Source organism: Pseudomonas sp. 44 R 15 (genome assembly GCF_900004965.1).
In the GTDB taxonomy this organism is placed as follows: domain Bacteria; phylum Pseudomonadota; class Gammaproteobacteria; order Pseudomonadales; family Pseudomonadaceae; genus Aquipseudomonas; species Aquipseudomonas orientalis_A.
The window spans coordinates 1-57671 of sequence record NZ_CVTU01000077.1; the positions used below are offsets into that span (position 1 = coordinate 1).

Consider the following 57671-nt stretch of genomic DNA (forward strand, 5'->3'; position numbering starts at 1 on the left):
ATACCGCGCGTGGGCTCGTCCAGCAGCAGCACCTTCATCGGCATCGACAGCCAGCGGCCGAGAATGGCCTTCTGTTGGTTGCCGCCGGACAGGTACATGATTTTCTGTTCGGCGCTCGGCGTCTTGACCTTCATGGCCTTGATTTGCCCGTCGGCGTTGCCCTTTTCCCAGCCATCGCGCAGCAGCCAGCCGAACGCCGAATGCGCGCCACGGGCACTGATGTTGATGTTTTCGGCGACGCTGGACAGCGGAATGATGCCCTCCTTCTTGCGGTCTTCCGGGCACAGCAGTACGCCGGCCGCGATGGCATCGCGCGGTGAGCGCAATTGCAGCGGCTCACCGCACAGCTCCAGATGGCCGGCACTGGCGCGTTCCAGGCCGCTGAGCAGGCGGAACAGTTCCGTGCGCCCTGCCCCCACCAAGCCGAACAGGCCTAGGATTTCGCCTTTGCGCACGTTGAAACTGATCGGCGCGCGCAGGCCGGGACCGAGCAGGCCGTCGACCTTGAGCGCCACTTCGCCGTGCTCGCGCGGGCGATAGTCGTAGATGTCCTGGATATCGCGGCCGACCATGCAGGTCACCAACTGATCGTGGCTCAGCGCGCTCATGTCCTCGAAGGTGCGCACGAAGCGCCCGTCCTTGAATACCGTCACCGCATTGCAGATACGGAACACTTCTTCCATGCGGTGCGAGACATAGAGCACCACTTTGCCCTCATCGCGCAGGCGCGTGATGATCGCCATCAAGCGATCAATCTCACGGGCGGACAGGCTGCTGGTCGGCTCATCGAAGGCAATCACATGGGCGCCACGGGACAACGCTTTGGCGATTTCCACCAGTTGGCGCTGGCCCAGGGACAGGCGCCCGAGCTTTTCCTGGGGATCGATTTCATCGGCCAGGCCCTTGAGGCACGCCAGCGCCTGCTGGCGCAGCACGCCGCGGTTGACCACGCCAAAACGCGACGGCAAATGCCCGAGGAACAGGTTTTCGGCCACGGTCATTTCCGGCACCAGGTGCAGCTCCTGATGGATCACCGCCACGCCGCTGGCAATGCTGTCGGCGGCGTTCTTGAAGACCATGGTTTGCTCGCCGATCTGCACCGTGCCGCTGCTGGGAATATAGGCGCCGCCGAGGATCTTCAGCAGCGTCGATTTACCCGCACCGTTCTCGCCCATCAGGGCGTGCACTTGCCCCGGGTGCGCGGTGAAGCTGATGCCATCGAGCGCCTTGACCCCAGGAAAGGTTTTGCCGATACCGTCAAAACGCAGGGCCGCAGCGGTCATTTCCACAGCCCGATCTTGGTCAGTTCTTCCTGGAAGTTGGCGCGGGTGATCAGGGTCACTTCGTCCATGGCGGTGTATTTGGCGGGCTCTTTACCGGTGGTGACCCACTCGTACATCGCCAGCGCGGTGTTGTAGCCCTCGATATGCGGGCTTGGCAGCATCGAGCCGAAGAAGCCGCTGTCGGCTTTCTTCAATTCGCCGATGGCGTCGGTGCCATTGATGCCGATACCGATGACGTTGGCGGCCTTGAAGCCGGCGCTTTCAGTGGCACGTACGCCACCGAGCACGGTGTTGTCGTTCATGCCGCCGATGATCAGGTTTTTCGCGCCGCTGGGCAGCTTGACCAGGGCCGAGTTGGTGGCGTCCATGCTGCCGGGCACGTCGAGGGTTTTAAGCGCGGCGGTGAGGATATGGTCCTTGGGAATGCCGGCTTCTTCCAGAGATTTGATCGAGCCGTCGGTGCGTTTCTTGCCGGTGTCGAGTTCGTTGAAGGTGTTGATCACCGCGTAGGTGTCCTTCCAGTCCCAGCCGCGTTTTTTCGCTTCGGCGGCCATGGCGGCGCCCTGCTTCTGGCCCACTTCAAACGCCGCCATGCCCAGGTACGGCACGTCTTCCATGAAGTTGCCCTTGGCATCGACGAAGCGGTCGTCCACGGCCATCACTTTGAGGCCGTTGACCTTGGCCTTGGCGACAATCGCCGGGCCGAGGGACACATCCGGCGGGCAGATCACAAAGCCCTTGGCGCCGTTGGCGGCCAGGCTGTCGATGGCCGACAGGGTTTTCTCGCCATCCGGCACGGCGATCTTGATCACGGTGAAACCGTGTTCCTTGCCGGCTTTTTCGGCAAAGGCCCATTCGGTCTGGAACCAGGGTTCTTCGGCCTGTTTGACCAGGAAGCCGATCTTCACTTCTTCAGCGGATGCGAACCCACTGAATGCCAACGCAAGCGCCACAGCACCGAGTGTCTTCTTGAACATGGACCACCTCATTGTTGTTATTGGAAAACGGTTTAGTCGTGGTACATCACAGACCGCCCGCCATCGATCATCAGGCAGGTGGCATTGATAAAGGGCGCCTCGTCGGTCGCCAGAAACAGCGCGCTCATCGCCACCTCGATGGGCTGGCCGATGCGCTTGGGAGGGTGCAGGTCGAACGCGCGCTGGCGCTCGGCGTGGGGGTCGGGGAACGTGTTCCAGTAGTCGACGTTGAGCTGGGTTTCGATATAGCCCGGGGCGATGGCATTCACGCGGATGCCCTTGGGCGCGTATTCGATGCCAAGGGCGCGGGTGAGGCCGAGCAGGCCGTGCTTGGCCACAGGGTAGGGAAAGCAGCCGGGAATGATGTGGCTGGAGTGGGTGGACGCAATGTTGATGATGTTGCCGATGCCCTGCTCGATCATGTGCGGCAGCACCGCGCGGCAACCGTACCAGGCGCCGTCAAGGTCAATGGCGAAGCAGCGGCGCCAGTCCTCGTCGGTCATCTGCAGCGGGTCGCGAAACACGTTGACCCCGGCGCAGTTGACCAGCACGTCCACGCGGCCGAAGCGCTCGATGGCCACATTGACCAGTGCCTGCCATTGCTCTGTGGAAGTGATATCCACGGCCTGCGCGACAATCTCGGCGCCGCGTTCGCGCCAATGGGCCGCGACTTTCTCGACCTTGTCGGCCTGGATATCCGCGATCACCAACCGCGCCTGCTGCGCCTGGAAGCACGCCACGATGGCCTCGCCAATGCCTTGCGCAGCGCCGGTGATGATCACCACCTTGTGCTTGAGTCGCTCGCCGTAAGTGGGCTCGGGCACGGCGGGTAGGGACAACGGTTGTGCCTGCATCGCTTCACCTGTTTTATTTTTGGCAGTGAGTGCTGATGCAGGCGACTATAAACCCACAGCTTGAAATATCTCAATATATAAATTTACATCCCATAATATGAACAAACCGATAAAAAAACCGACCGTCTCTGGCCGGTTCCACGCGCCTGTCAGCCCTGGGCAAAATCCCTCAGCGCATTGCCTTCCATGCGGTAGCGCACCCACTCTTCCTGGGGCTGCGCGCCGATGGACTTGTAGAACGCAATCGCCGGCTCGTTCCAGTCCAGCACGCTCCACTCGAAGCGCCCGCAGCCGTTGTCGCAGGCGATCCTGGCCAGGTGGCGCAGCAACTTCTTGCCCGCCCCGCCGCCGCGCTGTTCCGGGTTGATATAAAGGTCTTCCAGGTACAGGCAGTTACTGCCAAGCCAGGTGGAGTAGCTGAAAAAGAACACCGCAAAGCCAATCGGCAGACCGTCGCGCGAACAGATCAGGCCGTGGGCGGTGGAGCCCTCGCTGAACAAACTGCGTTCGATATCCACCACGCTGGCGATCACTTCGTGCCGGGCTTTCTCATACTCGGCCAGTTCAGTGATGAACGTCAGGATCTGCGCAGCATCGCTGGGTACGGCGGGGCGAATCTCGATGGTCATGGGCGCGCCTTGGGCAAGTTCAAAGCCCACATACTAAGACGCTTTGATGACTGATTGCAGCGCAATTTCCCTATGGCGGGTACACAAATTCTTACAGGCCACATAAGACCGTTCGTCGCCATCAAGGCACAAACCGCAAAGTGCGGCTGACCAATCAAGGGTAAGGACATTAATCATATGGAGACACCCTCATGAAAAATTCCAAATTTGCTGCCCTGGCCCTCACCGGCCTGCTGTCTGCTGCGTCGTTGAGCGCGTTTGCCGCCACCTCGGCAACCGGCCCGACCGATCCAACGCCCGACGCTACCACCGAATCGCAAAAGTCCATGGGCACCGGTCTCGACACCAATGGCGGCGCGATCATCGACAACACCAACGCCGCCGACCCGCACACCAAGGGCCACGATACCCAGCGCCAGGCACCTGCTGCCGTCGGCAACGGCAAAATGGGCCCATCGGTGAATGAACCGAAGATCAATAAAGGCGACGATTCGAACCTGCCAGGCGCGCCGAAACAACCTGCACCTTGATACCTGCCTGACCCGCTCGACACCCGATCATTTCCCAGTGAAGAGGTACACATGAACGTTGATAGAAACCTTGAACGAGAAGTCCTCACTCGCCTGCTGCACGCTCATCCGCAAGGTTTGGGCAAGGAGGTGCTGGATAACTATCGCGGCGGAAAAGAAGTCGCCAGTGTCTTGGCCTTCCTGCAGGACCGCGGGCTGATCAAGGATGGACATGTGACCACCGACGACGCCGGTGAATATTCGTTGAACCTGCCGATCAAATTGACCGCGTCGGGTGTGGATGAGGCGCGCAAGCTTGAGGGTCAAGGCTTGCAGTGATGCCATCTCTGGTCTGGCCCTGCGACCACCCAATGTGGGAGGGGGCTTGCCCTATCTCTATGTAGGAGCGAGCTTGCTCGCGAAAAACTCACAGGCACCGCGTTCACTCAGGAAGCACGCGTTATCGTTGACGTTTTTCGCGAGCAAGCTCGCTCCTACAGAGGGCAAGGGGCAAGCCCCTTTTTTATTCGGTGAGCAGTGCGTCGACTTCAGCAGTGCCTGGAGACGTCGCAGGCCCCCAGCGTGTCACCGCCAACGCCGCCGCTGCATTCGCTCGACGCGCTGCCTCGACGGGGTTCAAGCCGTTCGCCAGTGCGGCGATAAACACCCCGGCATGCGCATCCCCCGCGCCATTGCTGTCCACCGCCTGCACCTTGAAACCCGGCACATGCCTGATGTCGCCCGCCTGCCCTACCCAGCATCCATTCGGCCCATCGCGCACCACCAACAGCGCGTTGGCGGGCAAGTGCCGACTCAACGCGGGCAGCGCAGCGGCGATGTCCGGTGCACCGGTAAACGCCAGTGCTTCAGGCCCATTGCTGGTCCAGATATCGATACGCGGCAATAGCGCTCGCATCAAGGCCGAGTCCGGCGCCTTGACCAGCGGGCCTGGATCGAACATCACCAGCACCTCGCGCGGCAGCGCCAGCAACCAGTCGATCAGCGCCTGCGCCTTGCCCTCAAGCAGCAGGCTGTAACCGCTGACATACACATAGTCATCGCTGCGCGGCACTACCCGGGCCAGGTCATCGGCACTCAGTTCCCCCTCGGCGCCGAGGTGGGAGATGAACGTGCGCTCCGTGGTGGCTTCGGTCAGGGAGACGCATAGGCCGGTGTCCTGGCCGCTGCTGGCCGGCAGTGCCATTTCAATGCCTTCTGCCTGCATCGTAGCGCGGGCCAGGTCACCAAAGCGGCCGCTGCCGTGACGTCCCAGGTAAACCACCGGCAAACCATTGCGCCGCGCGGCGGCCATGACGTTGAAGCCACCGCCGGCTTCGAAACTGGCGGACCTGGCCAACACGTCGCCCCCGCTCGGCGGCAAGGTATCAAGGGCCATGACCAGGTCGACGATGACCTGTCCGGTGTGCAGCAATCTAGACATTGGGACGCTCGACTAACGCGGGACGTCGATCGGCAGCGCCGCCGAGTACGGCATAGACGCCGCCGGCCACCAGGAAGGTGACGATCCAGCCGAGGCCGTTATGGCCGAGCCAGGAATCGGACAATGGCCCGGCAAACCAGATGTTGTCGGCGGTGGTGCCGATGGTGGTAAAGCTGAACCCCAGCACGATGGCCAGCGCCCAGGCGCCAAATGCGCGCCACTCCACACCGCCGCGATACCAGTAGGCGCTGCTCGGGCTGACATCCAGCAAATCCTTGGGGCTGTAGTAGTGACGGTGGATCAGGTCGACCACGAAAATCCCCACCCAGGCGGTAATCGGTACCGCCAGCAAGGAGATGAAGGTGATGAACGGACCGTAGAAACTGTCGGCGATCAGCATGAAGTAAATGGAGCCGGCAAAAATCGCCACGATGTCGACGATCACCGCGTGCACGCGCTTGACCTTCAAGCCCAGGGTCAGGGTGGTGAGGCCGGCTGAATACACCGACAGGTTGTTCGACAACAGCAGCCCGCCGAACGCGGTGATCAGGTACGGCACTGCCATCCAGGTCGGCAGCATGTCGCGGATCGCAATGATCGGGTCCGTGGCCGAGGCCAGGTCGTTGTTACCCACCGACAGCAAGCCACCGAGGGTGATCAGCAACACCAGCGGGATGCCCGCACCGAACGCGGCAGAGGCCACCAGGCGCACGGCCTTGACGCTGCGGTGCTGGTAACGCGACATATCGGCACCGGCGTTGGCCCAGCCGATGCCGGTACCGGCCGCCATGGTGCCGATGCCGATGATCATGGCGCTCAGCGGCGCCGGCGTGGCGTTGAATACCGCGCTCCAGTCGATGGTGGCGCAGAGGAAGCCGCCCACCAGAATATTCAGCGCGCCGAACACGTAGGTCGCCCATTTCTGGATCACCAGCAAGGTGGCATGGCCCAGGCCGGAAACGGCCAGGGTCAGCAGCACGAAAACGGCGATGAAGATCAGGGTGAGCAACGGTGCGCTTTTCGCTTCCACCGGGGAACCGAACAGGATCGAGCACAGCGACAGCAACACAAACGCGGCCGTGGTGGTGTTGACCGTTTCCCAGCCCAGGCGCGACATCAGCGACACGAGGGTCGGCCCGATATTGCCGCGTACGCCGAAGATGGCGCGGGACAAGGTCAGGCTGGGCGCGCGGCCACGGCGACCGGCGATGGAAATGATGCCCACCACCGCGAAGGAACCGGCAGCGCCCAGGATTGCGACGATGATCGCCTGCCAGATGGCCAGGCCGCGAAACGCAACCAGGGTGGCACCCAGCGGCAAGCCGAGGATGCTGATATTGGCCGCGAACCAGACCCAGAACAGTTGCAGCGGATGCCCGTTGCACTCGCCTTCCGGGACCGGCTCGATGCCGCGTGTTTCCAATTGCCCGACGCTTTGGCCGGAAGAGGTGCTGCTCATGGGGTGGGGGCTCCTGGTGCCTGTATTGTTATGGTTGTGGCAACGCTTCAATGGCGGATCAACGTGATGCCTGGCGCAAGGCGAGCAGGTCTTGAACCAGCACTTGCACATCCAGGCTGTTGACCTGCTTGACCTGCTCGATCAACGGCCCGGGCCAGCACTGCATCCCCAGACACGCGCCAAGCATGGCGCCGAGGATCGCGGCGATGGTGTCGGTGTCGCCGCCCAGGCTCGCGGCCAGGCACAGCGCTTCGAACGCGTTCATGTCGCCCGACGCCACTTGCTGCGCGAGGGCGAACGACACCACCACCGACTCCTGGGAGGCGACGGAGGTACCAATCAATTCATAGAGCAAGTCGGTGAACAGCGCAGTGTCGCCGCTGCCGACGCTCAGGGTGCGTGCCCAACTGATGCGGGTCGACATGCGTCCGCCGGCAACCCAGTGGCCATGGTGTTCGGCCTGTTGCGCCACCTGGGTGCCGATGTTCAGCGCTTCGCCCAGGTCGACGCCATTGATACCGGCCGAGACCACCGCCGCGACCGCCGCCGCGCTGGCAATGCCCAGGCTGGTGTTGTGGGTGACCTGGCAGGCCTGGATCACCGCCCGGATAAACTGCGCCGGGTCACTGACATCGGCGGCGATGCCCACCGGCGTGATGCGCATGGCCGCGCCATTGGTAGTGCCGTAGCGCCCGGACTCTGCGGGCGTGTGCCCGGCGAGGATCATGTCGATCGCACGCTTGGTGGACGGCCCGAGCAGGTCCTGGGAACCCTTGGCGCGCATGCTCGCCTCCCAGTCGATCAGGCGTTGGGCGAGAACGCCGGGTTCGATCGTGCCGCGGCCTTCGACCAACAACTCACCGACCAGGATCGCCTGTTCGGTGTCATCGGTGATGGAACCGGCGGGCATGTTCGGCGCGATCGGTTGATCGGGGCCGGCATCTTCCAGGGCGGTGATGGCGCCGAAGCGCTGGCGGACCTGCTCACGACTCAGGGATTGGGTGGGCATGCCCAGCGCATCGCCCAGGGCCAGGCCATAAAAAGCGCCGAGCGCGCGGATTTCAGCAGTCATTTGGACGCCCCAAATTGCAGGTGCAAACGAAAATGCACGGGATCGAGCAAGCTTTCGACATGCTCCATGAAACGCTCGCGACGGTCATAGGTGGTGCGCGAGGCCTTGAGGAATACTGTGCCGGCCGGACGGCCGAGTAACTGAGCGTCTTCATCGCCCAGGGCCTCGGCGCCGATCCATTGGTCGCCCGTGGCGCCCACATAGCCGTAGGCCGCCAGGGTGATGGTCAGGGAATGGTCGATCAGGCCGATGCGGGGCAGGCTTTCCAGATCGCCGGTGGCGGGCATCAGCGAGCGTTCCAGCGACACCGCTGTTCCGTCGGCGGTGCGGCGCAGGCGATCGAGGGCAATGAACTGCTCGCTGCCCAAACGGCTGGACAAGTCCGGGCGTGTCACCGCTTCGAAGCGCAGCACCTCGGTGCTCACCTGCGCGCCGGTGTCCGCCAGGGCCTGGGCCCACCCGTGGCGCTGGTCGAGCCCCATGCCGTCAAAGGTGACGATGGAGCCGACACCGCTTTGGGTGGCAATGTAATTGCGCCGCTTGAGCTCGGCCAGCGCCTCGCGCAGGGTGCCACGACTGACCGCAAACTCCTCGGCCAATTGGTGTTCACCCGGCAACAGGAAACCGTCGGCCATCACCCCTCCCTCGATACGGCGGATGAGCTCGTCGACGACGCGTTTTTTCTTATCGAATCGAACATGTCTAATCATGTACAAATTGATAACCGAAAGGCGCCGTCTCCAGCAAGCGAATTATGTCAGGGCAGTGAAAAAACCGACGTCAGGGCTCCAGGCCAATCGGGAAAAACTCCCCGCTGCTCCATACCCCGAGCCAGTTCTGACCGTTGATCGGACGGCTTACCGCCAACTCCACCAATTGGTAAAACGCGTTGCGGTGCACCAGGGCTTCAAGATTGCTGCGCACCCGCAGATAAGGCGCCGGTTCCTCGGTAAGCGGATCGATCACCACCCGCAACGGGTGCTCGGGCCCGGCCTCGATCTGCTCTTCGACGTTGGTGGTAAAGCGCAGCACCTGGCGCTCGCCCTGCCCTTGCACCTCAAGGGTGACGGCAACGAATGGCGCGTCATCAACAGTGATGCCGACCTTTTCCACCGGTGTGACCAGGAAATAATCATCGCCATCGCGGCGAATGATGTTGGAGAACAACTTGACCATGGGTTTGCGCCCGATAGGCGTGCCCTGATAGAACCAGGTGCCATCACGGGCGATGCGCATGTCGATATTGCCGCAGAAATCCGGGTTCCACAGATGCACCGGCGCCGGCCCTTTACCCTTGGGCAGTTGCGCCAACAGATCGTTGGCCTTGGCGGTATCGGTCATGGGGGTCTCCTCAGGCTTACTGATTGCTCATGCCGAGCAAGCTTCGGGCGTACTGGGCCAGCGGCCGGGCAATCAGATCTTGTGGCGTGTTGTCGTGGAACGTCAGTAAACCGCCACGACTGCGAATGCGTGCAGTATCAATCAAATACTGGGTGCTGGTCTCGATCAACATGATCTGGATCACGCCGCTGTCCAGGCCAAGGCGGTCCAGGGCTTGCTGGTCGGTCCACTCATCGGCGTTGCCGATACGGTCGTCGGCTGCCGCAAAACGGCAATAGAGCAAGTAATGAGCGCCCACCCCGCGCGCTTCGGCCATGGCCTGTTCGAGGCCTTCAGGCTGACGGGCGCGACGCACCATGGGGAAATATTCGACGAAGCCGTTGAACGCTTCCTCGGCCACCACGTTGGGGCGCGGATACGCGCTGCCGGGCGGCACAAAAGCGCCCTGGGCGATAAAGATGAAGGAGTCCGGCTGCACACGAATTGAAGCGGTGCGGCGCGTATCACTGTGGTCGAGCAAGCCGGCGTCGCTCATCTGATAGCGGGTGCCTTCGGCCATATCGCTGACGGTCATGCAACCACTGAGTGCCAACGACGCCAGCAACAAAACCAGACTACGCATCCTATCCTCCAGAAGCCGGTGACGGAAAACCGGCGAATGGGCGTGAGATGCAGAATCTGCGCCAGCTTGATTTAAATGTGGGAGGGGGCTTGCCCTGATGCCCTGCAGGAGCAAGCTTGCTCGCGAAAAACCCACAGGCACCGCGCTCATTCAGAAGGCACGCGTTATCGTTGACGTTTTTCGCGAGCAAGCTCGCTCCTACAGGCCGCATCCACAAGTTAGCCGCCAATGATCTTCATCACCGTCGCGCCGCCCGAGAAGGCCACTTCCTGCTTGTCGCCCAAGGCCTTCATCAGCAGCCCTTGCAGCGCCGGCAGTGCCTGATGGCGCGGTTTGTCCAGCAGGTCGCCGACGTAGTGACGATTGCTCGACGACAGGCAACCATGCAACCACCCCGTGGACGACAGCCGCAACCGCGAACAGGTGCGGCAGAACGGCACGCTCTCATTGGCGATCACGCCAAAGAAGCCCTTGCCCGGCACTTCATAGCGCACGGCCGTGGCGTCGACGGGCGCATTGGCTTGCAGGTATTCATGCTGTTCGCCGATCAGGCTGAGCAACTGTTGCAGGCTGACGAATTGCTGCAGGAAGGCGTTGGAGTCTTTGGCCAGGTGGCCCATGCGCATCAATTCGATAAAGCGCAGCTCGTAGCCCCGCTCCAGGCAGTAATCGAGCAACGGCAGCACCTGGTCCAGGTTCTGGCCGCGCAAGGGCACCATATTGACCTTGATCTTGATCCCGGCCGCGCGGGCCTGGTCCATGCCGTCGAGCACAGTGGCCAGGTCGCCACCGCGAGCGATGCTGCGAAAGGCGTCGGCATCCAGGGTATCGAGGGACACGTTGATGCGCCGGATACCGGCGTCCACCAGCAGCGGCAGCTTGCGCGCCAGCAACTGGCCGTTGGTGGTCAGGCTGATATCGCTGAGCCCCATCTGCCCCACGGCGCCCATGAAGGCTTCCAGCTTGGGACTGACCAACGGCTCACCCCCGGTAATCCGCAGGCGATCGATGCCGGCCGCTTCGATCAGGTAAGCCACGCCCCGCGCCATGGCCTGGGCCGAGAGTTCGTCCTGGGCAGCCACCAGCCGCTTGCCGTTGGGCACGCAATAGGTACAGGCATAATTGCAGGCTGAGGTCAGGCTGATCCGCAAATTGCGAAATCGCCTGCCTTGACGATCGACGATCATGAACCACTCCGGCAGAGGATGAATCGGGGCGCGCTAAAAGCTGACTGATAAATCAGCTTTTAGCAAGGGGCCTTGCCTGAGTATATTCCCGGGGTCCTGCGCGTGGCAGTAAATCATCAGGTGGAGGGCGACTCCACGGCCGGCGGCTCGGTACTGTGCTTGCGCTTGTTGCCCATGCGCACGCCAATATCCATCAGGAACTGGAAGAAACCTTCCTGGTCTTCCAGCACATTGCTCCAGAACGGCGAGTGGTACAGCGCCACGGCGCCATGCACCAGGGCCCAGGCGGCGCAGTAGTGAAAGTAGGGAGGCACGTCTTCAAGCTTGCCTTCACTGATACGGCCCTTGATCAGCAAGGTCAGGCGTTCAAAGTTCGAGGCGCGGATCTTGTGCAGTTCCTCGACCATTTCCGGTACCTGGTGGCCCTTGACGACCTTTTCTTCCAGGCGATCAAACAGGCGGTAGCGCTGCGGATCGCGCATGCGGAACTCGAAATAGGCCCGGGACAAGGCCTCTTTGTCCTTGTCGACATCGGCTGAATGCAGCAGCTCGTTCAAGTCACGCTCGTAGTCGAGCATCAGGCGCAGGTAAATCTCGGCCTTGGACTTGAAGTGCTTGTAGATCGTGCCTTTGCCGATACCCACGGCATCCGCGATCATCTCGACGGTGACGCTGTCTTCGCCTTGTTCGAGGAACAATTTGAGTGCGGTGTCGAGAATTTCCTGCTCACGGCGGCGAAACTCACGGACCTTACGGGGTTCTTTATGCATGAGGAAGAGGTCTGCAAAGGTCGGAATAGGAAGGGTTGCGCAGGCCACGGATACGTGGCGATACGATTTACCCGATGCGAGGGATTATCCCGACTGAACGGTCGTTGGGCAACGCCTATGTGACCCCGCTGTGCACTTTACTTTCAGTCCGCCAACGATTTACCCGATATCAGTCAGAAACAAGACGCGTCATCCCCACCTGCGCATCCGCTCAATGAGAACTCAAGCGAAGCGCGCGTATTCCAAATCCGTTTAAAAATCGACCCATCGAGACTGGACTGAATCCCAGAGTGATCAATACTTCAAGTGTCGTCGCGACATCTCCCCCAAGTGAAGCGTCGACCTGGGTACCGACGGACTGCGTACCCTTGTTTTACTCCTAATGGTCTTAACCCGGATTCACCCCCCAGAACCCGGGTTTTTTTTGCCTGCGATTTTCTCCTGCAGGAGCGAGCTTGCTCGCGAAGAACTCATAGACACCGCGTTTGTCCAGGATGCACGCGTTATCGTTGACGTTTTCGCGAGCAAGCTCGCTCCTACAGTGCAAGGCAAGCGCGCTACGTCGCAGAAGGAGCAGCGCCGGCCACATGGGCCAATGGAAACAGACGCTTGAAGTTCTCGGTCGTCTGCTCGGCGAAGCGCTCGTAGGACTCGCCGCGCAGCATCGCCAGATAATCCGCCACGTCACGCACATATTCCGGCAGGTTCGGCTTGCCGCGATGGGGGATCGGCGCCAGGTACGGCGAATCGGTTTCCACCAGCAGCCGGTCGGCAGGCACCTGGCGCGCCACATCACGCAACGCGTCGGCATTGCGGAAGGTAACGATGCCCGACAGGGAAATATAGAACCCCAGGTCCAGGGCCGCCTTGGCCATCGCCCAGTCTTCGGTAAAGCAATGCAGCACACCGGCCTGGGGCAGCGCGGCTTCGCGCAAGAGCGTCAGGGTATCGGCGCGAGCCCCACGGGTGTGGACGATCACCGGTTTACCGGTGTGTTGCGCCGCCTGCAGGTGCAGGCGGAATGAGGCCTGCTGCAGGTCGGCGGCTTCGGGTTCGTAGTGGTAATCCAGGCCGGTCTCGCCAATGGCGACGACGCGCGGGTGATCGAGTTCGCCGAGCAGCCAGTCCAGGGCCGGTGCTTCGCCGGGCTTGAGGTCCAGCGGGTGGATACCCACCGAGCAATCCACATCGGCGTAGCGATCAGCCAGGGCTTTGACGTCGGCGGCATTTTCGGCACTGACGCCGATGCACAGGAAGTGCCCTACCCCGCGCTGGCGCGCAGCGTCGAGGGCGGCGTCCAGGGAGCCGTTGTGCTGGGCGAGATCAAGACGGTCGAGATGGCAATGGGAGTCTATGAGCATGGGCAATTACAACTTGAGTAGTGTCTGGCCGACGATACACCCGTCGGCCAAGGAAATTAACGTCGGCCGAGCAAGCCGATCCATTGGACCAGCAGTGCTTCAAGCAACAGCACGCGGTTGAGGTTGGCCTTGCCGAGCACTTTCTGACGCTGGGCGAGAATCCAGTCCTGAATGCTCAGCACCTTGTCCTGGGCACTTTTCTGCGCAAGGTATTGCACCACCTTGCGCATGTCCGGCAAACCCAGGCCGTTTTCGTCCTGGGTCAACTGGTAGCGCAGGATCAGGCTGGACCAATCGCAGAACCAGTCGAACAGCAGCAGCAGGGGAATGTCCTTCCACGCGCTTTCGGCCAATTGCGTGGCGGACAGTTCCTGCTTGATCAGCTTCTTCACACCGTCTACGACCAGTGCCCGTTGCTCGCGCACGCCCTGGGCGTGCAGCTTCACCGCCGCAAGCGGGGAGCCCGCGGCCAGGGTCAGCAATTCGATCCGTTCCTGCTCGGCGCAATCGGGCAGCGCCTGCGCCAGCCATTGCAGGCTCATGGCCTCGCTCGGCAAAGGGCATGCCTGCTGCACGCAACGGCTGCGGATGGTCGGCAGCAAGCGGCTGGACTGATGACTCACCAGCAACAGCACGGTGTCGCCGGACGGTTCTTCCAGACTTTTGAGCAACGCGTTGGCGGCGTTGATGTTCATCGCCTCTACCGGCTCGATCAGCACCACCTTGCGCCCGCCCATCTGCGCGGTTTGCACCACGAAGCTGACGAGGTCGCGCACCTGGTCGACCTTGATCGCCTTGTCCGCTTCCTCAGGTTCCAGCACATAGTTATCGGGGTGGCTGCCGGCCTTCAGCAGCAGGCAGGATTTGCATTCGCCGCAGGCTTGCAGGTCAACGGGGCGCTGGCACAACAGGCTCGCCATCAAGCGCTCGGCCAGGGCACGCTTGCCGATACCGGTCGGGCCGTGCAGCAAATAGGCGTGGGCGTGCTGGGCACGGCCGGCCAATTGCTGCCAGAGACCGTCCTGCCACGGGTAGGCTTCAGCCACGAGCGCGCTCCAGCAGGGTCGGTAACAGCGCATCGAGGGCTTGCTGCACCTGAGCCAGCGGCTGGGCGGCGTCAAGCAGGTAGTAACGCGCAGGCTCCGCCCTGGCACGCTCGAGGAACGCGGTGCGCACGGCGTCGAAAAATGCCTGGCCTTCCAGCTCGAAACGATCCAGACGACCGCGCGCGCTGGCGCGGGCCATGCCCACTTCCACCGGCAGGTCGAACAGCAGGGTCAGGTCGGGGCGCAAGTCCCCCTGAACGAAGGCTTCCAGGGCAGCGATACGCTGCAGGCACAAGCCGCGACCACCGCCCTGGTAGGCGTAGGTGGAGTCGGTAAAACGGTCGCAGATCACCACGGCGCCGCGGGCCAGGGCCGGTCGGATCACCTCGGCCAGATGCTGGGCACGGGCGGCGAACACCAGCAGCAGCTCGGTGTCCGCATTCATCGGCTCGTCACCCGGCGCCAGCAAGACTTCACGGATGCGCTCGGCCAGCGGCGTACCGCCGGGCTCACGGGTCAATACCACTTCGACGCCCTCGGCGCGCAGGCGCTCGGCCAGGTAATCGCGGTTGGTGCTTTTGCCGGCGCCTTCCGGGCCTTCGAGGGTCATAAACAAGCCAGTCACAGGCAGTCCTTAGTCAGAGTCATTGCGGGCTTTGCGGGGCGCTGGTGTCCGGCGCGGGCTCTACCGGTACGTCAACGGGCGGCACCGTGTCTTCCAGCGGCTTGACCTGCGGTGCCGGGCTGGATCGGTAATCGGCGCGGCGCTTGAGTTGAAACTGGCGTACGGCGGCATTATGCGCATCCAGGTCATCCGAGAACACATGGCTGCCATCGCCACGGGCGACGAAATACAGGCTGCTGCCCGGCACCGGGTTCAGGGCGGCATGAATCGCCTCGCGGCCCACCATGGCGATGGGTGTCGGCGGCAGGCCGGCGATCATGTAGGTGTTGTAAGGGTTGGCCTCCTTGAGATGGGCGCGGGTCAATTTGCCGTTGTAGCGCTCACCCAGGCCATAGATCACCGTGGGGTCGGTCTGCAACATCATGCCCAGCTTCAGGCGACGCACGAACACACCGGCAATCTGCCCACGTTCTTCGGGCACACCGGTCTCCTTCTCCACCAGCGAGGCCATGATCAGCGCTTGATAAGGCTCGGTGTAAGGCGCATCAGCGGCGCGCCTGCTCCACTCCTGGGCGAGCACATCGTCCAGACGGTTGTAGGCTTTCTTCAGGAATTCGACATCGGTCATGCCGCGCACGAAACGGTAGGTGTCGGGAAAGAACCGCCCTTCAGGGAATACGCCGGGATGGCCGAGCTTGTCCATCACTTCGCTGTCACTGAGGCCGGTGAGGGTCTGCACGATCTTTTCGTGCTTGGCCAGGGCCGAGCGCACCTGGCGAAAGTTCCACCCCTCCACCAGGGTCAAGCTGTATTGCACCACTTCCCCACGCTGCCAAAGGCCGATCAGGCCTTCGGCGGTGAGGCCCGGGGTCATGCGGTATTCGCCGCTGTGCAGCGGCTGGCCGTCGAGGTTCAAGCGCCAGTAAAGACGCAGCCAGAAGGCACCGTCGAGCACGCCATCGGCTTCCAGACGATTGAAGGTGCCGGTGGGCGTGGCCCCTGCCGGTACATCGAGCAACTGCTCCTGGGTCAGGTGCAACGGCTGCTTCAAGGCAGCGTTGTATTTCCAGGCGCAAAAGCCCAACAGCAAAACCGCCGAGAACAGACCGATCAGCAGCAGTACAACCAGTTTTCGTATCACTCAAATATCCAATAGTGCGCGAACAATGCCCTGCAGTTTACGGGTGAGCGGCCCAACCGACCAGCTCATCCCAGCGCACTCGCGTACCGGCCAGATGCCATAAACGCTGTTGCACACGAAGACTTCGTCGGCCTGTTGCAACTGCTCCAGACTGATGTCGGCCACGGCCACCGGGACGCCCAGGGCTTGCGCCTGGTCGAGGATCTCGGCGCGCATCACCCCGGCAACGCCGCAACGCGTCAGATCAGCGGTACGTAACACGCCGTTGCGCACCACAAACAGGTTGCTGAACACGCCTTCGATAACCCGCCCGGACCTATCCAGCATCAAGCCTTCGGCATGCTCGGCATCCCGCCATTCGGCGCGGGCGATGACCTGCTCAAGGCGGTTCAGGTGTTTGAGCCCGGCCAGCAGCGGTTGTTCGGCCAAGCGGGTGGCGCACGCAAACAGACGGATGCCGTCGGTGCCATGGGCTTCGGGATAGATGGCGGGCGGACCGCCCTGCAAGATACGGCGTACCGCAGCATCGGGATCGATGCCGTAACCGCGCTGGCTGTCGCCACGGGTCAGGATCAACTTGAGCACGCCATCGCCCAGGGCTGCGGCATAGGCCAGCACTTCGCTGCGCACCCGTGCATGATCCACCCCCAACGCGAGGCGCCTGCAGCCCTCATCGAGGCGCTGCAGGTGACGGTCGAGCAGCACCGGCTGCCCGGCCTTGACCGCGATGGTTTCAAATACACCATCGCCATACGCCAGGCCGCGATCTTTCAGGGGCACGCTGTCCGCTGGCTGACCGTCGACCCAGCTGTGCATCACTCGGCGAACCGGCGGAACACCAGCGAGCCGTTGGTGCCACCAAACCCGAACGAGTTGGAGATCACCACGTCGATCGGCATCGGTTGCGCTTCGTGAGGCACAAAGTTGAGGTCGCAGCCTTCGTCCGGCTCATCGAGGTTGATGGTCGGTGGAGCGACCTGATCCTTGATGGCCATCACACTGAAGATCGCCTCGACCGCACCCGCCGCGCCCAACAGGTGGCCGGTCATGGATTTGGTGGAGCTGACCGCCAGCTTGTAGGCGTGCTCGCCGAACACCGACTTGATGGCTTCGGCTTCCGCCAGGTCGCCGGTCGGCGTCGACGTGCCATGGGCATTGATGTACTGCACCTGGTCGGCATTGACCTTCGCATCGCGCAGCGCATTGGTGATGCAGCGCGCAGCACCGGCACCGTCGGACGGTGGCGAGGTCATGTGGTAGGCGTCACCGCTCATGCCAAACCCGATCAGCTCGGCATAGATGGTGGCACCGCGCGCCTTGGCATGCTCCAACTCTTCCAGTACCAGGGCACCGGCACCGTCGGACAGCACGAAACCGTCACGGCCCTTGTCCCACGGACGGCTGGCACGGGTCGGCTCATCGTTGCGGGTCGACAGCGCACGGGACGCGCCGAAGCCGCCCATGCCCAGGCCGCAGGCAGCCATCTCGGCGCCACCGGCAATCATCACGTCAGCTTCATCGTAAGCGATGTTACGTGCCGCCATGCCGATGCAGTGAGTGCCCGTGGTGCACGCCGTTGCGATGGCGTAGTTAGGCCCCTGTGCCCCCAAATGGATGGACAGGAAACCGGAAATCATATTGATGATCGAGCCCGGCACGAAGAACGGTGAAATTCGACGGGGACCGGAATCGTGCAGCGTGCGGCTGGTTTCTTCGATATTGGTCAGCCCCCCAATCCCCGAACCCATGGCCACGCCGATGCGCTCACGGTTGGCGTCGGTGACTTCCAGGCCGGCGTTACGCACTGCCTGAAAACCGGCTGCCAGGCCGTATTGAATGAACAGGTCGAGCTTGCGCGATTCCTTGAGCGAAAGGTATTGCTCGACATTGAAACCCTTTACCGAGCCGCCAAAACGGGTGGAATAGGCAGAAAGGTCCGTGTGTTCGATCAGACCGATACCACTGTGGCCAGCCAGAATGCCCTGCCAACTGCTTGGCACATCCGTGCCCAGTGGCGACAACATACCCATACCGGTGACTACGACGCGTCTACGCGACACAGCACTCTCCTTTTTCTAATGACGACACTTTGCTTCGCAGCGTACTTTTCGTCACCGCTGAAAGAAAAAACCGCACGCCGTTACAGCAGTGCGGTTTTTCCCTGACAGCAGGCGACGACTACAAACTATTACGCCTGGTGGCTAGTAACGTAGTCGATGGCAGCTTGAACAGTAGTGATTTTTTCAGCTTCTTCGTCCGGGATTTCGGTCTCGAATTCCTCTTCCAGAGCCATCACCAGCTCAACGGTGTCAAGGGAATCGGCACCCAGGTCTTCTACGAAGGAAGCAGTGTTGACCACTTCTTCTTCCTTAACGCCCAGTTGCTCGGCGACGATTTTCTTGACGCGCTCTTCGATGGTGCTCATACCTTGTTTAACTCCTAATGGACAAATTCAGGCAGCTGGCCAGTGGGTAAGTGTATAGAAAGCCATTTCGGTTTTTCAACCGAAAGCTTCACCCTGTACCCGCTCGACCACCTGCCTATAAATTAAGTTGCAGCTTTATAACGGATTTTAGACAGCTCGTATGACATATTTTTGAAGCGATCCGTCACAATTTAACTCATGTACATCCCGCCGTTCACCGGAATTGTAGCCCCGGTCACGTATGCCGCACCGTCGGATGCCAGGAAAGTGACCACATTCGCGATCTCTTGGGCCTGGCCCAGACGGCCCAGCGGAATCTGCGTCAGCAAGGCTTCACGCTGTGCTTCGGGCAGTTCGCGGGTCATATCGGTGTCGATGAACCCTGGGGCCACCGAGTTTACCGTAATCGACCGCGAGCCGACTTCACGCGCCAGTGCACGGCTGAAACCTTCCAGACCGGCCTTGGCCGCAGCGTAGTTTACTTGGCCGGCGTTGCCCATGGCACCCACTACGGAGCCAATATTGATAATTCGGCCCCAGCGCGCCTTGGTCATGCCGCGCAAAACACCCTTGGACAGGCGGAACAGACTGTTCAGGTTGGTATCGACCACGTCGTACCATTCGTCGTCTTTCATGCGCATCATCAGGTTATCGCGGGTGATACCGGCATTGTTCACCAGAATCGCCGGCGCACCGAACTGCGCGGTGATCGCGGCCAGCACGGCCGCCACGGATTCGTCACTGGTCACATTCAGCTCGAGGCCGGTGCCCTGCACGCCGTTTTCCTTCAGGGTTGCGGCGATACGCTCGGCACCCGAGGCGGATGTGGCGGTGCCGATCACGACGGCGCCCTGACGACCCAGTTCCAGGGCGATGGCCTGGCCGATGCCACGGCTTGCGCCGGTAACCAGTGCAACTTTACCTTGCAGACTCATGCAGGCTTCTCCTAAGTTCGGGGATCAGGCCAGCGCCGCACGAGCGGCAGCGAAGGCATCCGGGGTATTGAGATTGGCAGTCGATACGCCGTCGGCGCAGCGCTTGTTCAGGCCGGCCAGGACTTTGCCCGGGCCGCACTCGACCAGTTCGGTGGCGCCCTTGGCGGCCAGGGTCTGCACCGATTCAACCCAGCGAACCGGCTTGTAGAGTTGCTCCAGCAGGTCGCGCTTGAGGGTCTCCAGGTCCGGGGCGATCGCCGCGCTGACGTTCTGCACCAGCGGGATCTGCGGCGCCTGCCAGTTGATGGCGGCGATGGACTCGGCAAAACGCTCGGCCGCCGGGCGCATCAGCTCGCAGTGTGACGGCACGCTGACCGGCAACGGCAGCGCACGCTTGGCACCACGGGCCTTGCAGCCTTCGATGGCGCGCTCGACCGCTGCCTTGGCACCCGCGATGACCACTTGGCCAGGGGAGTTGAAATTCACCGCGCTGACCACTTCGCCCTGCGCCGCTTCGGCGCAGGCTTCGATCACCACGGCATCGTCCAGGCCCAGGATCGCGGCCATGCCGCCCTGCCCGGCCGGAACGGCCTCCTGCATCAACTGGCCACGACGCTCGACCAGCTTGACCGCTTCACCGAGGGTCAGGCTGCCCGCCGCGACCAGGGCGCTGTATTCGCCCAGGCTGTGACCGGCGACGAATGCAGGGCGTGCGCCACCTTCGGCCAGCCACACGCGCCACAGGGCGATCGAAGCGGTCAGAATGGCCGGCTGGGTCTTGTCGGTTTGATTGAGTTGCTCTTCCGGCCCCTGCTGGGTCAGCGCCCACAGGTCATAACCCAGGGCGTCGGAAGCTTCCTTGAAAGTGTCCAGGACCAGCGGGTATTGCGCGCCCAGCTCGGCCAACATGCCGAGGGACTGCGAACCTTGCCCTGGAAAGACGAATGCGAGGGATGTAGACATGTAACAAGCCCCTAATGATCTGGTCGTCAAAAATGCGCACGCCGACGGTGGGAGCGCGCGAAACTGACAGATTGGATGGTCAATTGAACTGGCCGGTCACATTTAAGCACTCCCGGGCCGATTCGCCTAAGGCAACAAGCCCTCCAGACGCCCGCGCAAGCGTTGCGGCAGGTTGTCCTGAATCTCGATCACGGCCCGGGCAATCGCGCTCTGAAAGCCCTCGACACCTGCCGAGCCATGGCTTTTCACCACAACGCCCTGCAACCCCAGGAAACTCGCGCCATTATGCCGCGCCGGCGCCAGGTCGGCCTGCAGACGACGCATCAACGGCAGCGCCAGGGCGCCGACCATGCGCGCTGCCAGGTTCTGCTTGAACAAGGCTTCGATACGCGTGGCAATCATGGTTGCCAAGCCCTCACTGGACTTGAGCAGAATGTTGCCGACAAAGCCGTCACACACCACCACGTCGGCTTCGCCACGGTACAAACCGTCACCTTCGACAAAACCTACGTAGTTCAAACCCCGCGCGCCCTGCAGCAAGGTGGCGGCCAACTTGACCTGCTGGTTGCCCTTGATGTCCTCGGTGCCGATATTGAGCAGGGCCACCCTTGGCCGGACCACGCCCAGCGCTTCGGCGGCCACCGACCCCATCACGGCGAACTGCAACAGATGCTCGGCACTGCAATCGACATTCGCCCCCAGGTCCAGCAACTGGCAATAACCTTTCTGCGTCGGGATCGCCGCCACCATCGCCGGCCGATCAATGCCCGGCAGGGTCTTGAGCACATGCCGCGACAGGGCCATCAGCGCGCCAGTATTGCCGGCGCTGACACAGGCGTGCACCTTGCCGTCGCGCAGCAGCTCCAGGGCCACGCGCATGGACGAGTCGGGCTTGCCGCGCAGGGCCGCTGCCGGTTTTTCGTCCATGGTGATGGTTTCGCTGGCCGGCGTAACCGTCAGGCGCGCGCGATCCACCGCCGGATGGCCGGCAATCAGTTCTTCAATAAGGGTAGGTTGACCGACAAGGGTCAGGTGCAGCGAGGGCGTAGCAGACAGGCTGGCAATGCAGGCCTGAACAATGCTGCGGGGACCGAAGTCCCCGCCCATTGCGTCAATCGCGATGACTTGAGCAGACAAGTGATTACTCGTCAGCGCCCTTGTCGATCACTTTACGGCCACGGTATACGCCTTCTGGCGATACGTGGTGACGCAGGTGAACTTCACCGGTGGTCTTTTCCACGGACAGGGTGCTAGCCTCGAGAGCGTCGTGCGAACGGCGCATGTCACGGGCGGAGCGGGATTTTTTGTTCTGCTGAACAGCCATAATTGATTAACTCCTAAACGTTTGGGTCACGCTTTAACTGCGCCAATACACTGAACGGGTTGGACCGCGTTACCTCGTCCTCGCTCGGTTCGGGCTCGTCATCGAGGCCCGCCGGCTGCTGGCATTCTTCCGGATGATGAGCAGGCACAATGGGCAAGGCGAGCAAAAGCTCCTCCTCGATCAGTGCATGCAGATCCAAAGGATCTTCGCCCAGTTCCAGCACGTCATAACCTTTCGGCAACGACTGGGTATTCGCACCCTCCTTCACCACGGCATAACTGCATTCGCTGTGGATCGGCAGGGTGACCAGCTCAAGACAACGCTGGCAAACCATTTTGACTTCGGTGTCGATAAGGCTGTGAATTACCACAGATTTACGTTCATCTCGTTCAAAAACGAATTTGGCCTGGACCGCACCGACAGTGTCGGAAAGCGAGTCGCAGAGTCTCTCCAAATCGGCCAGCGGCAATTCACCTTGAAGGGAAGTGCCACGATCAGCCAATTTGCGCGGGTCAACGTGAGGTGGAATCGGGTCATTCAACATAGGCGCAGCATTATAGGGATGCACCCGGCCATGTCAAAGGAAATTCAGCCCTGTGCGTCAGCCGGTCACGCCGCTAGAATCTGCGGCTGTCTTGAGGAGACGTATATGCTGCCTTTATTACTCGCGTCCAGCTCGGTTTACCGCCGGGAATTGCTGAGCCGCCTGCACTTGCCGTTCACCTGCAGCTCGCCGGATATCGATGAAAGCCATCGCCCGGGTGAGTCAGCCCTCGAGCTGGTCAAGCGCCTGGCCGAACAGAAAGCGCGCGCCCTCGCCGCCAGCCATCCCGGGCATTTGATCATTGGCTCTGATCAGGTAGCGGCACTGGAAGGCCGGATCATCGGCAAGCCCCACACCTTTGAAAATGCCCGCGAGCAATTGTTGGCGGCCAGCGGCAAGCGTGTGAGCTTTCTTACAGGCCTGGCACTGCTCAACAGCGAGACGGGGCACTGCCAGGTCGACTGCGTACCGTTTACCGTGCAGATGCGTGAACTGGACGCGGAGCGCATCGAGCGCTACCTGCGGATCGAGCAACCCTATGACTGCGCGGGCAGCTTCAAGGCCGAAGGGCTGGGTGTGAGCCTGTTCCAGAGCACTGACGGCCCGGATGCCACCAGCCTTGTTGGCCTGCCACTGATTCGACTCGTGGACATGCTGCTGACCGAAGGCGTACAAATCCCTTAAATACACATCAACCCAATGTGGGAGGGGGCTTGCCCCCGATAGCGGTGGATCAGCCAGCTTATCTATTGCTGACACACCGTCATCGGGGGCAAGCCCCCTCCCACATTTTGGTCTACTGCTGGCTTGAGATATCAGCGCAAGCTCGCGCCCTGGAAGCCTAGATACGATCAAACGGCGATTCCTCAACCGTGAAATCCACCACTACTGGCCGAAGGCGTACAAATCCCTTAAGTACACATCGACCCAATGTGGGAGGGGGCTTGCCCCCGATAGCGGTGGATCAGCCAGCTTATCTATTGCTGACACACCGTCATCGGGGGGCAAGCCCCCTCCCACATTTTGATCGACTGCTGGCTTGAGATATCAGCGCAGGCTCGGGCCCTGGAAGCCTAGATACGATCAAACGGCGATTCCTCAACCGTGAAATCCACCGCTGCTGACCGAAGGCGTACAAATCCCTTAAATACACATCGACCCAATGTGGGAGGGGGCTTGCCCCCGATAGCGGTGGATCAGCCAACTTATCTATTGCTGACACACCGGCATCGGGGGCAAGCCCCCTCCCACATTTTGATCGACTGCTGGCTTGAGATCAGCGCAATGTCGGGCCCTGGAAGCCCATGTACAGGGCCAGCTTCTCGGCCACGCTGGCACCGAGCTTCTTGGAGAAGCGGTCAAACGGCGATTCCTCAACCGTGAAATCCACCAACTCCTTCTCGCCAACCACATCCCGCGCCACCGAACTGGCGCTGCCCAGGCCGTCGATCAAGCCCAGCGGCAGCGCCTGCTCGCCCGACCACACCAGCCCGGAGAACAGCTCCGGATGCTCCTTGTCCTTGAGCCGATCGCCACGCCCTTGCTTGACGCTGGCGATGAACTGGCGATGGGTAGTGTCGAGCACGCCCTGCCAGAACTGGGTCTCATCCGCCTTCTGCGGCTGGAATGGATCGAGAAACGCCTTGTGCTCGCCCGAGGTGTAGGTGCGACGCTCCACACCCAGCTTCTCCATGGTGCCGACAAACCCGTAACCGGCTGCCGTCACCCCGATGGACCCCACCAGGCTGGCCTTGTCAGCGTAAATCTGGTCGGCGGCACTGGCGATGTAATAAGCGCCCGAAGCCCCCAGGTCGGAGATCACCGCATACAGCTTGGTGTCCGGATGCAGCGCGCGCAGGCGACGAATCTCGTCATACACATAGCCCGACTGCACAGGACTGCCGCCGGGGCTATTGATACGCAGGATCACGCCCTTGACCTTGGGGTCTTCGAACGCCGCGCGCAGGCTGCTGACAATATTGTCGGCGCTGGCGGGCTCCTTGTCGGCGATCACCCCGCGCACTTCGATCAAGGCGGTGTACTGACTGCCACGGGTGGCGCTCTTTTCCATGTCCATCAACGGACTGAACAGCGCCAGTATGAGCAACAGGTAAGTGAAGGTCAGCAGCTTGAAGAAAATCCCCCAGCGGCGCGCGCGGCGTTGCTCCTGCACGCTGGCCAGGAGGGTTTTCTCCAGCAGCTTCCAGCTTTTGTCATCAGCGTTTTGCGCTTTTTCCGGCGCTTTCCACTCGTCACTCATGCCATCAACCCCAGCAAAGACTTATCGAGCCCGGCTGAGCCAGGCCTGCAATTGAGAAAAATGATCGATCGTGACCCTGGGCTCGTATGGCTGCAGGGCCTCCGCAGACTGGGCGCCGTAGCTGACCGCCACGCTGTCCATGCCAGCATTGCGAGCCATCATCAGGTCGAAGGAGGCATCACCCACCATCAACGCCTCGCGCGGCGATACACGGCAATGCGCCATGATCTGCTCCAGCATCAGAGGGTGAGGTTTACTGGCAGTTTCATCCGCCGCACGGGTGATATCGAAATAGTCTTCCCAGCCGTGCGCCTTGAGCACCCGATCCAGCCCGCGACGCGCCTTGCCCGTGGCGACGGCCAGGTGATAACCCTCGGCACGAAACGCTTGCAGCGATTGCACCACACCCTCAAACAGCGGCGAAGGCTCAGCCTCCAGCGCAATGTAGTGATCGGCGTAGTGCTCGCGGAAAGCGACCAGCTCAGTGTCGGATATGTGCGGATACAGCGTACGAATCGCCTCAGGCAAGCCCAGGCCGATAATGCCCTTGACTGCCAGGTCGCTGCACAACTCAAAGCCCGAGCGGGTCGACGCCATGTGCATCGACTCGACGATGCGGCCAATGGAATTGGCCAGGGTGCCGTCCCAGTCGAAAATCAGCAGCTTGTAATCACGGTGCGACACTCAGGCGCTCCACAGTCTTGGCCCACATGTCATCGACCGGCGCCTGCAACTTCAGCTCGCCACCGTCGGGCAGCGGCACGGTCAGCATGTAGGCATGCAGGAACAGGCGCTTGCCGCCCAGATCGCGGATCTCCCTGGAGAAATCCTCGTCGCCGTATTTGGTGTCGCCGGCAATGCAGTGACCGGCATGCAGGGTGTGCACGCGAATCTGGTGGGTACGCCCGGTCACCGGCTTGGCCTCGACCAGGGTGGCGAAGTCGCCGAAGCGGCGCAGCACCTTGAACAGGGTCAGGGCCTCTTTGCCCTCCTCGTCCACTTCCACCATGCGCTCACCGGAACGCAGGTTGCTCTTCTGCAATGGCGCCCGCACGCTCTTGATCGAACTGGCCCAGTTGCCGCGCACCAGCGCCATGTAGCGCTTGTCCACACCGTCGCCGCGCAGGGCGGTGTGCAGGTGGCGCAACATGCTGCGTTTCTTGGCGATCATCAACAGGCCGGAGGTGTCGCGGTCCAGGCGATGGACCAGCTCCAGCTCCTTGGCATCCGGGCGCAACTGACGGAAGGCTTCGATCACGCCGAACGTCAGGCCGCTGCCGCCGTGAACGGCAATACCGCAGGGTTTGTTGATCACGATGAGTTTGTTATCTTCGAACACGATCGACGCTTCGAGGCGCTGCAGCAGGCCTTGGGCCAGTGGCACGGGCTCGTCGCGCTCAGGCACGCGAACCGGCGGCACACGGACGATATCGCCCGCCTGCAGCTTGTACTCGGGCTTGATCCGACCCTTGTTCACCCGCACTTCGCCTTTGCGCAAGATGCGGTAGATCAAGGTCTTGGGCACGCCTTTGAGCCTGGCCAGGAGAAAATTATCGATGCGTTGGCCGGCATATTCCGGCGAGACCTCGAGCAGCTGGACGCTGGGGGTCTGGGGGGCGGTAGTCGTCATGCCGGCGATGATAACAATTTTTTATGGAATTGAAGCACTTAATCATTGCTGCTATAGTCGCGAACGCCGCCAAAAGCGGCCTGGACAGAGGACTTGCGGCAAACTGCCGGCCCTGACCATCGCAATTCATCAGGACGCGAGGCCGTCCTACGGGGCGTTCGCCACCCTGGAAGGCTTGAGATTGTAACAAGCGCAGGTGACATGAGGCCTGAAGCGAGTGCGGTACGCAGAGTGAATACTCGCGTCCTGCGCCGATATTTACGGCCAGTTCACAAAGTGCAGTCAGTCCCGAGCCAGACCATGGCGAATGCTTCGGAAACAACGCCTGTTAAGAGCTGAGTGAGAGCGCAATCGCCCACACCTAGTCTTGTTTAGCCATGAGCGTGGACTCCCCTTTGGAGAACACGGTAAATGCCAACCCGCTGCGGATTCTGCGCGCGGCAGCACCCGAATTATCAGGGATACGTGTAGGGTGGAGATGCACAACCGTCGGACCGTGTAGCACTAGGCTTATATTTAGACGCTTCATCTCGTCCACAGTCGCCGGTTGATTCCTCCTCCTGACCTTAGCTTTTGTTGAAGTGGTGCCTTTGTCACCACCGCTAACAAGCAGGACGCGTCCGTCGCGATACCCGCCCAATTGGCAGGTTTTGCTGGACACTGGAGTGGCCAACCACTCTTGACGCACCTGACACCGACCGTGAGAAGTCGTGTGTGCCGAACGCCGTTTCCGGCAGCCCGGAAACCGACGGTACAACATGAAAAGAATGCTGATTAACGCAACTCAACCCGAAGAGTTGCGTGTTGCACTGGTAGATGGCCAACGCCTCTACGACCTGGACATCGAGTCCGGTGCACGCGAGCAAAAGAAGGCCAACATCTATAAAGGCCGTATTACTCGCATCGAACCAAGCCTTGAGGCTGCCTTTGTCGATTTCGGCTCCGAGCGCCACGGCTTCCTGCCCCTCAAGGAAATCTCCCGCGAATACTTCAAGAAAGCCCCCGAAGGCCGCGTGAACATCAAGGACGTCCTGAGCGAAGGTCAGGAAGTCATTGTCCAGGTCGAAAAAGAAGAACGTGGCAACAAGGGCGCCGCCCTGACCACCTTCATCAGCCTGGCCGGTCGTTACCTGGTGCTGATGCCGAACAACCCGCGTGCCGGCGGTATCTCCCGTCGCATCGAAGGCGAAGAGCGCAACGAACTGCGTGAAGCGCTGAACGGCCTGATCGCACCGGCCGACATGGGCCTGATCGTGCGCACTGCAGGCCTGGGCCGCAGCAGCGAAGAAATGCAGTGGGACCTCGACTACCTGCTGCAACTGTGGACCGCCATCAAAGAAGCTTCGCTGGATCGTTCCGCGCCGTTCCTGATCTACCAGGAAAGCAACGTGATCATCCGCGCCATCCGCGATTACCTGCGCCAGGACATCGGCGAAGTGCTGATCGACAGCGTTGAAGCCCAGGACGAAGCCCTGACCTTCATCCGCCAGGTGATGCCGCAGTACGCCAGCAAGATCAAGCTGTACGAAGACAGCGTGCCGCTGTTCAACCGTTTCCAGATCGAAAGCCAGATCGAGACCGCCTTCCAGCGTGTGGTCGAACTGCCTTCCGGCGGCTCCATCGTGATCGACCCGACCGAAGCCCTGGTGTCCATCGACATCAACTCGGCGCGCGCCACGAAGGGTAGCGACATCGAAGAAACCGCCCTGCAGACCAACCTGGAAGCGGCTGAAGAAATCGCCCGCCAGCTGCGCCTGCGTGACATCGGCGGCCTGATCGTGATCGACTTCATCGACATGACCCCGGCCAAGAACCAGCGCGCCGTGGAAGAGAAAGTCCGCGAATGCCTGGAAGCGGACCGCGCCCGCGTACAAGTGGGCCGTATCTCGCGCTTCGGCCTGTTGGAAATGTCCCGTCAGCGCCTGCGTCCATCCCTGGGCGAGAGCAGCGGCATCGTCTGCCCGCGTTGCAACGGCACCGGCATCATCCGTGACGTCGAGTCGCTGTCCCTGGCGATCCTGCGCCTGATCGAAGAAGAAGCCCTGAAAGACCGCACTGCCGAAGTTCGCGCACAAGTGCCGATTCCGGTCGCCGCGTTCCTGCTCAACGAAAAACGCAACTCGATCACCAAGATCGAACTGCGCACCCGTGCCCGTATCGTTATCCTGCCGAACGATCACCTCGAGACGCCGCACTTCGAAGTCCAGCGTCTGCGCGATGATAGCCCGGAAGCCCACAGCGGCCAGTCCAGCTACGAAATCGCCGCCGCTGCCGCCGAAGTGGAAGAAGTCCAGCCGGCCGCTGCGACCCGCACCCTGGTCCGCCAGGAAGCCGCCGTGAAAACCGCCCCGGCACGCGCCAATGCACCGGTACCGGCCGAAGCGGCTGCCCCGGTGGCCGCACCGGCCGCCCTGCCTGAGCCAAGCCTGTTCAAAGGGCTGGTGAAGTCGCTGGTCAGCCTGTTCGCCACCAAGGAAGAACCGGCTGCCCCGGTTGTGGTTGAAAAAACCGCCACCGAACGCCCGGCACGTAACGAAGAGCGTCGCAACGGTCGTCAGCAGAGCCGCAACCGCAACGGTCGTCGTGACGAAGAGCGCAAGCCGCGCGAAGAACGTGCCCCGCGTGAAGAGCGTGCGCCACGTGAAGAGCGTGCACCTCGCGAAGCCCGCGAAGAAGCCCCGGCCGTAGCCCGTGAAGAACGCGCCCCACGCGAAGAACGTGCGCGTACGCCGCGCGCCCCGCGTGAAGATCGCAAGCCGCGTGGCGAGCGTGAAGAGCGTGTACGTGAACTGCGCGAGCCTCTGGATGCGACTCCTGCCGTCGCCGCAGCCGCTGCTACTGCTACTGCCACCGAAGAACGCCCGGCTCGCCAGCCGCGTGAAGAGCGCGCGCCACGTGAGGAACGCCAACCACGCGCCCCGCGTGAAGAGCGTCAACCACGCGCCGAACAGGCCGCTGCCGCCAGTGAAGAAGAAGTGCTGACCGGCGAAGAGCAACTGCAGGAAGAAGGCCAGGACAACGCCGAAGGCGATCGCCCACGCCGTCGCTCCCGTGGTCAGCGTCGTCGCAGCAACCGTCGTGAGCGTCAGCGTGATGCCAACGGCAACGTGATCGAAGGCTCGGAAGAAGCCGGCGAGAACGCCGAAGCGGCCAACACCGAACCTACCGGTGCCGACCTGGCTGCCGGCCTGGCCGTGACCGCCGCCGTGGCCAGCTCGACCATCAGCGCACCTGCTGAAGCCCAGGCCCATGAGCAGGCTGAACGCGCTACTGCGGCTGTCGAAGAGACCGCTGCGGTAGAAGCGCCCGTTGCCGAGATCCCAGTGGTTGAAGCACCGGTGGTGGAAGCGACTACCCCAATCGAAACCCCAGTGGTTCCGGAAGTGGAAGTGGCACCGGTTCGCGACGCTCAACCCGTGACCGAAGTGGTTGCCGTTGAAGTCGCCCCGGTCGTCGAGCCTGAGCCCGTGGTTGAAGCTGATGTTGAAGCCGTCGTTGAAGCACCGGCTGTCGAAGAAGCTGCCCCGGCCGTGCGTGAAGTTCGCGAAGAACAGACCGCCTTCCAATGGACTGCCGAACCTGCCGCTGCGGTTGAAGCGCCCGCTCCTGCCCCCGTGGTAGAAGAGGCTCCGGCTCCGGTTGCTGATGTCGTAGTGGCCGAGCCGACCCCGGAGGTCGAACCTGCCCCCGTGGTTGAGCCCGCTCCGGTCGTTGAGCCTGCAGCCGTGGCTGAAGCGCCTGTAGTGGCCGAAGTCGCTGCTCCGGTGGTTGAAGCTGCACCGGCAAGCGCCCTGACTGAAAACGGCCGTGCACCGAACGACCCACGTGAAGTGCGTCGTCGCCGCAAGGAAGCCGAGGCTGCCGCCGCTGCTGCTGCGTCGGTAGAGCACAAGGCCCAGGAAGAAGAGCACGAGCCTAAACCCCTCGTCTGATTCCATCGGCCATTAAAAAGCCCCGCCTGAGCAATCAGGCGGGGCTTTTTATTGCACGAATATGGGAACGATCATCGGGAGCAAGCCCACTCCTACATTCAGTCGGCGCTGAAACTCAACTGTTGCGGCACATCCACATCCCATAGCACGCCTGGATCATCCACCTGCACGCCCCGCACCTGTGCCAGTGCAAACAAAGCCTTCGCGCCACGGTCGCCGGCCAACGCCATCAATGCAGACCCCAACACACGGTCGAAAGCCACCGGATGCCCATACTGTCCGGCATGCACCGGCACGGTGATACTTGCCGGATCGGCCAGCACACGCTCGATCGTCGCGGATCGAATAAACGGCATATCCCCCAGCACCACCAGCCAGCCCTCTGCCCAAGCGCTGGCCGCAACGGCGGCAGCAATGCTGTCGCCCATGCCGGCCGACTCCAGCAGCAGGACCTTACAACCATGCGCCTCAGCCAACCGAATCACCTCAAGGCGTTCCGGTGAAGTCACCACCCAGCGCTCAACAAGCGTCGCCGGCAGGTTCACCAGCACCTGCTCGATGACTGGCCGTGTCACACCATCGAGCCCAATACAATGTGCCAGCAACTTGTCTCGATCAGCCCCGGCTTCGGCGCGAAAACGACTGCCCTGCCCCGCCGCCAGCACTATCGCCGTCACTGTCACTGGGCAACCGCCGCCAGCGGCTTTTTCTGCAGAGGCGCCACGCCGTTCTTGATCGCGACGATTTCCGCCATCAGCGACAGCGCAATTTCCGCCGGCGTGTGGCTGCCGATGTGCAAGCCGATGGGCCCATGCAACCGTGCAATCGCTTCTGCCGACAAGCCCAACGCCGCCAGGTTTTCCCGTCGTTTCTGCGTGTTGACCCGCGAACCGAGGGCGCCAATATAGAACGCACTGGAATTCAACGCCGTGAGCAACGCCATGTCATCCAGGCGTGGGTCGTGGGTCAGACAGACAATCGCCGTGCGTTCGTCGGTCTGGATATTGAGCACCGCTTCATCGGGCATGCCCGGCACGAAGCGGCCGTGCTGTTCCTCCCAGCCATAGACGAACTCTTCACGCGGGTCACAGATCAGCACTTCAAAGTCGAGCAGGCGCGCCATTTCCGCGACATAGCGCGACAGTTGCCCGGCGCCGATCAACAGCAGGCGCCAGCGAGGCCCATAGATGGCGCGCAGACACTGGCCGTCAAAGGTCACTGCATCGGTCTTGCTCGCGGCGTTAAGGGTCACTTTACCCGTGGCCAGGTTCAGCTCCCGCGCGACAATTTGATGATCCTCGCAGCGTGCCAGCAATTGCGCGACCCACTCCCAGTCGTCCACTCGTTCTTCGGTCAGGCGCAGGGTTCCGCCGCAGGGCAGGCCAAAGCGCGCCGCCTCATCGCGGGTGACGCCGTAGGTGACCAACTGCACGGGCGGGCCATCGTCGGGCAAACGGCCATCCTGCAGGCGCGCGATCAAGTCATCCTCGATACAGCCGCCGGACACCGAGCCAATCACCACCCCGTCGCCGCGCAGGGCCAACATCGCCCCCGGTGGGCGCGGCGCACTGCCCCAGGTCTGCACCACGCTGTACAACATCACGCGTTGCCCGGCGCGGCGCCACTCCAGCACGCTGCGCAGGACATTCAGATCCACACTGTCCACAAAACCTCCCGCAAGCGTTTCAACCGATTCATTTACTGTAAAACAAAAGCCACTGCCGTGACGCGCCAGAAACGCAAACGCCCCGAACCAGTCGGGGCGTTTGTGTGTTGCTGTCGGCGTTAGTTCACGCCATCTTCAGCTTACTTGACCACAGGTGCAGGGCCTTCGGCCACGCCCAGGTCGTCGATTTCGCGGGTTTCGGAGATACCGGTACCGCCGGATGCCAGCTCGCTTTGCAGCTTGTCGGTGTCCAGTTCCTTGACCCACTTGGCCACAACGATGGTGGCAACGGCGTTACCCACCAGGTTGGTCAGCGCGCGAGCTTCGGACATGAAGCGGTCGATACCCAGGATCAGCGCCAGGCCGGCAACCGGCAGGTGGCCGACAGCCGACAGGGTGGCAGCCAGGACGATAAAGCCCGAGCCCGTCACACCCGCAGCGCCTTTGGAGGACAGCAGCAGCACCAGCAGCAGGGTGATCTGGTGAGTGATGTCCATGTGGGTGTCGGTCGCCTGGGCGATGAACACGGCCGCCATGGTCAGGTAGATCGAGGTACCGTCAAGGTTGAACGAGTAGCCGGTGGGGATAACGAGGCCGACCACGGATTTCTTCGCGCCCAGACGCTCCATCTTGATCAGCATGCGCGGCAGTGCGGATTCGGAAGACGAAGTACCCAGTACGATCAGCAGCTCTTCACGGATGTAGCGAATCAGCTTCAATACGCTGAAACCGTGGGCGCGGCAGATGGCGCCCAGCACCACCACCACGAACAGGACGCAGGTAATGTAGAAGCAGATCATCAACTGGCCCAACTGCACCAGGGAACCTACGCCGTAGGCACCGATGGTGAACGCCATGGCGCCCAGGGCACCGATGGGCGCCAGCTTCATGATCATGTTGATGATGTTGAACATCACGTGGGCGAAACGATCGATGAAGTCCAGCACCGGCTTGCCGTAGGCACCCAGGCGGTGCAGGGCGAAACCGAAGATCACCGAGAACATCAGCACTTGCAGGATGTCGCCGTTGGCGAAGGCGCCGACGATGGTGTTGGGGATGACATTGAGGATAAAGCCGACGATGCTCTGGTCTTTACCGGCGGTCACGTAGGCCGCGACTTTCGAAGCGTCCAGGGTGGCCACGTCGATGTGCATGCCGGCGCCCGGCTGCACGACGTTGACCACGATCAGGCCGATCAGCAACGCAATGGTGGAAACGACTTCGAAGTACAGCAGCGCGTAACCGCCGGTTTTGCCGACCGATTTCATGCTTTGCATGCCGGCGATACCGCTGACCACGGTGCAGAAGATGATCGGGGCGATGACCATTTTGATCAGCTTGATAAAGCCGTCACCCAGTGGCTTGAGGGCCACGCCGGTCTGCGGGTAGAAGTGGCCGAGCAAAATACCGATAACGATTGCAACGATCACCTGGAAATACAGGGATTTGTAGATTGGCTGACGAGTCGTCATTGCAAAGTTCCTCAATCGCACCGTGTGGCAAATATCCGCCATTGCCCACGACACTTGAATTGCGAACCCTCCTGCACTGGAGGGATTTGTTGTTGGCGAGGTCTGTAGGAACAATCCTGCGCTGTAATCCCTATCGCAAACGCCATGCCACTTTGCTTAAATCCGGTGAAAGCCTCTGGACATCAGGGCTTGCGGCTTGCCGAGGCTCGGCGGGCGTGTAACAAGGTGGCGGATTTCCGCCGACTCGCCCTATCTCGTCCTACAATTTGGCGGATATCCGCCTTGTGACCCTCTCCGGGTGATGGCTACCATCGGCCCTTCCATGGACGAGGCCCTGTCATGCGTGAACGCACCATCGCCAGTCACTTCGCCCGCGCGGCCCTGGGCGGCGCGCGCCGGGCCGGTTACGACTACTCGCGCCTGTTGCAGCAGGTGGGTATCACCCCCGAACAACTGAGCGAACCGCGTGCGCGTATCGCTCCGGAGCAATTTACCCGCTTGCTGCAAATGCTCTGGCTGGCGCTGGATGATGAATACCTGGGTTTCGCCCAGGCGCCGAGCAAGCGCGGCACCTTCGCCATGATGTGTCATGCGCTGATTCATTGCCGCACGCTGGAGAAGGCGCTGGAACGCGGCCTGTTATTTTATAGCCTGTTCCCCCACGGCCCGCGCTGGCAGCTGACACGCGAAGGCGACAGCGTTCGCTTGAGCCTGGACGACTCGCCACTGTGGGACCCGGACCACTTTCTCAGTGAATGCCTGCTGGTGATCTGGCATCGTCTGGGCAGTTGGTTGATCGGCCAGCGTATTCGGCTGCATCAGGTCACTTTCAGTTATCCGATGCCGGCCCACGCCGGTGAATACGACCTGCTGTTTCCTTGCCCCCAGGTATTCGCCGCGCCGAACAGCAGCCTGGTGTTTCCCCGCCGTTACCTAGACCTGCCGCTGCTGCAGGATGAACGCACCCTCAAGCACTTTTTACAGCGCTCCCCCGCCGACCTGTTGTCTCGACCCGATGAGGGCGACAGTCTGAGCAGCCAACTGCGCCGCTTGCTCAGCCGCGACCGCACGCCCTGGCCGGACCTGGACGCGGTCGCACAGCATTTGCATATCAGCCCGCAAACCCTGCGCCGGCATTTGCGTGAAGAAGGCAGCAGCTTTCAGGCATTGAAGGATGAGTTACGCCGTGATATCGCCATCTACCACTTGGGGCGGGCGGACTTGTCCTTGCAGGACATTGCAGAACAGCTGGGGTTCTCGGAACCGTCGGCGTTTCATCGGGCGTTCAAGAAGTGGACCGGCCTGACACCGGGGGCGTATCGCGCGCAGGAGGGTTGAAGGTGGGCAGCAGGCCTGCCCCCTCACAAGGCCGGAAAGTGAATCCTGAACGCCGCGCCACCCAGCGCCGAATCGCCCAGGGTCAACCGCGCGTGGTAGCTCTCGATGATGTCCTTGACCACCGCCAACCCGATGCCCTGCCCCGGGTGCTGGCGATCAAGCCGTTCGCCGCGCTGCAGGATCCGGGCGCGCTGGTCCGGTGGCACGCCGGGGCCATCGTCTTCGATGCACAGCTCACTGCCGTCCGGGTGTTCCACCAGGCTGATACGTACCTGCTTCACGCATAGGCGGTAGGCGTTTTCCAGCAGGTTGCCGAGCATCTCGAGCAGGGCGCCCTTTTCGATGGGCACGTCGCAGGCGTCCGGCAGGTCGAGGGTCACGGTGACGCGCTTGTCCCGGTAAACCTTGTCCAGGGTGTCGCACAGGCTCTGCAGCACCGGCTCCAGGCGTACCTGGTGGCGCACCAGGCCGCTCTTGCGCAGGCTGGCGCGCTGCAATTGATAGCCGATCTGCTGGCTCATGCGCTCGATCTGCGACTGCAGCACCCAGGCCTGGCTGCGCTCCTCGGGGCGCTGGGCCATGTCTTCGCTCACCCCCTGCAATACCGCCAGCGGGGTTTTCAGGCTATGGGCCAGGTCATCCAGGGAGTCGCGGTAGCGCGCCCGCTGTTCACGCTCGCTGTGCAGCAAACGGTTGAGGGAACCGGTGAGGCGCAGCAATTCCCGGGGGTGCTCTTCGCTGAGGCTTTCGCGGGTGCCGCCTTCGATCTGGTCCAGTTCCTGGCTCAGGCGTCGCAGGGCCTGCAGGCCCCAGGTCAGGCCGAGCCAGAGCAGCGTCAACAGCACCAGCAACGCCGCGCCGAAGCCCAGGTAGAGATTCTCGCGCAGGCCTTCGAGGGTCAGTTGATACTCACGCACCGGTTGCAAGGCGACGATGCTGAACGCCGCGCTTTTGCCGCCCAGCAGCCGCACCTCGACGTCATAGACGAAGAACTCCTGGCCGTTGGCCTCACGAATGCGCGCAAATTCGTTGCCACGCCCATCGTAGCGCGGCTTGTAATTGATCCTTTCTTCCTGGGTCGCCCGCGACCGCCACACCAGGTGACCTTCACGGTCGTAGATATAGCCGAGCAGGCGGCTGTCGGTCAGGTTGAAGCGCTCATCGGGCAACTGCGCCGGCATCAGCAGCCGGTTATTTTCCACGCGGGCCGCCGAGATCAGGGTGGTGACATCCGACGCCAGGCGCTGCTCAATGGAATCCTGCAGCGCCAGGCTGAAAGCACCTTGCATGGCGGGCAACAAGCCCAGCATGAACAGCACCGCCAGGGTGGCGGCGGCCAGCATCAGGCGCACACGGAGCGAGCGAATCAACGGCAGCGCTCATTGAACAGGTAGCCCAGGCCGCGCACGGTGTCGATCGGCTTGAACCCGGCCGGCCCTTCCAGCTTGCGGCGCAGGCGGCCGACCAGCACTTCGATGACGTTTGGGTCGCGCTCGTCATCATCGGGGTAAAGCTGCTCCATCAAACGGTCCTTGGCCACCACCTGTTGATGATGGCGCATCAGGTATTCGAGGATGCGGTACTCATAGGCGGTCAGCGCCAGCGGTTGTTCGTCCAGCGAAGCTTGCTTGCGATTGAGGTCCAGCAGCAGGGGCCCGGCGACGATGGTGGACTGGGTGAAACCGCTGGAGCGGCGCAGCAAGGCGTTCATCCGCGCCTCCAGCTCTTCGAACTGGAACGGTTTGACCACGTAGTCGTCGGCACCGGCAGCCAGGCCTTCGACTTTGTCCTGCCAGTTGCCGCGGGCGGTCAGGATCAGGATCGGAAAGGTCTTGGCCTGGGTGCGCAGTTGCCGGATCAGGTCCAGGCCGCCCATGCCGGGCAGCCCCAGGTCGATGATCGCCAGGTCATGGTTGAATTGGCCGGTCTGGTACAGGGCTTCCTCGGCATTGGCCACGGCCTCGACGACGTGGCCGCTGTCGGTCAGGCGGGTAAACAGGTGATGACGCAACAGCGCCTCATCTTCCACCACCAGCAATTTCATAAGGCTCTCCAAGGCAATTCAACAGTCCGAGCGAGGGATATAATAGCGGCCCTGCAGGTCTTGCGGGCGCAGTTTAATGCCATTGTAGTGGCCAGACTGAGGCGCGTAACCGGCGCGGTAACCCGGTTGAGGCGCGGTGACCAGCGACCGGCCCCACGGTGCGGCCTGAACGCTCACCTCTTCGAAGCTGACCCGATGGATCAGGTTGCCGGTTTTTTTGCTTTTCTCTCGGCCAAAAGCGGCAAACGTGCTATCGCTGGCTTGCACACCGGCGGTGGCACCGAGCATGGTCAACGCCAACAGCAGTTTCTTGATCGCAGTCATGGTGCTTACCTCTTAAGCGTTCAGGCTGTGGCGTCCACACTACGCAAGCGCCCCTGAACTCCCCCTGAACGGGCTCTGAACCCGGCCTGAAGCGCGATGGGGACATACACGACGGACTATCACTACGGGCTATCACTACGGGCTATGCACTGACGCGCCAACTCGGCAAAATGTCGCGCATGACGCCCCTACCCGCCTGCTGTACCCCACTCGATGCCCATTGGCCGCTGCCTGCTCCTTTGCCGGGCACCGTGTTTTTGAGCACGCGATTCGACCCGGCCTTGTTGAACGCCGGCGACTTCCACCGCAGCGCCGTGCCGCCGCCGGCGAGTATCCAGCGCTCGGTGGCCAAGCGCCAGGCGGAATTCCTCGCCGGCCGCCTGTGCGCCCGCGAAGCGCTGCGGCGACTCGATAACCTCGACTGCGTGCCGGCCATCGGCGAAGACCGCGCGCCGATCTGGCCAGTGCACATCAGCGGCTCCATCACCCACAGCACCGGGCACGCCGCGGCGATCGTCGCGCACAGGGCGCAGTGGCGCGGGCTGGGAATGGACCTGGAGAACCTGCTGACGCTGGAACGGGCGCAACGCCTGGCGGGTGAGATCCTTACCCCCGATGAAATGCAACGAATGGCCAGCCTGCCGCGCGAGCAGGTCGCCCTGCTGGTGACGCTGACGTTTTCGGTCAAGGAGAGTCTGTTCAAGGCGCTCTACCCGCTCGTGCACAAGCGCTTTTATTTTGAGCATGCCGAGGTGGTGGAGTGGTCGCAGGCCGGGCATGTGCGGTTGCGGTTGCTCACGGACCTGTCCAGTGAGTGGTGCCATGGCAAGGAATTGGAGGGGCAATTTGGGGTGGAGGGGGAGCAGTTGTTGAGTCTAGTGGCGGTTGGCGCCTGATAGACCGCTATCGGGGGCAAGCCCCCTCCCACAGGGGAATACATTCCAAATGTGGGAGGGGGCTTGCCCCCGATGGCGGTGTCAGGGTTTTCCCTGTTCTCTGGGCCAACTCAGACTGAAACACGCCCCGCCCAGGTTGTTGCTCTTGCTGATCAACGCCCGCCCGCCATGCCAATAGATAATCCGCCGCACGATCGACAGGCCCAGGCCGTGCCCGCCCGAGGCGCGGGTGCGGCTGTCGTCCAGGCGCAGGAACGGGGTGAACACACGTTCCCAGGCACTTTCCGGTATGCCGGGGCCATCGTCTTCCACGTCGATACGGCACCGCACCTGCCCGACCTGATAGCTGATCAGCACCTGGCCCTTGGCGTGGCGCATGGCATTGCTGACCAGGTTCTGCAGCGCGCGATGCAGGTAGCGGGGCTCGGCATCGACCCAGGCGTCCTGCCGATGCGCCGATGAAGAGCACATCCCGCGGGTGACGCTGACCTGCGGGCGCAGTGGCGACAATTCGCCGATCACCTGGTCGAGCAACGCATCGAGGTCGACGCACTGGAAGTCCAACGCCGGCGCGCCCTGTTCCAGGCGCGCATAAGTGAGCATCTCATCGACCAGGCCATCGAGGTCCTGGATATCGCCGTCCATGCCCTCCAGGTATTTGCGCCGAGCCTCGGCGGTGTTGGCGTCGCCCAGCATCTCCAGGCCGAAGCGCAGGCGCGCCACCGGCGTGCGCAGCTCGTGGGAGACTGCGCGTACCAGTTCACGCTGAATCGCCAGCAATTGCTGCAAGTGCTCGGCCATGCCGTTGAACGCCGCCGCCAACCGCCCCACCGAGTCGACGCCCCGCGCCGGCACGCGAACCTCCAGGTTGCCCTTGGCGATGCGCGTGGCGGCCGCCTCCAGGCCCTTGAGGCGGCGCTCGAGCTGGCGCACCAACAGGTAGACGATCAGACCGATCAAGGTCAGGCCGATCAGCGCGATCAGGATCAACCATTGCGCCGGGTACGGGTTCATCTGATACAGCGGGCCGATCTCCAGCACCCACGGCGTGCCGACCATGCCGGCAAACACACGGATCGAATCACCGCCCTTGCCCAGGGCCATCACCGTATCGCCCTCGGCCACGCGTCGGCGCTGGTCGTCGTCCATATCGGCCTGGTCGAGGATCATCAGGTGCATCTCGAAACCAAAGCCCTTGGCCTGCTTGAGGTCAGCCAGGCGTTGCGGTTGCTCGGCCACCGGAAAACGCACCAGTTCGTCGGCCAGCAGGTAGATAGTGGCGCGGGCCAATTGCTCGCTGATCTGCTGCACTTCGCCGGTGAGCACCCATTGCTCCTGTTCGCTGACCAGACGCAGTACCCGCGCAGCATGGGGCCCCGTCTGCTCCACCAGGACCTGGCCACGTTGCAGGCGCTTGCGCTGGCTCATGTCCAACTGCGCGTCGGCGAAGGTGCGCAACTGCAACGGAATGCCCAGCAATCGCTCCCACACCGCCAATGCGCGCTGACGCTCGATGGCGCTCATGGGCCGCAGATTGTCGCCCATCAACGCGAACGTGCCATGGGCCAGGCGCTCGCGGTATTGGTCGCTGCGCACATCGTTGAGCAAGTGCAGGGCCAGCACCCCCAGCAGCGCGACCAGGATCAGCGCGGCGCACATGCCGCCGTAGATGCGCAGGAAGATCGAGTTCACAGCGGCATGTCGGAAGCGGCTTCGGGCACGAACAGGTAGCCTTTGCTGCGGATGGTCTTGATCAGGCGCGGGTGGATCGGGTCATCGCCGATCTTGGGGCGAATACGTGAAATGCGCACATCAATCGAACGATCCTGGCCGTCGTAACCGACGCCGCGCAGGGCGATGAAAATTTCTTCGCGCGACAGAATGCGCCCGGCGTTGGCCACCAACAGCCACAGCAGGTCGAACTCGGCACTGGTCAGTTCGATGCCGCCCTGGTGCAGCCAGGCCTCGCGCAAGGCGTTGTCCACCACCAACGGGCCGAATTGCAGGCGTCGCTGGTGCTCCACCGCAACCGCCGGCGCCGGTTCGCTGCGCCGCAGCAGGGCCTGGATACGCGCCAGCAACAGGCGCGGACGCACGGGTTTACACACGTAGTCATCGGCGCCCATGTCCAGGCCCTGCACCTGGTCCATGTCGTCGGTGCGCGCAGTGAGCATCAGGATGACGCCGTCATAGCCCCCGCGCACCTTGCGGCAGATGCTGAGGCCGTCTTCGCCGGGCAGCATCAGGTCGAGGATCACCAGGTCAGGCTGCTCGGCGATAATGCGCGCCGCCGCCAGGGCACCGTCGTTCTCCACCGACACGCGCAGGCCGTTGCTCTCCAGGTATTCGCGGGTCAGCTCGGCCAAGCGTTCGTCATCCTCGACGATCAATACCTGCCAGGGATCCTGTCCCATGGGTTGTCCTCATTGTTATAGGAAATTCTTCCGGCCAAGACGGTCCAGGCACAGCCTGTTTGTCATGTATTGAGGGCATAACGAGGGTCGATTGTAGCCATGGGCCAACCCATAAGCACAAGTCGGGAAATCGATTCGGCCATGGCGTTTTTTTGTGGTAGGGTTCGCGCCCTTCGAAAACCGCCAGCTTGTTTTAGCTTCGAAACATTTAATGACAAACGGCGCAATCCAGCAGTAATGCGGCCTACACGCCCCTTCAACCTTTCTTACACATTTTACTCACAGTGTTATCCACAGGTTAGTGCGTTGCTAACACCTGTAAAACGCATTATCTTGTACCTCGGCACTTCAAGAGACCCTACATGTAGGGTTTTGGCGGAAAGCGTCCAACCACATAAGCGGCTCGAAATTCAAGCGCTTTATTGCTGGCGCAGCGTGGAACCAACCGATTTTCAGTAGACCAAACCGCTCACGCGGATGGCAGCTGTTTTTCATCCAAAGATATGGAAAACGGTACGGGTGTTGCAGGAAAGCCTGGCACTCGCAATCAAATATAGAACGTGGAGACAACCCCCCATGCAAACCGACACAACTCGCGAGAACCCGCAGGGCTCCGTGCCGCAGGCCGCCGATTCGAATATGGATCTGTCCGCCACCGCACCTGGCCAATTGCGCGTGATCAAGCGTAACGGCACTGTCGTTCCTTACACCGATGACAAAATCACCGTCGCCATCACCAAAGCGTTTCTTGCAGTTGAAGGCGGCACCGCTGCTGCTTCGTCGCGCATCCACGACACCGTTGCCCGCCTGACCGAACAGGTCACCGCGACCTTCAAGCGTCGCATGCCATCGGGCGGCACCATCCACATCGAAGAAATCCAGGACCAGGTCGAACTGGCCCTGATGCGTGCCGGCGAGCAGAAAGTTGCCCGTGACTACGTGATCTACCGCGATTCGCGCGCCAAGGAACGTGCCGTACACGCGCCATCCGCCGACGCCGTGCAAGCGCACCCGTCGATCCGCATCACCCTGGCCGATGGCAGCTTTGCGCCACTGGACCTGGGCCGCCTGAACACCATCATCACCGAGGCCTGCGAAGGCCTGGAAGAAGTCGACGGTGACCTGATCCAGCGCGAAACCCTGAAGAACCTGTACGACGGCGTGGCCCTGACCGACGTCAACACCGCCCTGGTGATGACCGCCCGTACCCTGGTTGAACGCGAGCCGAACTACTCGTTCGTCACCGCGCGCCTGCTGATGGACACCCTGCGCGCCGAAGGCCTGGGCTTCCTCGGTGTCGCCGACAGCGCCACCCACCACGAGATGGCCGACCTGTACGCCAAGGCCCTGCCGGCCTACATCGCCAAGGGTATCGAATTCGAATTGCTCAACCCGATCCTGGCCACCTTCGACCTGGAAAAACTCGGCAAGGCGATCAACCACGAGCGCGACCAGCAGTTCACCTACCTGGGCCTGCAAACCCTGTACGACCGTTACTTCATCCACAAGGACGGGATCCGCTTCGAACTGCCGCAAGTGTTCTTCATGCGTGTGGCCATGGGCCTGGCGATCGAAGAGAAGCACAAGGAAGACCGTGCGATCGAGTTCTACAACCTGTTGTCGTCCTTCGACTACATGTCGTCGACCCCGACCCTGTTCAACGCCGGCACCCTGCGTCCACAGCTGTCGAGCTGCTACCTGACCACCGTGCCGGATGACCTGTCGGGCATCTACCACGCGATCCACGACAACGCCATGTTGTCCAAATTCGCCGGCGGCCTGGGCAATGACTGGACCCCGGTGCGTGCACTGGGTTCGTACATCAAGGGCACCAATGGTAAATCCCAGGGCGTCGTGCCGTTCCTTAAAGTGGTGAACGACACCGCCGTTGCCGTGAACCAGGGTGGCAAGCGCAAAGGCGCTGTATGTGCCTACCTGGAAACCTGGCACATGGACATTGAAGAATTCATCGAGCTGCGCAAGAACACCGGTGATGATCGTCGTCGTACCCACGACATGAACACCGCCAACTGGATCCCTGACCTGTTCATGAAGCGTGTCTTCGATGACGGCCAGTGGACCCTGTTCTCGCCGTCCGAAGTGCCGGACCTGCACGACCTGACCGGCAAGGCCTTCGAGGAGCGTTACGAGTACTACGAAGCCCTGGCCCAGTACCCTGGCAAAATCAAGCTGTTCAAGACCATCCAGGCCAAAGACCTGTGGCGCAAGATGCTGTCGATGCTGTTCGAAACCGGCCACCCATGGCTGACCTTCAAGGACCCGTGCAACCTGCGCAGCCCGCAGCAGCACGTGGGCGTGGTCCACAGCTCGAACCTGTGCACCGAGATCACCTTGAACACCAACAAGGACGAGATCGCCGTCTGCAACCTGGGCTCGATCAACCTGCCGAACCATATCGTCAACGGCAAGCTGGACACCGCCAAGCTGGAACGCACCGTCAACACCGCCGTACGCATGCTCGATAACGTTATCGACATCAACTACTACTCGGTGCCACAGGCGCAGAACTCCAACTTCAAGCACCGTCCGGTCGGCCTGGGCATCATGGGCTTCCAGGACGCCTTGTACCTGCAGCACATTCCTTACGGTTCCGATGCTGCCGTCGAGTTCGCCGACAAGTCCATGGAGGCGGTCAGCTACTACGCTATCCAGGCTTCCTGCGACCTGGCCGACGAGCGCGGCGCCTATGAGACGTTCCAGGGTTCGTTGTGGTCCAAGGGCATCCTGCCGCTGGACTCGCAACAGATCCTGATCGAGCAGCGTGGCCAGAAGTACATCGACGTTGACCTGAACGAATCCCTGGACTGGGCGCCGGTACGTGCCCGTGTGCAGAAAGGCATTCGTAACTCCAACATCATGGCCATCGCACCGACCGCAACCATCGCCAACATTACCGGCGTGTCGCAGTCGATCGAACCGACCTACCAGAACCTGTATGTGAAATCGAACCTGTCGGGCGAGTTCACCGTGATCAACCCGTACCTGGTCCGCGACCTGAAAGCCCGTGGCCTGTGGGACTCGGTGATGATCAACGACCTGAAGTACTACGATGGTTCCGTGCAACAGATCGAGCGCATCCCGCAGGAACTCAAAGAGCTCTACGCAACCGCGTTCGAAGTGGACACCAAGTGGATCGTTGACGCCGCCAGCCGTCGTCAGAAGTGGATCGACCAGGCGCAGTCCCTGAACCTCTACATCGCCGGTGCTTCGGGCAAGAAGCTCGACGTGACCTACCGCATGGCGTGGTACCGTGGCCTGAAAACCACTTACTACCTCCGTGCCCTGGCCGCGACCAGCACCGAGAAGTCGACCATCAACACTGGCAAGCTGAACGCCGTTTCCAGCGGCAACCATGGTGATGACTCGGTTCTCGCCGCGCCAGCTGGACCTGCGCCAGTGCCGAAGGCGTGTGCGATTGATGAGCCGGATTGTGAGGCTTGCCAATAGGCCGCAGAGCTTGCTAGCGGCTAAAGGCAAATGAAAAACCCCGGTAACTCCAGGCTTTAAATGGATTTACCGGGGTTTTTCTTTTGACTGCTTATATAAATACACTGACTATGCCAGGCTCCGGAACCCCTCCGCGCTTTCCCCATAGCTCGACCCGATTACCGATAACTGCCATGGAATGGCTTTTATATTCCACAGTACCTATTTTTCCATTGGCGAAATCAGCATGAGTACCTTGCCGATATAGCCCACGCAGCCCTAAACGATCCAGACCTTCACGAGCCACCTCTCCATCGTTGAGAGTGCGCATTGCTTCATAAAAGCTGAGGTTGGTCTTCCCGTCATTCCCTTCCTTCTGCGCCCGCTTGGCACTTGCGGCATACATGAAGTTCGCATCAGTCATCATCGAGGCATCATCGCCTCTGAAATTAGCGAAACGGGCGGCCTGCTTCAGTTCGTCTTTGGATACATGGACCTGCACACCATCTCGCATCACCACATCCCAACCATTACCCGCCTCCGCTACATTTTTAAACACATCGGTAGGTTTTTGGCCGAACTGCTGCATTGCAGCCTTTATTGCTGAAACGGTGACACAATTTCCGGTGAAGCCTTGGCTGAAGCCACTCCAGATATTTTTGGGTGCAACACCAGGATTGCTGTTATCTACTCTATAGTCAAAATGGCTAGCGCCGCTGGTGATCGGCAAGTCGCTCATCGAGTCACGAGGGCCAAAATCCGCTCGATTCACGCCGCCACCACCACCTGGCGGCGTAGGAGAAGGAGCGGGAGAGGGGCCGTCTTCATCCGCAAACAATTCTGGAAAGAGCGCCTTCAACCAAGCCCACCAGGCTTCACTGACATCGCTCTTGAGCTGCTCGAGAATCGCCTTGAACTTCTCGTCCCCCAACTTCTCACGCAGCGCATTCAACTTGTCGCGCGTGTCCTGAACTGTCTGCGTCTTGCCCGACTGCTGCGCCTCAAACAGTTGGTTAAGCAGGGTTTTAACCGTTGCCTTGTCGGCGTCAGGCGCTACCGGTTTCGACTGATCCGCAACCCTGACATGTAGCGGTCCTGCGCGCTTGCTATCGGCTGCGAAAACACCTGTCCCCCACATATCCCCGCCCCCTATGATGGCTGAGCCTCTCGGCTATGATCCGATCAGTGGCAAGGCGGGCATGCCGCGTTCCGTGCGGCGCATGTCTGCGCGTAACCCTATATGTCGCCGACACTTTTCCTACGGGCACAAAAAAGCCCCTCTTACGAGGGGCTTCCTGTGGAGCGCCGGCGCATCACGTCATCTGAATGATGGTCTGCATGATGGTGCTCTGGGTGGAGATGGTCTTGGCGTTCGCCTGGTAGTTGCTCTGGGCCTTGATCAGGTCCACCAACTCATTGGTCAGGTTGACGTTGGAGTTCTCCAGGGAGTTGGCCACGATCGAGCCCAGGGTGCCGGATTGCGGGGTGTCATAACCCGGTTGGCCCGACGCGAAGGTTTCTTTCCAGGTGGTGCTGCCGGCGGGTTGCAGGCCTTGTTCGTTGTTGAAGCTGGCCAGCGAGATCTGGCCGATAGCCTTGCTCTGCTGGTTGCTGAAAGTGGCGAACAATACGCCGCTGCCGTCGATCTTCAGGCCGGTGATCTGGCCGGTGGCATAGCCATCGGTCACCGGAGGGTTACGGTAGGTGGCCGAGTTGTACTGGGTGATGTTGGCCATGTTGACCGCAATCCCACCCGGGTTGGCATTCGCACCGTTGGCCTTCCACACACCATTGGTCACCGTGCCCGGGACCCAACCGGCAACGGTGAGGGTCTTATCGGATACACCACCGGTCACCACACTGGTGAGTTTGCCCGCGCCATCGAAGGTCAGGGTCGACGCCACAGGTGGGGTCGATGGGGTGCCCGTCGGGGAAGAACCGTCAGGGTTGCGGCCGTCGATCAGGGTGTAGGCATTCCACTTGTTGCCGTCGGTTTTCACCAGGTACTGCACCATCGGGTGAGCGTTGCCCTGGGAATCGTACAAGGTGGTGCTGTATTGCGTGGTAAAGGTATCGGTCTTGGTGGGATCGAATGGCTTGGCCGTTTGATCGATCACCGGCTCCGAGGAGTTCAGGTTACTGGCGGAGTCCACTTTGGTGGAGGCCTTGGGCGGCAGGTTCGTCAGGTTCAGTTGCAGGTCGGTCAGGCCGCCCTTGTTGATTTTTCCGTTATCATCCGCCGCGTAGCCTTGCAGGCGCGAGGTACCGCTGTTGTTGGTGATGTAGCCGTCTTTGTCGGCACGGAACGCACCGCTGCGGGTGTATTCCAGCGAACCGTCACTGCCCTTCTGCACGAAGAAACCGCCGCCCTGGATCGCCATGTCCAGGATGCCGCCGCTGCCATTCACGTCACCCTGGGTGAATTGCTGCGACACCGCCGCCAGGTTCACGCCATTGCCGATGCTGTTCTTCCCGGTGCCCAGTTTGGACGCCGCGTAGATGTCCGCGAACTCTGCACGGGACGACTTGAAACCAGTGGTCGCCACGTTGGCAATGTTGTTGCCGGTCACGTCCAGTTGTTTGTTGGCCGCATAGAGGCCGCTAAGGCCGATATTAAAAGACATGTTTCTCTCCCTCTGCCGTTGTTAGCCGGCTCTATGTACCGATAGTCTGAATTTGCGACAGCTTGACGCTGCCCATGCCGCCTGCAAGGTTCAACAGCATTTCGCCACCAGTCTTGCTCAGCGTCACGCTGGTCACCGTTGCCGGCAGTGAAGTAGCCAGGGCAACCGCGTCGCCCTTGTCGCTCTTGGCGGAGGCCGCGAAGGTGTAAGTGCCGGCTGGGGCAACCTCACCCTTATCGTTTTTGCCATCCCAGATGAAGTCCGACGAACCCGCGCTCTGGGCGCCCATATCGAGGGTGCGCACCACGTTGCCGTCCTTGTCGGTGATCTTGATCGAGACGTTGCCCGTTGCCGCCGTTACCGCCACCGACCCGTTCATGCTCTTGCTGGTATCGACCAGTGCCTTGTCGGTCTGGGTGATGATCGAACGTCCCACCAGCGACGAAGCCTGCAGCGCCTGCGACGAGCTGAAGTTGCTCGAGATGTTGTTTACCGAGTCGTTCAGGGTGTTGATGCCTTCCAGGCTGCTGAACTGGGCCAACTGCGCCACGAAGGCACCGTTGTCCTGTGGCGACAACGGGTTCTGGTTTTTCAGCTGGGTGACCAGCAGTTGCAGGAATGCATCCTTGCCCAACGCCTGGTTGCCGGTGGCAGCCTTGGAAACATTCGCTACATTGTTTGAAGCGTCCTTGACCTTGGAGTTGAACAGGTCCTGGACTGCCGTGTTGTTCGACGTATCAACGATGGCCATTATTTGGCGCCCCTTATCACTGACCCAGGGTCAGGACCTTCTGCATCATGGTTTTGGCGGTGTTCATCATTTCCGCGTTGGTCTGGAACGAACGGCTGGCGGAAATCATGTCGGCCATCTCCTCGACCACGTTGACGTTGGGGTAGTAGACATAACCCTTTTCGTTCGCTGCCGGATGATTGGGCTCGTAACGCGCTTCGAGGTTGCTCTGGTCCTCGACCACACCCAGTACCTGCACGCCTTGCCCGGCGGCATCCTGGTTCTGGAACAGCGAATCACTGCCGCCGCCCTGGCCGCCCTGGAACATGGTGGCAAATACCGGATGACGGGCGCGGTAAGTCTGGTCAATGCTCGAAGACACGGTCTCGGCGTTGGCGATGTTACTGGCGACGGTGTTCAAACGCGTGGTCTGCGCGCTCATGCCACTGCCGGCAATATTGAAAACACTGGACAGGGACATGGCTTATTCTCCACGCAGGGCTGACATCAGCCCTTTGAATTTGCTGTTGAGCAGGGTGAAGCTGGCCTGGAAGTTCACCGAGTTTTCGGCGTAGTTCGATTGTTCCAGTTGAGCATCAACGGTGTTCTGGTCGATCGACGGCTGCATCGGCGTGCGATACAGCAGCGACTCGTCACCACTGCTCAGGCCTTGCGCTTCAATATGACGGCTGTTGGTCATGTTCAAGGCGAAGGCGCCGTTTTTGGTCTTGTCCTGCTGTGCGGCGAGCACGGCGGAGAAGTCCAGGTCCCGAGCCTTGTAGTTCGGGGTGTCGGCGTTGGCAATGTTGTTGGCCAGGACTTCGGCACGCTGGGCGCGGAAGCCCAGGGCTTTTTCGTGGATACCGAGCGCTTTATCGAAGCTGATGCTCATGGCGGAAACCTTTAGGCTGACCTGCTGTTCGTTAGCAGGGTTATAGCAAGGTGCATGCCAATGTGACCAAGCCCCGTATATCAAGGGCTTGCAGAGAAATTGCCGGCGGCAATGCCAGAAAAGCGGCAAGTGCTTTCCGCGTGGCGCCAGTAAAGCGGCAATGGAAGGATTGCCGCTACCGTTGAAAGTGCCGCGAAACAAATGTGGGAGGGGGCTTGCCCCCGATAGCGGTGTGTCATGTCATGAATAGCTGACTGACCCACCGCCATCGGGGGCAAGCCCCCTCCCACACTTTTTACCGGGTAAATGTTGTTATTTGGCCTGGTAGATGATTCCCGGGCTGCACTGCACCATCTGGTAGTGGTCCGGCAAGCCGTTCAAGGCTTCCGACGCGCCAAGGAATAGATACCCGCCGCGCTTGAGCGTGCCATGGATGCGCAAAAGGATGTCCTTCTTCACTTCGGCCGAGAAGTAGATCAGCACGTTGCGACAGAACACCATGTCGAACTTGCCCAGGCTGGCGTAGCTGTCGAGCAAGTTGAACGAGCGGAACTCGACGCGGTTCTTGATCGGCGCCTTGATCGCCCAGCGCCCTGCCCCCTTCGGGTCAAAATAGCGCTGCAAACGTTCCTGGGACAGGCCTCGGCCCAGGGCCAGGCTGTCGTACTCACCGGTCTTGCAGTTGGTGAGCATGCTGCCGGAGAGGTCCGTCGCCACAATTTGCGCGCCGGCTTTCAACTGGCCCATGTTGGTCCGCTCGAACTCGTCGATGGTCATGGAGATCGAATAAGGTTCCTGTCCCGAGGAGCATGCCGCCGACCAGATGCGCAGGCGCTGGCCCGGGCTGGCCTTGATGGCTTCGGGCAGCACTTTGTTCTTGAGCACCTCAAAGGGGTAGGTATCGCGAAACCATAAGGTTTCGTTGGTGGTCATGGCATCGACCACCATCTCCTTGAGCCCGCTGCGCGGCTGCCCCTGGATACGCTGGACCAGCTCACCCAGGGATTTGATGCCCTGCTGTTCCATCAGCTTGTTGAGACGGCTGGATACCAGGTACTGCTTGTTTTCACCGAGCAATATGCCACAGGCTTTTTCCAGGAAGACCCGGAACTGTTCGAAATCCAAATTACCCGTAGACAATGGTACCGCCTCTTAAATCGTGTGACCGCCAGGAGAAATGCCCCTAGCCGTGATCTGCTGCCTTGATCCGGTCGACTACCCGGGATGCGAGGTCATCAGGCCGGAATTTGGCCAGGAAGTCATCTGCACCGACCTTCTTGACCATGGCCTGATTGAATACCCCCGACAACGAAGTATGCAGGATGATGTGCAATTTTTGCATGCGTGGATCGTTGCGTATTTCAGCCGTGAGGGTGTATCCGTCCATTTCCGGCATTTCAATGTCGGAAATCATCATCAGGAACTCTTCTTCCGGCTTCTTGCCCTCGTCCACCAACTTGCGCAGGTAATCCAAGGCTTGGCGCCCATCATTAAGGGCTACGACCTCGACGCCAACGGTTTGCAGGCAACGCGTGACCTGCTTGCGCGCGACAGAGGAGTCGTCCACGGTCAACACGCGCAGGGATACCGCCTTGTGTGCCGTCTCGGCATCCACGACCCCGACGGAAATCGTTTCCGAGGTGGGCGCGACCTCGGCGAGGATTTTCTCCACGTCGATGATCTCGACCAACTGGTTATCCACCCGCGTCACCGCCGTGAGGTAATGATCGCGCCCGGTGCCCTTGGGCGGCGGATGAATCTCTTCCCAGTTCATGTTGACGATACGTTCCACCGAGCGCACCAGAAACCCCTGGGTCTTGGTGTTGTACTCGGTAATGATCACGAACGGGCTCTCGCGGTCCTGCAAACCAGAGGACCCGGTGGCCATTGCCAAGTCAAGAATGGGGATGGTCGCGCCACGTATATTGGCAACGCCACACACCACCGGACTGGACTTGGGCATGATCGTCAGCTTGGGACACTGCAGCACTTCGCGCACTTTAAACACGTTGATCCCGTACAGCTGCTTGCCGTCCAGGCGAAAAAGCAACAACTCCAGGCGATTCTGCCCTACCAGCTGTGTGCGCTGGTTTACTGAATCCATTACACCTGCCATGCCCAGACTCCTAAATCCCAGAGGTACGATGCGTACCCAACACTAAACGGCACGAGCTTTGCTATTTGGTTGGCTATGGATATTAAAACGACAGTTTCCCGACGCGCTTGCCGCCCAAAGTATCGCAGACTGCTCTGCGCCGCGATGGCGCTGCTTGTCTGGGGCGTGGGCGTCACCGCTCGCGCCGACAACGTCACCCTGCCTGATCTCCTTATCGGCGTCACCCAGGGCTTTCTTGAATACACTGTAGAAGATTATCTGGAGACCACCCAGACACCGGGGCGCTATGAGATCCAGGTCAATCAGTTGGACCCGCGCCTGCGCATGCCGATGTGTGACAAGGAATTGACAGCCACCCTGGAAAGCCCGGCCCAGCCCATTGGCCGTGTCACCGTAAAAGTACGCTGTGAAGGCGCCTCACCCTGGACGGTGTTTGTACCGGCTCAAGTCAAATTGTTCCGCGACGTCGTCGTGGTGGCACGGCCGTTGAAGCGCACCGGCATCATTGGCGATGACGACGTTGCACTGCGTGAACGGGATATCAGCCTGATCAACCAGGGTTACCTGACCTCCTTGGACCAGGCGATCGGGCAGCGGCTCACCCGACCAGTGGTCACCGACCAAGTGATTACCCTGGTTCACCTGGAGCAGGCTGAAGTCATTCGTAAAGGTGACCAGGTCGTGATTTCCGCCAGCAGCGGCGGGTTGAACGTAAAAATGCCGGGGGAAGCGCTGTCCAACGGTGGCATGAGCGAACAGATTCGCGTCAAGAACCTCAACTCCAACCGCGTGATCAAGGCGCGAGTGACAGCTCCGGGCCAAGTCGAGGTGGCGTTATAGATGACTGGTACGGGGCGCCAGGTTTTCCTACACTGTGCATAGAGTGCTCCGTGCGGAGATTTATTGTCATTCGCGCCTAAAGTTTGTCCGGGTATTGCCGAAAACATGGCAAGCGTCCAAATACCCAGAGGTTTTTTGATCATGGTCATTGATTTCAGCCGTTTAAATAACACCCCGACGACGTCAGGCACTACGCGTACTGCCGGCAAGGAAAACGTGGAAGCCAAGTCCCAGCCCCTGCCGGCCAAGGCAGAGCAGGCGAGTGCGAGCCAGAGTGGGGAGTCGGTTCACCTGAGTAATGAGGCTCAGCAGTTGCAGAAGGTCACTGACTCGCTGCGCGATCAACCGGTTGTCAATAAAGCCCGCGTGGCCGAGTTGAAACAGGCTATCGCCGATGGCAGTTACACAGTCGACAGCAACCGTGTAGCCAGCAAGCTGCTTAACTTCGAAGCCGAGCGCTAGGCAAAGGCCTGCGCTGGGCTTCTGGACGCTTAAAACCCAAGGCCAGCCATGCACCACGACGAACATTTGCTTCAACTGATCATTGATGATCTGGCGCCGACGCAACAACTGCTCGAGCTGCTAAAAGAAGAGTCCCTGGCCCTGTATGGCCGGGATATGCCTTTGCTCGAAGAAATACTCGCGCGCAAACAATCGCTGATTGTGCTGCTCGAACAGCACGGCACGAAGCGCAGCGAGATCCTCAACAGCCTGGGCCTGCCCGCCGATCACGACGGCCTGGCACAGTTGGCAAGCCATTCCTCGGTCGGCGATCAGTTGCTGACGCAAAGCAAAGCGCTCAATCACCTGCTCACCCAGTGCCAGGAAGCCAATCTGCTCAACGGCCAGTCGATTCAGCTACAGCAAGCCACCACGGCCAATCAGTTACGTATTCTTCACGGCGGCGAGCCCCCGGCCCTGTATAACGCCCAGGGGTCCACTTCACGCCTGGTCAAGCCAAGCACCCGCAGCCAAGCCTGACAGCGGTTCAAAGCGCGGCCTATCCAAGGTGCGCTACATACTGGCAAAATGCCGGTTCTTGCGTGTAGTCGTATTTTCCTGGAGATGGAACAACCGTGTTCAACGCCCTTAATGCGGAAGATGCACCGCAGCCACCCAAGGTTCTTACCACACCTTTGGAAATCGCCAGCACGCTGCGGATGCTCCAGGAAAGCCATGATCCATTGATCATCACTTTCCACGAACGCAGCCAACGCTTCCAAAGCTACCTTGTGGACATCGACCGGGACAGCAAGACGCTGGTGCTGGACGAAATGATTCCGCGTGACGGTGAACGTCACCTCGAAAATGGCGAACCCTTCCGCGTCGAAGGTTTTCATGACGGTGTCCGGGTCGCCTGGGAGAGTAACGGCACGCTGAGCATCAGCGAGAAGGATGGTCACCGTATCTACAGTGGCAGCATGCCCGGTGAGGTGGTCTATCATCAGCGTCGCAATGCATTTCGCGCGGCACTGAAATTGGCGCAGTTGGTCAATATCGAATTGGGCGGCGAAAAGCTCAAGGCTCCGGTCAACGGCAAGTTGCTGGACATTTCCGCCACTGGATGCAAATTGCGCTTTGAAGGCGACATCGCCGAACGCCTGCAACTGGGGCAGGTCTACGACCGCTTCATCGCCGCGCTGCCATTCGGCAACATGACTACCGCTGTCGAGTTGCGTTACCTGCATTTCGAAGACAGGATCAACACCACGTTTGCCGGCGTGCGCTTTCATAACATGAGCGGTTTGGTGCAGCGCCAGGTAGAACGCTTTGTGTATCAGCTGCAGCGTGAAGCTCGACGCTTCGACAAGGACGACGACTTTTAAGCCTCGAACGCTGAAGTGAAAACGGGCAGATCCTGATAGGGTCTGCCCGTTTTCCGTTCAGGGGCGCGCTCTGCTCAAGTCGTGGGGATGGTCTTCCGAGTCTGTCGACTCAGGCGCTACCTCGACAGCCGGCTCGTCGACGACAGGTTCTGGGTCCGGTTCAGGAACAGTGGCCTGCATCTGCTCTTGCACCACCTGTTCATCTACCCGCGGGTCAAGGGCTGCCACCAACGGCGAGCTGGACATACTGTCAGGCATCGCCACGTGATGCAGCGGCGCATCGTCTACCTGATGCAAGTTGGTCACCGCCTTCGGCCGTATGCGCCATACCAGGATCAACGCGCAGAGGCTGAAAAACGCGTACAGCATCTGGCTGCCGAACAGCTTCATCACCACACCTGCCAGAAGCGGGCCGATACTGGCGCCCACTCCGTAAGTCACCAGCAACATGGCCGTCAGCGAGACCCGGCGATCACCTTCTACGTGGTCGTTGGAAAAAGCCACGGCCAACGGGTACAGACAAAACTGCACAAGTGAACAAAAGAAGCCCGCTACGAACAGCACTTCCAACGGAACCTGAGTCATGATCGCCAAGGGCAATGCCGCCACTGCCAGACACAAGGCAAAGCAGCGGATCAGCAGCGCGCGGTCATAGCGGTCGGACAACCAGCCCAGCGGCCACTGCACGAGCAGTCCCGCAAAAATGCAGGAGCCCATGAACAGGCCGACTTGCTCGGTCGTCAACCCCTGCTGGGAGGCATAGAGCGGCGCCAGGCCATAGAACGAGCCCACGATCAGTCCAGCCCCCAGCACCGTGCTGAGGGACTGTGGCACGCGCTTGATAAAGAAACGCGGCTCCATCGGCGCCGGATGCAGCGGTGCGGGGTGAATACGTCGGGTCATGGCCACCGGCACCAGGCACAGGGCAAAGCACAGCGCGACCAGCATCAGCAGTTCAAGCCCCAGATGGGGATGCATGACCAGTATCAGCTGGCCCAGTACGAGACCGAGGTAGGAAGCGATCATATAGCCGCTGAACACTACGCCACGCTGCTTGGCCTCCGCCTGCTCATTGAGCCAGCTTTCAATGACCATGTACTGGCACATCATCCCCAGGCCCACGATCACCCGCAGGACGATCCAGGCAGGCAGCCAATCGATCAAACCGTGCCCCAGCACAGCCGCGCCGACGATCCCGGCGCAGGTCGCGTAGGCGCGTATATGCCCGACACGAGCGATCAAGCGGTGCCCGATCTTGCCGCCCAGCACCAGGCCAAAGTAGTTGGCCGCCATCAACGCACCCACCCACAGGCTGTCGACATGGTCAGCCGCCAGTCGCAAGGCTAAATAAGTACTGAGCAGGCCGGAGCCGATCAGCATCATCAAGGAGGCGAAATAAAGGGCTCGAAAAGATTTCCAGATCTGGCGCATCGGCGTTCCGAGCGGCTCCTTGCAGTGAGGGGACAGGGCTATCGCATGATAGTCCGCGTTGGTCGGGTCCGGACAGGCGGCATTAGCCTTTTCCAGGGATTATTTTGCTTAAGCTCAGACGCTGACTGCGTGGCTGAAAGGTACATAGCGGGCAGATAAATATACCGCGCACCACCTGTGAACCTGGATCAGGTGCAAGGTTCGACTGGTGTTTGGATATCTGCGATAAAAGCCCTGAATAGAGCGATCCATAGAGGGTGAGCCTGTTCGATGCGCAGGCTTTTCGAGCGCCCAAAACAAAACCCCTGTTTGCGTTAGCAAACAGGGGTTCTGGAATTTAATCTTGACGATGACCTACTCTCACATGGGGAAACCCCACACTACCATCGGCGATGCATCGTTTCACTGCTGAGTTCGGGATGGGATCAGGTGGTTCCAATGCTCTATGGTCGTCAAGAAATTCGGGTACTGAGTCGTGACCTTATGGCCTCGCTTCAGCAAATTGGGTATGTGACAGCTGTCGGTGTTTTGTGAGCGTCGAACTTTCGGTTCATCTCGTCTTCACACACCGCAATCTGATGCTCGTTAGAGTAGTCAAATTGCTTGGGTGTTATATGGTCAAGCCTCACGGGCAATTAGTATTGGTTAGCTCAACGCCTCACAGCGCTTACACACCCAACCTATCAACGTCGTAGTCTTCGACGGCCCTTCAGGGAACTCAAGGTTCCAGTGAGATCTCATCTTGAGGCTAGTTTCCCGCTTAGATGCTTTCAGCGGTTATCTATTCCGAACATAGCTACCCGGCAATGCCACTGGCGTGACAACCGGAACACCAGAGGTTCGTCCACTCCGGTCCTCTCGTACTAGGAGCAGCCCCTCTCAAATCTCAAACGTCCACGGCAGATAGGGACCGAACTGTCTCACGACGTTCTAAACCCAGCTCGCGTACCACTTTAAATGGCGAACAGCCATACCCTTGGGACCGGCTTCAGCCCCAGGATGTGATGAGCCGACATCGAGGTGCCAAACACCGCCGTCGATATGAACTCTTGGGCGGTATCAGCCTGTTATCCCCGGAGTACCTTTTATCCGTTGAGCGATGGCCCTTCCATACAGAACCACCGGATCACTAAGACCTACTTTCGTACCTGCTCGACGTGTCTGTCTCGCAGTCAAGCGCGCTTTTGCCTTTATACTCTACGACCGATTTCCGACCGGTCTGAGCGCACCTTCGTACTCCTCCGTTACTCTTTAGGAGGAGACCGCCCCAGTCAAACTACCCACCATACACTGTCCTCGATCCGGATAACGGACCTGAGTTAGAACCTCAAAGTTGCCAGGGTGGTATTTCAAGGTTGGCTCCACGCAGACTGGCGTCCACGCTTCAAAGCCTCCCACCTATCCTACACAAGCAAATTCAAAGTCCAGTGCAAAGCTATAGTAAAGGTTCACGGGGTCTTTCCGTCTAGCCGCGGATACACTGCATCTTCACAGCGATTTCAATTTCACTGAGTCTCGGGTGGAGACAGCGCCGCCATCGTTACGCCATTCGTGCAGGTCGGAACTTACCCGACAAGGAATTTCGCTACCTTAGGACCGTTATAGTTACGGCCGCCGTTTACCGGGGCTTCGATCAAGAGCTTCGCGTTAGCTAACCCCATCAATTAACCTTCCGGCACCGGGCAGGCGTCACACCCTATACGTCCACTTTCGTGTTTGCAGAGTGCTGTGTTTTTAATAAACAGTCGCAGCGGCCTGGTATCTTCGACCGGCATGAGCTTACGGAGCAAGTCCTTCACCCTCACCGGCGCACCTTCTCCCGAAGTTACGGTGCCATTTTGCCTAGTTCCTTCACCCGAGTTCTCTCAAGCGCCTTGGTATTCTCTACCCAACCACCTGTGTCGGTTTGGGGTACGGTTCCTGGTTACCTGAAGCTTAGAAGCTTTTCTTGGAAGCATGGCATCAACCACTTCGTCATCTAAAAGATGACTCGTCATCAGCTCTCGGCCTTAGAATCCCGGATTTACCTAAGATTCCAGCCTACCACCTTAAACTTGGACAACCAACGCCAAGCTGGCCTAGCCTTCTCCGTCCCTCCATCGCAATAACCAGAAGTACAGGAATATTAACCTGTTTTCCATCGACTACGCTTTTCAGCCTCGCCTTAGGGACCGACTAACCCTGCGTCGATTAACGTTGCGCAGGAAACCTTGGTCTTTCGGCGTGGGTGTTTTTCACACCCATTGTCGTTACTCATGTCAGCATTCGCACTTCTGATACCTCCAGCAAGCTTCTCAACTCACCTTCACAGGCTTACAGAACGCTCCTCTACCGCATCACTTACGTGATACCCGTAGCTTCGGTGTATGGTTTGAGCCCCGTTACATCTTCCGCGCAGGCCGACTCGACTAGTGAGCTATTACGCTTTCTTTAAAGGGTGGCTGCTTCTAAGCCAACCTCCTAGCTGTCTAAGCCTTCCCACATCGTTTCCCACTTAACCATAACTTTGGGACCTTAGCTGACGGTCTGGGTTGTTTCCCTTTTCACGACGGACGTTAGCACCCGCCGTGTGTCTCCCATGCTCGGCACTTGTAGGTATTCGGAGTTTGCATCGGTTTGGTAAGTCGGGATGACCCCCTAGCCGAAACAGTGCTCTACCCCCTACAGTGATACATGAGGCGCTACCTAAATAGCTTTCGAGGAGAACCAGCTATCTCCGAGCTTGATTAGCCTTTCACTCCGATCCACAGGTCATCCGCTAACTTTTCAACGGTAGTCGGTTCGGTCCTCCAGTTAGTGTTACCCAACCTTCAACCTGCCCATGGATAGATCGCCCGGTTTCGGGTCTATTCCCAGCGACTAGACGCCCTATTAAGACTCGCTTTCGCTACGCCTCCCCTATTCGGTTAAGCTCGCCACTGAAAATAAGTCGCTGACCCATTATACAAAAGGTACGCAGTCACCCAACAAAGTGGGCTCCCACTGCTTGTACGCATACGGTTTCAGGATCTATTTCACTCCCCTCTCCGGGGTTCTTTTCGCCTTTCCCTCACGGTACTAGTTCACTATCGGTCAGTCAGTAGTATTTAGCCTTGGAGGATGGTCCCCCCATATTCAGACAAAGTTTCTCGTGCTCCGTCCTACTCGATTTCATGACTAAGAGATTTTCGCGTACAGGGCTATCACCCACTATGGCCGCACTTTCCAGAGCGTTCCGCTAATCTCAAAGCCACTTAAGGGCTAGTCCCCGTTCGCTCGCCACTACTAAGGGAATCTCGGTT

Annotated in this window: 54 protein-coding genes and 2 rRNA genes (1 of these 56 running past the window's edge); 11 read left to right on the top strand and 45 right to left on the bottom strand. The window is 60.6% G+C overall.

Going from position 1 to position 57671, the window contains the following annotated elements:
- From araG to BFP93_RS09755, 4 genes are all read right to left on the bottom strand, one after another.
- Positions 1-1283: L-arabinose ABC transporter ATP-binding protein AraG (gene araG, locus BFP93_RS09740; RefSeq protein WP_065892039.1), on the bottom strand; the 1283-nt coding region annotated here is incomplete at its 3' end.
- On the bottom strand, positions 1280-2260 hold the full coding sequence (locus BFP93_RS09745) for a substrate-binding domain-containing protein (RefSeq protein WP_104504402.1): 981 nt from the start codon (positions 2258-2260) through the stop codon (positions 1280-1282). The genes BFP93_RS09745 and araG, both read right to left, overlap by 4 nt.
- Before the next feature lie 32 nt (positions 2261-2292).
- Entirely contained in the window at positions 2293-3114 is an 822-nt protein-coding gene (locus BFP93_RS09750; protein ID WP_065892926.1) for an SDR family oxidoreductase, read from the bottom strand.
- A gap of 149 nt (positions 3115-3263) precedes the next feature.
- The gene (locus BFP93_RS09755) at positions 3264-3743 is read right to left on the bottom strand and encodes a GNAT family N-acetyltransferase (RefSeq protein WP_065892927.1); all 480 of its coding nucleotides are present in this window, start codon (positions 3741-3743) and stop codon (positions 3264-3266) included.
- 191 nt (positions 3744-3934) lie between these two features.
- On the opposite strand from BFP93_RS09755, the gene BFP93_RS09760 reads away from it, so the two are divergent.
- Together BFP93_RS09760 and BFP93_RS09765 are read left to right on the top strand one after the other, a co-directional pair.
- The gene (locus BFP93_RS09760) at positions 3935-4273 is read left to right on the top strand and encodes a hypothetical protein (protein ID WP_065883717.1); all 339 of its coding nucleotides are present in this window, start codon (positions 3935-3937) and stop codon (positions 4271-4273) included.
- A 51-nt stretch (positions 4274-4324) separates the two neighbouring features.
- Positions 4325-4591, top strand: a complete 267-nt coding sequence (locus tag BFP93_RS09765; protein WP_065883719.1) for a hypothetical protein — start codon at positions 4325-4327, stop codon at positions 4589-4591.
- A gap of 184 nt (positions 4592-4775) precedes the next feature.
- Here the strand turns inward: BFP93_RS09765 and BFP93_RS09770 are convergent, their stop codons facing one another.
- From BFP93_RS09770 to BFP93_RS09865, 20 genes are all read right to left on the bottom strand, one after another.
- Complete coding sequence (locus BFP93_RS09770) at positions 4776-5693, bottom strand: PfkB family carbohydrate kinase (protein ID WP_065892928.1); 918 nt, start codon at positions 5691-5693, stop codon at positions 4776-4778.
- The gene (locus tag BFP93_RS09775) at positions 5686-7152 is read right to left on the bottom strand and encodes a purine-cytosine permease family protein (RefSeq protein WP_065892929.1); all 1467 of its coding nucleotides are present in this window, start codon (positions 7150-7152) and stop codon (positions 5686-5688) included. Before BFP93_RS09775 ends, BFP93_RS09770 begins: the two co-directional genes overlap by 8 nt.
- Before the next feature lie 58 nt (positions 7153-7210).
- Complete coding sequence (locus tag BFP93_RS09780) at positions 7211-8224, bottom strand: ADP-ribosylglycohydrolase family protein (protein ID WP_065892930.1); 1014 nt, start codon at positions 8222-8224, stop codon at positions 7211-7213.
- Positions 8221-8934: a GntR family transcriptional regulator gene (locus BFP93_RS09785; protein ID WP_065892931.1), complete on the bottom strand. Its 714-nt coding sequence runs from the start codon at positions 8932-8934 to the stop codon at positions 8221-8223. Before BFP93_RS09785 ends, BFP93_RS09780 begins: the two co-directional genes overlap by 4 nt.
- Positions 8935-9004: 70 nt before the next feature.
- Positions 9005-9565 (bottom strand): DUF1285 domain-containing protein, encoded by a 561-nt coding sequence (locus BFP93_RS09790; RefSeq protein WP_065892932.1) that lies wholly within the window; start codon positions 9563-9565, stop codon positions 9005-9007.
- 16 nt (positions 9566-9581) lie between these two features.
- A complete protein-coding gene (locus BFP93_RS09795; RefSeq protein WP_065883733.1) occupies positions 9582-10187 on the bottom strand; it encodes a DUF4823 domain-containing protein in 606 nt (201 codons plus the stop codon).
- Positions 10188-10405: 218 nt separating this feature from the next.
- Positions 10406-11374, bottom strand: coding sequence for a GTP 3',8-cyclase MoaA (locus BFP93_RS09800; protein ID WP_065883735.1), 969 nt, complete (start codon positions 11372-11374; stop codon positions 10406-10408).
- 116 nt (positions 11375-11490) lie between these two features.
- Positions 11491-12144, bottom strand: a complete 654-nt coding sequence (locus BFP93_RS09805; protein ID WP_065883737.1) for a TetR/AcrR family transcriptional regulator — start codon at positions 12142-12144, stop codon at positions 11491-11493.
- Between the two features lie 557 nt (positions 12145-12701).
- Entirely contained in the window at positions 12702-13505 is an 804-nt protein-coding gene (locus tag BFP93_RS09810; RefSeq protein WP_065892933.1) for a TatD family hydrolase, read from the bottom strand.
- A gap of 56 nt (positions 13506-13561) precedes the next feature.
- Complete coding sequence (locus BFP93_RS09815) at positions 13562-14551, bottom strand: DNA polymerase III subunit delta' (RefSeq protein ID WP_065892934.1); 990 nt, start codon at positions 14549-14551, stop codon at positions 13562-13564.
- Positions 14544-15176 (bottom strand): dTMP kinase, encoded by a 633-nt coding sequence (gene tmk, locus BFP93_RS09820; protein ID WP_065892935.1) that lies wholly within the window; start codon positions 15174-15176, stop codon positions 14544-14546. Before tmk ends, BFP93_RS09815 begins: the two co-directional genes overlap by 8 nt.
- 19 nt (positions 15177-15195) lie before the next feature.
- Positions 15196-16317 (bottom strand): endolytic transglycosylase MltG, encoded by a 1122-nt coding sequence (gene mltG, locus BFP93_RS09825; protein ID WP_065892936.1) that lies wholly within the window; start codon positions 16315-16317, stop codon positions 15196-15198.
- Positions 16318-17133, bottom strand: a complete 816-nt coding sequence (gene pabC, locus BFP93_RS09830) for an aminodeoxychorismate lyase (protein ID WP_065892937.1) — start codon at positions 17131-17133, stop codon at positions 16318-16320. It lies immediately after the preceding gene.
- Positions 17133-18377, bottom strand: a complete 1245-nt coding sequence (gene fabF / locus BFP93_RS09835) for a beta-ketoacyl-ACP synthase II (RefSeq protein WP_057721119.1) — start codon at positions 18375-18377, stop codon at positions 17133-17135. The genes pabC and fabF overlap by 1 nt, the downstream gene beginning before the upstream one ends.
- A gap of 128 nt (positions 18378-18505) precedes the next feature.
- Complete coding sequence (gene acpP, locus BFP93_RS09840; RefSeq protein ID WP_003175607.1) at positions 18506-18742, bottom strand: acyl carrier protein; 237 nt, start codon at positions 18740-18742, stop codon at positions 18506-18508.
- Between the two features lie 191 nt (positions 18743-18933).
- Complete coding sequence (gene fabG, locus BFP93_RS09845) at positions 18934-19677, bottom strand: 3-oxoacyl-ACP reductase FabG (RefSeq protein WP_057721118.1); 744 nt, start codon at positions 19675-19677, stop codon at positions 18934-18936.
- A gap of 24 nt (positions 19678-19701) precedes the next feature.
- Positions 19702-20640 (bottom strand): ACP S-malonyltransferase, encoded by a 939-nt coding sequence (fabD, locus tag BFP93_RS09850; protein ID WP_065892938.1) that lies wholly within the window; start codon positions 20638-20640, stop codon positions 19702-19704.
- A 126-nt stretch (positions 20641-20766) separates the two neighbouring features.
- Positions 20767-21777, bottom strand: coding sequence for a phosphate acyltransferase PlsX (gene plsX / locus BFP93_RS09855; RefSeq protein WP_083205639.1), 1011 nt, complete (start codon positions 21775-21777; stop codon positions 20767-20769).
- Positions 21778-21781: 4 nt separating this feature from the next.
- The gene (gene rpmF / locus BFP93_RS09860) at positions 21782-21964 is read right to left on the bottom strand and encodes a 50S ribosomal protein L32 (RefSeq protein WP_003179396.1); all 183 of its coding nucleotides are present in this window, start codon (positions 21962-21964) and stop codon (positions 21782-21784) included.
- Positions 21965-21977: 13 nt separating this feature from the next.
- Entirely contained in the window at positions 21978-22508 is a 531-nt protein-coding gene (locus BFP93_RS09865; RefSeq protein WP_057721115.1) for a YceD family protein, read from the bottom strand.
- Positions 22509-22613: 105 nt separating this feature from the next.
- Here BFP93_RS09865 and BFP93_RS09870 point away from each other — a divergent pair, with 105 nt between their 5' ends.
- Positions 22614-23192, top strand: coding sequence for a Maf family protein (locus BFP93_RS09870; RefSeq protein ID WP_065892940.1), 579 nt, complete (start codon positions 22614-22616; stop codon positions 23190-23192).
- Between the two features lie 592 nt (positions 23193-23784).
- Here BFP93_RS09870 and BFP93_RS09875 read toward each other — a convergent pair.
- The 3 genes from BFP93_RS09875 to rluC are packed head-to-tail and all read right to left on the bottom strand — an operon-like array spanning position 23785 to position 26398.
- Entirely contained in the window at positions 23785-24768 is a 984-nt protein-coding gene (locus BFP93_RS09875) for a S49 family peptidase (RefSeq protein ID WP_065892941.1), read from the bottom strand.
- A gap of 21 nt (positions 24769-24789) precedes the next feature.
- Complete coding sequence (locus tag BFP93_RS09880) at positions 24790-25452, bottom strand: HAD-IA family hydrolase (protein WP_065892942.1); 663 nt, start codon at positions 25450-25452, stop codon at positions 24790-24792.
- A complete protein-coding gene (gene rluC, locus BFP93_RS09885) occupies positions 25439-26398 on the bottom strand; it encodes a 23S rRNA pseudouridine(955/2504/2580) synthase RluC (RefSeq protein ID WP_065884788.1) in 960 nt (319 codons plus the stop codon). The genes BFP93_RS09880 and rluC overlap by 14 nt, the downstream gene beginning before the upstream one ends.
- A 767-nt stretch (positions 26399-27165) precedes the next feature.
- Here rluC and rne point away from each other — a divergent pair.
- Entirely contained in the window at positions 27166-30330 is a 3165-nt protein-coding gene (gene rne, locus BFP93_RS09890) for a ribonuclease E (protein ID WP_176717561.1), read from the top strand.
- Positions 30331-30428: 98 nt separating this feature from the next.
- Here rne and BFP93_RS09895 read toward each other — a convergent pair whose 3' ends face one another.
- From BFP93_RS09895 to BFP93_RS09905, 3 genes are all read right to left on the bottom strand, one after another.
- Positions 30429-31013 (bottom strand): nucleotidyltransferase family protein, encoded by a 585-nt coding sequence (locus BFP93_RS09895; protein ID WP_065892944.1) that lies wholly within the window; start codon positions 31011-31013, stop codon positions 30429-30431.
- Positions 31010-31996 (bottom strand): XdhC family protein, encoded by a 987-nt coding sequence (locus tag BFP93_RS09900; RefSeq protein WP_065892945.1) that lies wholly within the window; start codon positions 31994-31996, stop codon positions 31010-31012. The genes BFP93_RS09895 and BFP93_RS09900 overlap by 4 nt, the downstream gene beginning before the upstream one ends.
- A 140-nt stretch (positions 31997-32136) precedes the next feature.
- A complete protein-coding gene (locus BFP93_RS09905) occupies positions 32137-33468 on the bottom strand; it encodes a dicarboxylate/amino acid:cation symporter (RefSeq protein WP_065884792.1) in 1332 nt (443 codons plus the stop codon).
- Positions 33469-33807: 339 nt separating this feature from the next.
- Between BFP93_RS09905 and BFP93_RS09910 the strand changes: the two genes are divergently transcribed.
- Complete coding sequence (locus tag BFP93_RS09910; protein WP_065892946.1) at positions 33808-34806, top strand: AraC family transcriptional regulator; 999 nt, start codon at positions 33808-33810, stop codon at positions 34804-34806.
- Between the two features lie 23 nt (positions 34807-34829).
- On the opposite strand, the gene BFP93_RS09915 is transcribed toward BFP93_RS09910, so the two are convergent.
- Genes BFP93_RS09915 through BFP93_RS09925 form a run of 3 tightly spaced genes read right to left on the bottom strand, consistent with a single transcriptional unit; the run spans position 34830 to position 37174 of the window.
- Positions 34830-36176 (bottom strand): ATP-binding protein, encoded by a 1347-nt coding sequence (locus BFP93_RS09915; RefSeq protein WP_065884794.1) that lies wholly within the window; start codon positions 36174-36176, stop codon positions 34830-34832.
- Positions 36173-36850, bottom strand: a complete 678-nt coding sequence (locus BFP93_RS09920) for a response regulator (RefSeq protein WP_010208358.1) — start codon at positions 36848-36850, stop codon at positions 36173-36175. Before BFP93_RS09920 ends, BFP93_RS09915 begins: the two co-directional genes overlap by 4 nt.
- 18 nt (positions 36851-36868) lie before the next feature.
- A complete protein-coding gene (locus BFP93_RS09925) occupies positions 36869-37174 on the bottom strand; it encodes a hypothetical protein (protein ID WP_065892947.1) in 306 nt (101 codons plus the stop codon).
- Positions 37175-37353: 179 nt separating this feature from the next.
- Between BFP93_RS09925 and BFP93_RS09930 the strand changes: the two genes are divergently transcribed.
- The gene (locus BFP93_RS09930) at positions 37354-38070 is read left to right on the top strand and encodes a 4'-phosphopantetheinyl transferase family protein (protein ID WP_065892948.1); all 717 of its coding nucleotides are present in this window, start codon (positions 37354-37356) and stop codon (positions 38068-38070) included.
- 81 nt (positions 38071-38151) lie between these two features.
- On the opposite strand, the gene BFP93_RS09935 is transcribed toward BFP93_RS09930, so the two are convergent.
- Together BFP93_RS09935 and BFP93_RS09940 are read right to left on the bottom strand one after the other, a co-directional pair.
- A complete protein-coding gene (locus tag BFP93_RS09935) occupies positions 38152-39762 on the bottom strand; it encodes an ATP-binding protein (RefSeq protein ID WP_065892949.1) in 1611 nt (536 codons plus the stop codon).
- Positions 39759-40484 carry a response regulator gene (locus tag BFP93_RS09940; protein WP_065892950.1) on the bottom strand — a complete coding sequence of 242 codons (726 nt, stop codon included), beginning with the start codon at positions 40482-40484 and terminating at the stop codon, positions 39759-39761. Before BFP93_RS09940 ends, BFP93_RS09935 begins: the two co-directional genes overlap by 4 nt.
- Positions 40485-41060: 576 nt before the next feature.
- Here BFP93_RS09940 and BFP93_RS09945 point away from each other — a divergent pair.
- Entirely contained in the window at positions 41061-43952 is a 2892-nt protein-coding gene (locus BFP93_RS09945) for a ribonucleoside-diphosphate reductase subunit alpha (RefSeq protein WP_065892951.1), read from the top strand.
- A 91-nt stretch (positions 43953-44043) separates the two neighbouring features.
- Here BFP93_RS09945 and BFP93_RS09950 read toward each other — a convergent pair whose 3' ends face one another.
- The 7 genes from BFP93_RS09950 to BFP93_RS09980 form a co-directional block, all read right to left on the bottom strand.
- The gene (locus BFP93_RS09950) at positions 44044-45069 is read right to left on the bottom strand and encodes a hypothetical protein (protein ID WP_065892952.1); all 1026 of its coding nucleotides are present in this window, start codon (positions 45067-45069) and stop codon (positions 44044-44046) included.
- A 175-nt stretch (positions 45070-45244) separates the two neighbouring features.
- Positions 45245-46555, bottom strand: coding sequence for a flagellar hook protein FlgE (gene flgE, locus BFP93_RS09955; protein WP_065892953.1), 1311 nt, complete (start codon positions 46553-46555; stop codon positions 45245-45247).
- A 31-nt stretch (positions 46556-46586) separates the two neighbouring features.
- Positions 46587-47306: a flagellar hook assembly protein FlgD gene (flgD, locus tag BFP93_RS09960; RefSeq protein WP_065884801.1), complete on the bottom strand. Its 720-nt coding sequence runs from the start codon at positions 47304-47306 to the stop codon at positions 46587-46589.
- 16 nt (positions 47307-47322) lie between these two features.
- A complete protein-coding gene (gene flgC / locus BFP93_RS09965) occupies positions 47323-47766 on the bottom strand; it encodes a flagellar basal body rod protein FlgC (RefSeq protein WP_065884802.1) in 444 nt (147 codons plus the stop codon).
- 3 nt (positions 47767-47769) lie between these two features.
- On the bottom strand, positions 47770-48177 hold the full coding sequence (gene flgB / locus BFP93_RS09970; protein WP_065892954.1) for a flagellar basal body rod protein FlgB: 408 nt from the start codon (positions 48175-48177) through the stop codon (positions 47770-47772).
- Positions 48178-48489: 312 nt separating this feature from the next.
- Positions 48490-49317 (bottom strand): protein-glutamate O-methyltransferase CheR, encoded by an 828-nt coding sequence (cheR, locus tag BFP93_RS09975; protein WP_065884804.1) that lies wholly within the window; start codon positions 49315-49317, stop codon positions 48490-48492.
- 43 nt (positions 49318-49360) lie between these two features.
- Positions 49361-50293, bottom strand: a complete 933-nt coding sequence (locus BFP93_RS09980; protein WP_065884805.1) for a chemotaxis protein CheV — start codon at positions 50291-50293, stop codon at positions 49361-49363.
- A gap of 75 nt (positions 50294-50368) precedes the next feature.
- On the opposite strand from BFP93_RS09980, the gene flgA reads away from it, so the two are divergent.
- The 4 genes from flgA (at position 50369) to BFP93_RS10000 (ending at position 52959) form a co-directional block, all read left to right on the top strand.
- Positions 50369-51133: a flagellar basal body P-ring formation chaperone FlgA gene (gene flgA, locus BFP93_RS09985; protein ID WP_065892955.1), complete on the top strand. Its 765-nt coding sequence runs from the start codon at positions 50369-50371 to the stop codon at positions 51131-51133.
- Positions 51134-51274: 141 nt separating this feature from the next.
- Positions 51275-51595: a flagellar biosynthesis anti-sigma factor FlgM gene (gene flgM / locus BFP93_RS09990; protein WP_065884811.1), complete on the top strand. Its 321-nt coding sequence runs from the start codon at positions 51275-51277 to the stop codon at positions 51593-51595.
- Between the two features lie 48 nt (positions 51596-51643).
- Positions 51644-52114 carry a flagellar protein FlgN gene (locus tag BFP93_RS09995; RefSeq protein WP_065892956.1) on the top strand — a complete coding sequence of 157 codons (471 nt, stop codon included), beginning with the start codon at positions 51644-51646 and terminating at the stop codon, positions 52112-52114.
- Between the two features lie 95 nt (positions 52115-52209).
- On the top strand, positions 52210-52959 hold the full coding sequence (locus BFP93_RS10000) for a flagellar brake protein (protein WP_065884808.1): 750 nt from the start codon (positions 52210-52212) through the stop codon (positions 52957-52959).
- Positions 52960-53016: 57 nt separating this feature from the next.
- Here the strand turns inward: BFP93_RS10000 and BFP93_RS10005 are convergent, their stop codons facing one another.
- The 3 genes from BFP93_RS10005 to BFP93_RS10015 all read right to left on the bottom strand — a co-directional run.
- The gene (locus BFP93_RS10005) at positions 53017-54390 is read right to left on the bottom strand and encodes an MFS transporter (protein WP_065892957.1); all 1374 of its coding nucleotides are present in this window, start codon (positions 54388-54390) and stop codon (positions 53017-53019) included.
- A 341-nt stretch (positions 54391-54731) separates the two neighbouring features.
- A 5S ribosomal RNA gene (gene rrf, locus BFP93_RS10010) occupies positions 54732-54847 on the bottom strand.
- 157 nt (positions 54848-55004) lie between these two features.
- Positions 55005-57671: ribosomal RNA gene (locus tag BFP93_RS10015) — 23S ribosomal RNA — on the bottom strand (it continues 225 nt past the right edge of the window).

What these genes read in the sequence shown, in the direction of transcription:
- BFP93_RS09745 (WP_104504402.1), bottom strand. Translation starts at nt 2,260, where the DNA reads ATGTTCAAGAAGACACTCGGTGCTGTGGCGCTTGCGTTGGCATTCAGT.
- BFP93_RS09750 (WP_065892926.1), bottom strand. Translation starts at nt 3,114, where the DNA reads ATGCAGGCACAACCGTTGTCCCTACCCGCCGTGCCCGAGCCCACTTAC.
- BFP93_RS09755 (WP_065892927.1), bottom strand. Translation starts at nt 3,743, where the DNA reads ATGACCATCGAGATTCGCCCCGCCGTACCCAGCGATGCTGCGCAGATC.
- BFP93_RS09760 (WP_065883717.1), top strand. Translation starts at nt 3,935, where the DNA reads ATGAAAAATTCCAAATTTGCTGCCCTGGCCCTCACCGGCCTGCTGTCT.
- BFP93_RS09765 (WP_065883719.1), top strand. Translation starts at nt 4,325, where the DNA reads ATGAACGTTGATAGAAACCTTGAACGAGAAGTCCTCACTCGCCTGCTG.
- BFP93_RS09770 (WP_065892928.1), bottom strand. Translation starts at nt 5,693, where the DNA reads ATGTCTAGATTGCTGCACACCGGACAGGTCATCGTCGACCTGGTCATG.
- BFP93_RS09775 (WP_065892929.1), bottom strand. Translation starts at nt 7,152, where the DNA reads ATGAGCAGCACCTCTTCCGGCCAAAGCGTCGGGCAATTGGAAACACGC.
- BFP93_RS09780 (WP_065892930.1), bottom strand. Translation starts at nt 8,224, where the DNA reads ATGACTGCTGAAATCCGCGCGCTCGGCGCTTTTTATGGCCTGGCCCTG.
- BFP93_RS09785 (WP_065892931.1), bottom strand. Translation starts at nt 8,934, where the DNA reads ATGATTAGACATGTTCGATTCGATAAGAAAAAACGCGTCGTCGACGAG.
- BFP93_RS09790 (WP_065892932.1), bottom strand. Translation starts at nt 9,565, where the DNA reads ATGACCGATACCGCCAAGGCCAACGATCTGTTGGCGCAACTGCCCAAG.
- BFP93_RS09795 (WP_065883733.1), bottom strand. Translation starts at nt 10,187, where the DNA reads ATGCGTAGTCTGGTTTTGTTGCTGGCGTCGTTGGCACTCAGTGGTTGC.
- BFP93_RS09800 (WP_065883735.1), bottom strand. Translation starts at nt 11,374, where the DNA reads ATGATCGTCGATCGTCAAGGCAGGCGATTTCGCAATTTGCGGATCAGC.
- BFP93_RS09805 (WP_065883737.1), bottom strand. Translation starts at nt 12,144, where the DNA reads ATGCATAAAGAACCCCGTAAGGTCCGTGAGTTTCGCCGCCGTGAGCAG.
- BFP93_RS09810 (WP_065892933.1), bottom strand. Translation starts at nt 13,505, where the DNA reads ATGCTCATAGACTCCCATTGCCATCTCGACCGTCTTGATCTCGCCCAG.
- pabC (WP_065892937.1), bottom strand. Translation starts at nt 17,133, where the DNA reads ATGCACAGCTGGGTCGACGGTCAGCCAGCGGACAGCGTGCCCCTGAAA.
- acpP (WP_003175607.1), bottom strand. Translation starts at nt 18,742, where the DNA reads ATGAGCACCATCGAAGAGCGCGTCAAGAAAATCGTCGCCGAGCAACTG.
- fabG (WP_057721118.1), bottom strand. Translation starts at nt 19,677, where the DNA reads ATGAGTCTGCAAGGTAAAGTTGCACTGGTTACCGGCGCAAGCCGTGGC.
- fabD (WP_065892938.1), bottom strand. Translation starts at nt 20,640, where the DNA reads ATGTCTACATCCCTCGCATTCGTCTTTCCAGGGCAAGGTTCGCAGTCC.
- rpmF (WP_003179396.1), bottom strand. Translation starts at nt 21,964, where the DNA reads ATGGCTGTTCAGCAGAACAAAAAATCCCGCTCCGCCCGTGACATGCGC.
- BFP93_RS09865 (WP_057721115.1), bottom strand. Translation starts at nt 22,508, where the DNA reads ATGTTGAATGACCCGATTCCACCTCACGTTGACCCGCGCAAATTGGCT.
- BFP93_RS09870 (WP_065892940.1), top strand. Translation starts at nt 22,614, where the DNA reads ATGCTGCCTTTATTACTCGCGTCCAGCTCGGTTTACCGCCGGGAATTG.
- BFP93_RS09875 (WP_065892941.1), bottom strand. Translation starts at nt 24,768, where the DNA reads ATGAGTGACGAGTGGAAAGCGCCGGAAAAAGCGCAAAACGCTGATGAC.
- rluC (WP_065884788.1), bottom strand. Translation starts at nt 26,398, where the DNA reads ATGACGACTACCGCCCCCCAGACCCCCAGCGTCCAGCTGCTCGAGGTC.
- rne (WP_176717561.1), top strand. Translation starts at nt 27,166, where the DNA reads ATGCTGATTAACGCAACTCAACCCGAAGAGTTGCGTGTTGCACTGGTA.
- BFP93_RS09905 (WP_065884792.1), bottom strand. Translation starts at nt 33,468, where the DNA reads ATGACGACTCGTCAGCCAATCTACAAATCCCTGTATTTCCAGGTGATC.
- BFP93_RS09910 (WP_065892946.1), top strand. Translation starts at nt 33,808, where the DNA reads ATGCGTGAACGCACCATCGCCAGTCACTTCGCCCGCGCGGCCCTGGGC.
- BFP93_RS09920 (WP_010208358.1), bottom strand. Translation starts at nt 36,850, where the DNA reads ATGAAATTGCTGGTGGTGGAAGATGAGGCGCTGTTGCGTCATCACCTG.
- BFP93_RS09925 (WP_065892947.1), bottom strand. Translation starts at nt 37,174, where the DNA reads ATGACTGCGATCAAGAAACTGCTGTTGGCGTTGACCATGCTCGGTGCC.
- BFP93_RS09930 (WP_065892948.1), top strand. Translation starts at nt 37,354, where the DNA reads ATGACGCCCCTACCCGCCTGCTGTACCCCACTCGATGCCCATTGGCCG.
- BFP93_RS09940 (WP_065892950.1), bottom strand. Translation starts at nt 40,484, where the DNA reads ATGGGACAGGATCCCTGGCAGGTATTGATCGTCGAGGATGACGAACGC.
- BFP93_RS09945 (WP_065892951.1), top strand. Translation starts at nt 41,061, where the DNA reads ATGCAAACCGACACAACTCGCGAGAACCCGCAGGGCTCCGTGCCGCAG.
- BFP93_RS09950 (WP_065892952.1), bottom strand. Translation starts at nt 45,069, where the DNA reads ATGTGGGGGACAGGTGTTTTCGCAGCCGATAGCAAGCGCGCAGGACCG.
- flgE (WP_065892953.1), bottom strand. Translation starts at nt 46,555, where the DNA reads ATGTCTTTTAATATCGGCCTTAGCGGCCTCTATGCGGCCAACAAACAA.
- flgD (WP_065884801.1), bottom strand. Translation starts at nt 47,306, where the DNA reads ATGGCCATCGTTGATACGTCGAACAACACGGCAGTCCAGGACCTGTTC.
- flgC (WP_065884802.1), bottom strand. Translation starts at nt 47,766, where the DNA reads ATGTCCCTGTCCAGTGTTTTCAATATTGCCGGCAGTGGCATGAGCGCG.
- flgB (WP_065892954.1), bottom strand. Translation starts at nt 48,177, where the DNA reads ATGAGCATCAGCTTCGATAAAGCGCTCGGTATCCACGAAAAAGCCCTG.
- BFP93_RS09980 (WP_065884805.1), bottom strand. Translation starts at nt 50,293, where the DNA reads ATGGCAGGTGTAATGGATTCAGTAAACCAGCGCACACAGCTGGTAGGG.
- flgA (WP_065892955.1), top strand. Translation starts at nt 50,369, where the DNA reads ATGGATATTAAAACGACAGTTTCCCGACGCGCTTGCCGCCCAAAGTAT.
- flgM (WP_065884811.1), top strand. Translation starts at nt 51,275, where the DNA reads ATGGTCATTGATTTCAGCCGTTTAAATAACACCCCGACGACGTCAGGC.
- BFP93_RS09995 (WP_065892956.1), top strand. Translation starts at nt 51,644, where the DNA reads ATGCACCACGACGAACATTTGCTTCAACTGATCATTGATGATCTGGCG.
- BFP93_RS10005 (WP_065892957.1), bottom strand. Translation starts at nt 54,390, where the DNA reads ATGCGCCAGATCTGGAAATCTTTTCGAGCCCTTTATTTCGCCTCCTTG.